Raw genomic sequence first — 57,671 nt, 5'->3', positions numbered from 1 at the left:
TGTTCTGAATTGTATTCGGAAAATTTTCAGCTAATTGGAAAAAAAGCTTCTCTAAATTTACAGATATTCCAGCAACGTTAAGCATATTCAGGACTTCTAAAGATTGTCTTCTCAAAGCATAAGGGTCATGAGATGATGTGGGCTTTAGGTCTAAAATAAAACACGAAAGTAGGTTATCAAGACGGTCGATAATACTTAATAGAATGCCGGTCATTGAAATTTCTTGAAAACAAGTAATATGGCGTAGATGTTCTCCCACAGCAACAGCTGCGGCTGATGAGTAACCTGCATGTTTTAAATAATACTCTCCCATAATGCCTTGTAATTCTGGGAATTCATTGATAACAGAAGAAACTAAATCAGCTTTACAATAGTCAACGGCTATAGAGATATCTTCTCGAGAAGAGATGGGGGCTAAAGGATAAATAATGTTTGCGTGTGCCTTAAGTCTTTCTACTTTGTCATACAAAGAACCTAAAGCGTCAAAGTAAGTGACAGATTTTAGTTTTTCTACGAAGGAAGATAGTGGAGTTTTTAAATCCTGATCAAACAAGAATCTCCCATCGGTAAGCCGAGGCGTTAAGGCTTTCTCATTACCCTCAGTGATGATATGGTTAGGTGAGTTATCACATACTAGAATGAAGTGATTGCTAATAGTACCATCCTTTCCTTGAGTTGGAAAATATTTCTGATGGTTTACCATCTCTGCTATCAATAATTCCTTAGGTAAGAGACAAAACTCCTTATTGAAGCGACCCGACGTCACAAAAGGATGTTCTGTTAGAAACACTATTTCTTCGAGTAGTCGAGGGTTAGGAATAGGGTATACCTCTTCAGAACTATGAGCTTTTAAACCTTGTTCAATAATTTGACGACGTTCTTGTTGTGAAATAATCACACAAGCATTGCGTAAGGTTTCAACATAACTTTCGCAAGATTTAATAATTATCTCTCTTGGATCTAATTGTCTGTGTCCCCAAGAGGAGCGTCCCGCAACAACTTCACCGAATGTGAAAGGTAGAATATCTTTACCATACAAAGAAACTATCCACCGAATAGGACGTGCATACTCTACTCTGCTTGTGTCCCACACCATCTTTTTAGGGAATTTAATATTCTGGATTAATTTGGGGAGTTGTTCGCGTAGAATATCTACCGTATTTATTTTTTTTTCAGGATAGATAAGAAAAAGATAGGGAACAGATTTTACATCACGAATCGAGAAAAAGGTCTGCTTAGCTAGATCATCAATGTGAGAAATATTTACGTTATAAGAGGTGAAGAATTGAGCACCTTGAGAGGTTACCTCTCCAGATTCAGAAAATAACATTGAGAGCATCGGACCTTTTTTTTCCGTAGATGGCTGTAGGGCTACAGGTGCCAGTTTACTCACCAGTAAAGAAATACGTCTCGGAGAACCCAGAACTTCCAGAGTGTCGTAGGATATATTGTGATCGGAAAATAATTTTCTTGCGATCGAGTCCAACTGTTGCATGCCAATTGGAACAAAAGTTGCAGGCAATTCTTCCGAACCTATTTCTAAAAGAAAATCTTGAGCAGTAGAAATTTCAGGAAAATCAGGAATGGTTATTGTTTTTTTAGTCGTTTTGGTTTGGCCACCCAAAAGAGGATAACCAAGGGTTGCACGCCATTCTACATATCGGTCAGCAACGAGACGAGCTAGCTGACGAATTCTTGCAATGTATCGTGTTCGTTCAGTGACAGATATTACTCCACGAGCATCTAAAATATTGAAAGCATGTGAGGCTTTGATAACAAAATCATAAGCGGGGATTGGAGTTCCAGAATCCAGAATTCTAAGAGCTTCTGAAGAGAAATCTTCAAAATGTTTGAGCCACATTTCTGAGCTAGCAATGTCAAAATTGTACTCACTCCATGCTTTTTCAGACGATTGAGTAATATCGCCATAGGTTAGATTGTCATTCCATAGGATGTCGTAAACAGAATTTTTTTGTTGAAGATACATAGCAATACGCTCTATGCCATAGGTGATCTCTCCACTGATAATGTCAAGAGGTTTGCTGCCAATTGCTTGAAAGTAAGTTAATTGCGTGATCTCCATTCCATTCAGCCAAACTTCCCAACCTAGACCCCAGGCCCCGATTGTAGGATTTTCCCAATCATCGTGCACAAAGCGAATATCATGATCTCGTAGGTCCAAGCCGATAGTTTTAAGTGACTCTGTGTAGAGAGTGAGAAAATCATCAGGTACAGGTTTAAGGATCACTTGCAACTGGTGATAGTTCTGCAAACGGTTGGGGTGTGAACCATAACGACCGTCTTGAGGACGGCGAGAAGGTTCTACGTATGCAGCTTGGTAAGGTTCTGGACCTAAAGCTCTGAGAAAAGTTGCCGGATTAAAAGTACCTGCACCAACTTCCAAATCATACCCTTGATGTATAACACACCCGTGATCACTCCAAAATTTCAAGATAGTTGCAATCATTGATTGTAAAGTGAGAGGACGTGAGGACATATAAGGAACTCCAAAAAATCATGAGCGATAGTACTTTCCTTCATGCTTCAAATGCCAGTATAGAACACAGGCAAACATGTATAGGAAGGTATAAGATAAGCTAAGATATCACTACAGAGAAAAACAAACAATATTAACGGAATCTGGGTCAAAGGAATTGAGACATTTAGATTTCAGTGTTAAAGGAAATACTTTTTGTTCATAATATTATTCCATACTTGCACTGTAATTTTCTTATATTTAACTTAACCTTTACTGAGGCTGTGGCTATTTTCAGGCGAATTCTTGTGCTAGGAGTGTTGTGTGGGACTACCTAATTATTTAACTTTTTCCCGGTTGTTTATAACGCCAATTTTTATGTTGTTGTATTTAAAGGGGAAGTGGTTAGGGATTACTCCTACAATTCTTCCTTATGTATTACTTTTTCTTTTGGCTGTCTCGGAATTAACAGATGCCGTCGACGGCTACATTGCTAGAAAGTTTTCGCAAGTTACTGAATTGGGTAAACTTTTAGACCCAATGGCAGATAGCATCTATAGGATTTCTATTTACCTAACTTTCACTCAACCTCCGGTCAATCTTCCTTTGATTCTCGTATTTATTTTTTTAGCTCGAGATTCTGTTATTAGTACTCTGCGTACCGTATGCGCTTTCCGTGGGGTTGTTGTTGCTGCACGGCCAAGTGGGAAAATAAAAGCTGTTTTGCAGGCTTTGAGTTTTTTCGTTATTATCCTAGCCATGATTCCTCATTCGTTGGGCCTAATTTCACAGGAGATACTGGAATCTATCGCTACTGTCACTGGGATTGTAGTAGCGATTTATTCAATTTGTTCTGGTGTCGAGTATTTTTGGGTAAATAAAAATTATTTACTTCAAAGAAGTCGGCCCCAATCAGACGATGAAGATAGAGAGTTGTAAATATTAACGTAGTCTTGAGCCATTTTTTCTAATCCTGACTGACGTAACATGCCTTGCGTAATTAGTTGATGCCATATTTCGGGGTGATGCCAGTAGGTATTCATCGCTCGATCTAGCATGTCATGAAACTCGTTGGGATTTGTTATATCCGAGAACGTGAACCCCTGTTGGTAGTCGATGACAGTGTCCGCCAACCCGCCAGTTTTTCTTACTAAAGGAATAGTTCCGTAGCGCATGGCAATCATTTGTGTGAGGCCGCAAGGTTCAAAATGTGAAGGGATGCAGATCATATCTGCCGCTCCATACGTTAAACGCGACAATGCATCATTATAGTCCAAAATTATACGAATGTTTGGAGAATCAGTAAGTGATTTTTGTAATTCAAGAAATTGTTTGCGTAGTTCTGGCTCTTGACATGTTCCTATGAGTATGAGCCCATAATCATTTTTCATTGCATGAAGAATCGCTTCTTTCATAAATTCTGGCCCCTTCTGTGCAACAATTCTTGAGATCATGCAGAGTAAGGGCTTTGTACTCGTTCTTATACCTAGTTTTTGATAAAGAGATTGTTTATTTTTCTCTTTCATGGAAGATAAAATACTTGGGTTATCTAGAATAGAGATGTCGTAATTAGCAGCGAGACACGTGTCTGTAGATGGATCCCAAATTGTTTCATCTATCCCATTTAAGATACCAGAAAAGTTTAGAGATCTCGATACTAATGCCTCATGAATTTCGTAATCAGACAGATCATATAGCATTTCCTTGGCATATGTTGGTGATACTGTGGTAATGTAGTGAGCACAGAGTATAGCTCCTTTCATAAGAACAGACGTTTGATTGTTTCTGGATAGACTGTAAGTTTGTAGCTCACGGCTATCCATAGATGAGGCGGAGAGTAGTTGTGTGCTGCAGTAACCCCGATAGCTAAAATTATGGATAGTAAATACTGTTTTTAGATTGTGTTGGTAACTCTTATTCTTTAAAATTCCCGGAACTAAGCCCATGTGCCAGTCATGTACATGGACAATGTCTATTTTTTCACTACCTTGGATATAATTGGCTACTGCGCAAGAAAAGGCAATAAAACGATGAGCATCGTTCTCGGAATATATGGCATGTGTATTAAATAATTCACTTTGTGTTAACAGCTCTATTACTGTTAGTTTTATCCCGTTGTAAGCGTAAGACTTAGATTTTGCCCTTTGTGTTCCTAGAAACTCGTAAGTAAAAGAGCGTTCTTCTAAGATTGTAGAACGCGGAGGAGAAAATATGATTGGGTATAAAGGGATTACTACTTCTACATCATGAGACAAGCTGAGTTGTTTTGATAAACTATAAACAGCATCCCCAAGTCCACCAGCCTTCAAGAAGGGAGCGTATTCTACGGTTGCGTGTACAATCTTCATAATTTTTTCATTACTTGATTCTTGTTCCATAGCAAGCTAAATAGAAAAATCTCAACTTCAAAAAGGGAACATTTTGACGTTATCGCAAAAATCTTAATGACTTTGAAATTTTCCTATTTTCAAAAACTAAGAATTAGATAAACTATGGAGTCTGTTGGGGTGTGGCCAAGCGGTAAGGCAGCGGTTTTTGGTACCGCGCATCGGAGGTTCGAATCCTTCCACCCCAGTCTCTTTCCTTTCGGTTATTTCTTACAGATTCATTAAGGTGTTTTCTCGAGTTAGTGCAAGAACTTCGTCGCAGGGAAAATATTGACTTTTTCCGAGATAGAGTTATAATTTTGCCTCGAAAATCTTCGGAATTATGTTTCGGTGTTTTTGAGTTTTTCGATACCGGCTGTATTTTGATGAAAGAGTTCACTATTGCTCTTTCGTATGCAGTAGGGCACCGGATTTTGTGGCCGCGAGAGGTATTTGCGATTAACATGTTGATTTTCGGGCTGGGGCGTAGTCGCGAAGGAGCTAGAGCAGCTTGTCCGGAAACTTAGTGTTCTTAAACATCTATTTAAGGACCCCAAGCGTTTGGTTTGGGAGTATGTCAGCTCAAGATTATTGGAGAATAGCACATTATGGAGCTTGTAGTTACAAGTCGTGAGACTAATAAAAAATCGTTTCTTAAAAAAATTCGTCAACGTGGGGGCATTCCAGCCGTGATCTATTCTGACGGCAAAAGTTTGGGAAATGTTGTTGTAGATGCTCACGTATTCAAGAAATTTTTGTCAAACTTAGAGAGTGGTGCGCTATCTTCTACAATTTTTTCTTTATCCTATGAAGGGCGTACTATCAAGGCTCTTGTAAAAGAGATACAGTACCAGGTTACTACTTATGAAGTAATCCATTTAGATTTTGAGGAGCTCGTAGAAGATCGTGACGTTAAGTTAAACATTCCTATTCGCTGCATTAATGCGGTTGATTGTGTAGGGGTGAAGTTAGGAGGCTCTCTAAGACAAGTGATTCGCTCAATACGTGTGGTATGTAAGCCAAAGGATATTGTTCCTTTCTTAGATCTAGATGTACAGACCTTGGGGCTTTCACAAACTAGAAAGTTATCGGATATTGATATTCCAGCAGGTATTCGTCCTGTGACTTCCTTGAAAGAAGTTGTTGTAACTGTTTCTAGAAGATAGTTAGTATGGCGCGGCTTGTGGTGGCTATAGGAAATCCTGGGTCTCGATATGCGTGGACTCGTCACAATATAGGGTTTCTTTTGGTTGATCAGCTAGTTGTAGAATTTCAAGCTTCAAGTTTTAAAGATACACCGAAGTGTTTTTCGTTGTCGGCGAAGTTAGACTTACCTTCAGGGCCTGTCATTTTTATTAAGCCTAAAACCTATGTTAATCTCAGTGGGAAGGCGGTCCGGTCTGCAAAAGATTACTATGGTGTGTCTTTAGACCAGATACTTGTTCTTGCAGATGATGTAAATCGTAAGTTTGGCGATGTGCGTTTGAGGGAGAGTGCAGGAAGCGGGGGGCATAATGGTGTTAAGAGCATCACTCATGCTTTAGGGTCGAATGGCTATTGGCAGTTGCGTTTGGGAATTGGAAAGCCCTCTGTTGTGTCTCAGGAGCTGTCTGATTTTGTGCTCAGCCCTTTTAGCGAAATGGAAAAAGTCCAAATGAGCACTATGTTTGCCGAAGCTACACGTCTTTTCTCTTCTTGGTGCGGCGTCATCTAAGGAGATCAGAAAAGATAATTGTCAGTGCGGGGGGTATGTCTGGCTCGCCCTCGTAAGTGTTTCGTATGAGGTTATTGTGATTTCGTTCACTAAAATATGTGCCAGTTTAAGTTAAGCTACTCTAATATTTTTAGGAGTTTTTAATGAAGAAAAAGACAGCCCAACTTTACGAGGGGGCATATGTGTTTAGCGTCACCTTAAGTGAAGAAGCTAGACGCAAGGCTCTCGATAAAGTGACTTCAGGCATTATAAATTACGGTGGTGAAGTTCTAAAGATCCATGATCAAGGTAGAAAAAAATTAGCTTACACTATTCGTGGAGCGAGAGAGGGGTATTATTACTTCATCTACTTCACAGTAGCTCCGGAAGCAATTGCAGAATTATGGAAAGAGTATCATTTGAATGAAGATCTTCTTCGTTTCATGACTCTTAGAACTGATTCTGTCAAAGAAGTTTTAGAATTTGCTTCATTACCTGAATAATTTTTTAAGGAGAAAATATGAATAAGCCTGTTCATAATAATGAACACAGAAGGAAGCGTTTTAATAAAAAATGTCCTTTTGTTTCCGCAGGTTGGAAAGACATAGATTATAAAGATACGGAAACTTTGAAAAAGTTTATCACCGAAAGAGGTAAAATTCTACCTAGGAGAATTACAGGTGTCTCTTCCCGCTTCCAGGGTATACTCACTCAAGCAATTAAAAGAGCGCGTCATATGGGGTTACTACCTTTCGTTGGTGAAGATTAAAAGAGGAAGAAGAACAAGATGAAACAACAACTACTTTTACTCGAGGATGTTGATGGTTTGGGGCGTAGTGGAGATATTGTGACAGCACGTCCTGGTTATGTAAGAAACTATCTTCTTCCTAAATCTAAAGCTGTTATTGCTGGAGCAGGGACTTTGCGTTTACAGGCAAAGTTACAGGAGCAACGTCTGTTAAAAGCTGCTGCAGATAGAGAAGAGTCTGAGAGGCTTGCTTCAGAGTTAAGAGATATTGTGCTTGAATTTCAAGTCCGTGTTGATCCTGATAACAATATGTATGGTTCTGTAACTATAGCAGATATTATCGAGGCTGCTGCTCAGAAAAATATTATTCTCACTCGCAAAAATTTTCCTCATTCTCATTATGCTATTAAAAATCTCGGGAAAAAGACTATTCCTTTGAGATTAAAAGAAGAGGTCACAGCTACTTTGATTGTGGAAGTAACTTCTGATAGCGCGAGTCTAGTAGAAAGTTCGACAGAACAGTAGTCAAGTTTTAGGGGTGGGGTGTTCCCTCCCCCGATACTTTTAGTGGTCTATGGAATTTTTCTCCCCAGCAAAGTTGAATCTTTTTCTTAAGGTTTTTGGAAAAAAATCCAACGGTTTTCACGAAATTATTACTCGATACCAGACGATAAATTTTGGGGATACACTTTCTCTAAGTTTGGGAGACATTGACAGGCTGATGTCTAATTTGCCTGCTCTTGAGAATTCCGATAATCTTATATGGAAAAGTTTGAAGCTATTTCGACAAGTTACAGGTATCACTACTCCTGTAGTTTGGCAATTGTATAAACGTATCCCCTTAGGTGCAGGTTTAGGGGGAGGAAGTAGTAATGCTGCTACGGCATTATTTGCTCTTAATAGTTTATTCAAGACAAATTTAAGCGTTGATGTCTTACAGGACTTAGGAAAAAGTATTGGGATGGATGTTCCTTTATTTTTCTCTTCCGGGTCATCTATTGGAATCGGACAAGGAGATCATATTCTTCCAAATTCTGTACAATTAGAAGAGGAGAATTACGTTCTCTATTTTTCAAAAGAGGGCGTTAATACTAAACTTGCATTCTCACAGCTTCTTCCTTCAGACTATGCTGGCAACGTTAAAGATGCAATGTTTTATAGTGGAGACAATGATCTTGAGAAGTCTGTATTTCGTTTTCGCCCAGATTTAAAAGCAAAAAAAGAAGAGTTAGAAAGGATATGGAGTCCTTTCCACTCATATGTTATGATGTCCGGAACCGGAGCCACTCTGTTTGTGCGCTATCCTAAGAAATTAGAAGAAGATCTCATTACTCGTAAAACAATCTCGAAGATCATTCAGAAAACACAAGGGATACTGGCAAACGCTATTCACAGAACCAACCCCTGCTGGTATATTGGTCATTCAAAATCAGCAACTTGCAAATAATCTGCCTTCTGCGACAGCAATGATTTTGTTTGCCTCTACGGATAAAGTGCTTTCAGCTTGGCAAACTTCATATTGCTTATCTTTTGGCTCTAACTTATCAGAAAAGTGAAAAACCTGTTTCGAAGTAGCCATGACTTTAGAAACGTGCCTTTCTAATTTGTTAGCCTCGCGTGGTAACATTGTGATGGTATGCTGCGACATAATTTAGCCCTCGTCTTCCACCCTTAATTAAATGAATATTTTTTTTTTACAATTCCTTTCCTTAGTTTTTCCTCAGGAGCTAAATCAGGTATTTTGTTTATTTATATATTTTTCTCGCCAATCAGGTTATAGCCGTACCTCAGTTATGGATATTTTTTCAATATGATTGGAAGGACTGAGCAGGATTTACTATACCCCGAGTTATATCTTTCTTTTTACTCATGATATCTTTATTTCTAGCAAAAACAGTGCTTGGTTGTACTAGTATATGATTCTACCTAAATATTCTCCGTTGCTCAGAACTGGGGCAGCTATATTATTTTTCTTTTCAGTAGTTCATACATTTCTAACCCCTTGGTTATATAAGTTATACCAAGGTTATCGACATAAAAAAACGATCTTTCCTGAGAGATGGAAAAGGTATCTTTGGTTGAGTGAAGTCTATCGGTTAATTAGCAGAGTAGAATTAGTTTTTATATTATGGTCAGTACCGTTGTTTTTCTGGTTTTTATACCTGGAAGGATACAAGGTAACCATAAGTTATTTTGACAGCAGAAACTATGTATTCTCACTGTTTATTGTGATCATGCTTATTTTGCTAGAGTCCAAACCTGTCATATGTCTTTCAGAAAGGGTATTTTCCACTATAGCAAAAATTGGTAAGCAGTCTCCTAGATTTTGGTGGTGGACAATCATGTTGGTTGCTCCATGCTCCTCTGTTCTATTGAAAGAAACAGGCGCAATGATTATGGCAGCGACTTTGCTTGTAAGGCATTTTTATAAATTTCAACCATCATCTAAGTTTGGTTATGCTACAATGGCATTGCTGTTCTGTAACATATCTATTGGCGGGTTAACTTCCGCTTTATCGTCCCGGGCCCTGTTCATTATTCTTCCAACAGTTAAGTGGGGGAATCATTTTATTTGGAGTTACTTCAGCTGGAAAGCAATGTTATCAGTTTTGTTGTCTACAACAATCTATTACATCATATTCCGCAAAGAATTTAACAAGTTTCCTAAAGTAGTAACTACTTCTACAGTACCAGGCGATCGTGTCCCTAAGTGGATAATCTGTGTTCATATTGTTCTTCTCGGATCAGTAATTTTGGCCAGAAGCACTCCACTACTTATGATTGCAGCTTTGGTTTTCTATTTAGGTTTCCAAAAATTTACTATTTTTCACCAAACTCCTATTAACTTTTCCAAAGTATGTTTTGTAGGACTGTTTTATGCTGGATTGATGATTTTTGGAGAATTACAAGAATGGTGGGTACTTGAGTTAATGCATAGAATGTCGGATTTTGGTTATATGATCACGGCATATACCTTATCAATATTCCTGGATAATGCATTAGTAAATTATATTTTATATAACCTGCCCATGGCAACAGATTGTTACCTCTATCTAGTTATCGCAGGATGCATGTCAGCAGGAGGACTAACGATTATCGCAAACATGCCGAATGTAGTGGGTTATTTGATTCTTAAACCGTCATTCCAGTCTTCATCATTTTCTCTAGGGTGGTTATTCTTATTTGCCTTAATTCCTTCGCTTATTTCTTTAATCACATTTTGGTGTCTTAGGGCTATCCCAGAATTTGACTTTTGCTTCTTCAGATGAGGAAATTTTTTCTTAGTTAACAGATTGAGAATGACAATTTTTTGCATCTGTTCCGACAACATGTACTAAGAGTTCTGATCCTAAGGATCCTGATAAGAATTGTTTTGAAAATTCCAGAAATTCTTCGTAGGTCATGTTTCTAGCGGCAGAGATATTTTCGTTAGGTAAAGATAACCTAGGTGGACTGTTTTCAAATGCTAGATTAAACAATATATCCTTGGTACTTTCTATAGGAAAAGAAGGACGAAGTTTACTTTGGATATATGCTGATCTTAGGTTGGAAAAATACTCGGGAGACATTCCAAATGCTTCCGGGTTATCCACGACCTTCTTAATAAAAGTTTTTGTTCTTTCTGTTAGTTCCTGAGGAGAATAAGTCGCGGAGCGAATGTAGAAAAAACCAAAAGGACAGGATGCTAATTCACAATGCCGGGCCCCTACCATATATCCTAATTGCTGTTGTGTGCGTAGTTCATGAAATGCAATTTCATGTAGCCAATCAAACATCATTTCGTTAGCAACGAGTGAGTTACATGAGGTATTGTTCTCAGACCCGAGCATTAATATCATCCCATTCCCTTCTAGAGGATAATTTAAATTTATGACGTGTTGAGATGACCCTCTTATTTGGTAGCAAAATGGGGGCGTTTGATAAATAGGATAGGAAGAAATAAATTCTTTCAGAGTACTGATGAGATCATTCTCTTGTTTTTCAGAAAGTGCTCCTACGATTAGAGCTTCTGCCTTAATTTTTTCGAACAAATGTTGTTTAAATCTTTGAAAATCAGAAAAACTTATTTCTTGTAATGCCCTGATTTTTTCATCGTAGGAGTAGCTATCTAACATTACCTGGGACTTGATTTCTGCAAGCCCAAACCGAACAGGGCAACATGTTTTTCCTGCAGTATAGTTTTGAAGAACTTGTTGTTGGTAAGAAATAAATTGCTCTTCCGACACTTCTATTTGGGGCAATAAAGGCAAGATAGATTTTAGAAGAGCAGGAGTTATCGTTGTGTAACCCGAAATTGTCAGGTCAAAGCCTTCACCTCTTTGGGATGCCGACAATGTAATACCAACGAGGCTTGCAGAGAAAAATTTCTCACGTAATTTTTCTTCCACTGCAAGGCTATAAATATCAGCAGAAACTAGAGAGGCCAGATTTTTACGAGAAATCTGTGGTGAACGTATTCTCAAAGTTAGAGATAACTTAGGAAGAGTATAATAAGTATCCTGACAAACATAACATAGTAATTGATCGTCCTCGTAAGCTAGTTGCGGTGAAAAAGGGAAGGAATCATGTATAGTAGGAGTAGGACAGACAAAATCTGAGAAATTCTCTGGGATATAAGTGTTTGGCTCAGGAAAACTTATAACTTCTCTATCAGTTCCAGTGTTATGTAAATCTGGAAGAGGGCACTCATAATATGTCATGTTGAAGATGGGGTCGTAGTGCGGAATAGAGTTGTCTAAATGGCTAGATAATCTCGTCGATAAGATATAACGAGTTAGGGCAGGGTTTGATAATATACTGAGTAGGTGCTTTTCTTCCTCAATGGTGTATTCCGGGTATACAAGAGATTGATAAGGATAAGTGGATAAGCTTTCCTCAGTTAGGTCGCTGATCTGTTTTGTAAGAGATTGAAATAACTCTGTATTGGAGCTGTAAACGTAGTTTAAAGAATTAATTTTATTGATTTCTTCTAGGCAGTATTTTGGAATGCCTTGCTTTTGCATATGCTTTAGATAATCAAAAACATAAGTTAGAATTTGAGAATATTCTTTATCCCCTTGTTCAGTTAATTCAAAGGATAAATAGAAATCACCAGTACTAGTAGAGGTTCTATAGTATCCAGAATAAGCAGCTGTAATTAAGTGTTTCCTTTTTAGCAAAGATATAAGACCATTCTCTCCTTCATGTGTAAGAATATGAGAAAGAGCTGCATAACAACCGAGAGAGGAACTATCTTGCGAATCATATAGATGCCAGTACATCTCAAGGCAGGATTGGGGTTGATTCGCTTGATTAATGTAAATCTTACCTAAAGAGTCTGTATCTCCTGAAGGCAAAAATATCTGATTAGGACAATAAGTATCTGAAGAAGGAATTTCTCCGAAAATTTTTGTAAGATTTTTTGTGGCTAGGTCAATAGGGTCAGAAGTATAGACAATGGCGACCATATTTTCGGGAGAATAATGCTTATAGAACCAAGAACGCATATCTTCAGAAGTCACTTTTGATAAAGTCTTTTCATTTCCACAACCAAATTTCTGTATAGGATTTCCTTTCGGAGCAATAATTTGCTGGATACGAAATATACGTCGTGTATCTTGATTGGGATGAATGCTAAATTCTTGATCCACTGCATATTTTTCACGATCCAAATCCTCCTGTCGAAATAGTGGACGGATAAACATATGCACAAACTGTGTAATGGCTTCATTAAAGGCAGAGGTGTCTATAGAAAATATAAAACTAGTAGTCCTGGGAGACGTAAAGGCATTGCGCATTCCATTGTGGCTACTCAAGAAATTAGCGAATCCCGAAGGCTCCGGATATTTTTCGTTTCCTAAGAAGACGCAATGTTCGGTGAAATGTGCCATCCCAGGTATATCTTCAGGATCAGCGTTGTTGCCAGTTTTTACTGCTAGGGCAGCCCCAGAAATAGCCGTATCTGGGTTGGAAATAATCAGTAATTGTAACCCGTTTTTGCAGACCATTTTAGCTATTTTTTGGTTCGCAACTGCGGGTGTTAAGACTTTCAAAGGACATAAATCAGAGATTTTTTTTGCCGAATTACCGCATGAGGTGATTATTAGAGATAAGGAAACTAAAATATATCCAAATCGAAATCTCATGTCTGTAGTTCCTGGTATAGTTGTTTTACAATTGAAAATACTCTTTCTGCTCTAATAGCACGTTGCTTGTGTTTATCAAAATGTGCAATTTCTTCTTCTGAACATAGGTGATCCAAAGAAACTTCTTCACCGAAATTAAAGAAAATAGGAGCAAAGAAAATCGCACGATATTCACCTATTGCATCCTCAATACTTGGAGGTGGGGGTAGGACATCATATGTCTTCAGAGCTAAAGGATAGAAATGAGCAGGATTGCTGGATGATTTCGCTAATAACCGAAACATTTCAATACTATCAGCTTGGAAATCTGCCGGATAAAGTAAATTATTGTTAGTTTTTCTATCGCGTCCTCCTGCAGGTGCTACATAAATAAACTTCCCTCCTTCATGTAGAAGAGATCTTAAGGTTTTCATACTTTTTTGGTTATGATGAAGTTTTTCTTCTCTTTGTTCTAAAGGAGTATTGATATGGCGTTTAGAATAAATACATAGAAGATCACAACCCATACTAAACGGACGTGCTAGGGGATCTGAAGTAACACGATCTCCTGCTACGAAAATCAGATTTTCCAAAATATCGGCATGAGTTTTACCTAGCAAGTAGTACATAAGTTGTGGATCGCATTCTGTTTGATGATTAGCAAACAAAATGACGTTATCCCCGCGAGCCAGGTAATTTCGAATCTCATCCAAACGGTGCAGGTTTAAGACGCGAGAAGCATCATCATCTACAAGAACGGAAAAAAATTCTTTTCCAAAGAGAAACAAGTCAACTGGGGTGCGTATTTTTTTGTGATAGGGGGGGAAAACAAAAGGATTTTTCAAATCTTCAATAATCACCTTAAGCCACTGTAGACAAAGCGCTTCTGCTGCATCTAGGGAGCACTTTTTAGTTGCCGCATCAAGGTAGTTTTGATGATAGATTTGGAACTGTTGCTGTAGGGACTCGGGTAGAGACTGGTTATCGAAAGCTTGTGATAGGTAAGTAGAAAATTGCATGCTCATACCCTATAGTTCAATACTTTCACCTGTGATCAAAGAGAAAAATTGATAGTGGTTTAGATGTAGAGAATCTGAAGTACTAATTTGTAGTTTTGCCTTCAGAGTTTTTGCTAAGCGAATCAGCTCGTTATCATCACCTTCTTGTTTCATATAGTGAGCAATTTCGGGATGTACAACTAAACATAAATGAGAATGTTCCTTATGATTAATCACTTTCTTTAGATCACGTTCAATCTCAATAACTACACTTTCAGGTGTTTTGATAATAGCATTCCCCATGCAATATGGGCATATTGTGAATAGTGTCTGCATTAGAGATTCGCGGTTTCTTTGTCGAGTCATCTCTACTAATCCAAACTCACTCATGCTCAAAATTGTACAGCGTGCAGCATCATACTTCATGTGTTCTTTTAGGCGTTCCAAAACTCGACGCTGATTTTTACGAGATTTCATATCGATAAAATCAATAATTACTAAGCCACCAACGTTTCTTAAGCGCAATTGCCTAGCTATTTCTTCCGCTGCTTCTAAATTAATTTGTACTAGAGTTTCCTCTACACCACTTTCTAGCTGAGTACTTCTTCCTGAATTGACGTCGATCGTATGCATCGCTTCCGTTTTGTCGAAGAATAAATACCCTCCACTTGAAAGCCAAATCTTTCTCTTAGTAGCTTTATCAATTTCTTTCTCTATGCTAAATCGTTCAAACATAGGGACAGAATCACGATAGTACTCAATTTTTACCCCAGATTCAGGGGCGTATTTTTTTAACATGCGCTTACACTTTTGATAAGTCGAATAGTCGTCAATTAACAGACGCTTATAATTTTTATCGATACAAGTGATAACCGCTTTTTTTAAAATATCCGTCTCTTCATAAAGAAGGCAGGGCTGATCAGTAGAATGAAATTTTTCTAAAATTCCTTTCCAGGTAAGCAGAAGGTCGTGCGCTTCATTAACTAGGGCTTCTGTTGAAGCTAGTACGCTTGCAGTCCGACAGATTAGGCCCATATCTTGAGGCATTTCGAAAGAACGAATTAATTGTTTTAATTGTTCGCGCATATGAGCGTCTTCAATTTTCCTAGAAACACCACGATGTGGGGAATTGGGAAGAAGGACTAAGTAACGTCCAGGAATAGAAATATTTGAGGTAAGGCGAGCACCTTTGCTGCCAATAGGTTCTTTTACTACTTGGACTAAAACAGGACTGTCTATTTTAAGTAGTTCTTCAATAGGGGCCTCTTCTTGTGTTTCAGTTTTTTCTTCTGAATCATCTCCCTTGAAGTCTATATCGAACATTTGTTCGAATTTTTTCGAATTCTCTAAAACATCGGAGATATGAATAAATCCGTTTTCTCTCTCATCAATATTGATAAAAGCAGATTGGATGTTTCTTAAAATATTGGTTACCCGACCCCGATAGATATTACCTTTAAGCTGACGAACTTTTTTTCTTTCAATAATTAGATCAAAAAGATGACCATTTTTTAAATGAGCGTAGCGAATTTCCTTAGACTCTATGTTTAGTAAGATGTCGTTTTCCATGACTTTCCTTGATACTACATCCTATCCGCGTTACCTTGCTTTGATGTTTAGAGGATAGTTGTATTTTTTTAAGAAGATCGGAACTCCTAGCTTCTTAGATATTTTCATAATCCAACAAGGGATTATAAAAAAGATTGCTAAAAAATTCTACAGAAATGCTTTAATTGATTCTTTTAATTAGAAAGGGTAATTTTATTTTTATTCCTTCGAATAGATTTAAAGTACGTCTTTGTTTTCTATAATTACCTTGTCTGATAAACTCTTGCCTTCGATTCTGATCAGGCTGCGAAATACACTAGTAAGGTTCCCCCATGGGAAGTGCGGATGATTTAAAATTATATCTTTATCGTTTGAAGCTTCCTGGAGAAACAGAAGCGATAGATTACTCTATATCCCCAGATTTAATTCGTGAGGATGGAGAACAGGAATTGTTCTCTAGTCCTATCAGTGTTTGTGGAAATCTGGAACGCATTGATAGCGAACAGTGGATTCTGTCTTTAGATATTTCTACTGAGTTAGGTTTGCGATGTTCTATCTGTAACATTGGTTTTTTATTCCCAGTTGTAGTGCGTGGAATTTGTAGGCTAATCCACTTTGACGAAGTGAAATCCGGGATATTTGATTGCAGACACTTAATTCGCCAGGAGTTGCTTTTGGAAAGCGACTGTTTTCAAGAATGCGATAAGGATGGCTGTCCTGAAAGGAAAAATATCGTACAATATTTGCAGGATACAAAAAACAATCGAGGGGATAATCCCTTCGAACATTTATAACTAAGGTGAGAAAGTATGGCAGTACCACGTAATCGACACAGCAATGCTAGAAAAAATATCCGTAGAAGCCATGACGCTAAAAAAACCAAGAGCGCTGCGGTTTGTTCCAACTGTAAGGGTAGTTTTATGCCTCACACAGTATGTGCTGCTTGCGGTTTTTATAACGGCAAATCTGTTATCAGTGTAGAAAAGAAATAACGCGAATTTGAGATTATGGTTGTGCGGATTGGCATAGATCTAATGGGTGGGGATCGATCTCCACTTGTTATTTGGGAAGTGCTGATGGATGTATTGAAGTCACGAAATTTGCACGATCCTTCTATTTTTACAGTCTTTGCCTCTAAAGATGTCAAAGACCAGATAGAAAAGACTTCTTATGATAAACAATGCGCGGAGATTATTGTTTCTGATGAATATGTGACAATGAATGACTCTCTTTTAGCGGCGGTCCGTAAGAGGTCTTCCTCGATGGCTCTTGGTTTGGATTATTTGAGCCAAGATAAAATCGATGCTTTTGTTTCCACAGGAAATACTGCCGCACTGATTACTTTGTCTAGAGCAAGAATTCCTTTATTGCCTACTGTTTCTCGTCCGGCTTTGCTAGTGCGAGTTCCCACTATGCGTGGTTGTGCAGTGATTCTTGATGTAGGGGCTAATGTGTCTGTAAGACCTGAAGAAATGGTGGGTTTTGCTCGCATGGGAGTTGCGTATCGTCAATGTTTGGGCAAAGTCGATAGTAAGCTTACTATTGGTTTATTGAACATCGGGTCCGAAGAACGAAAAGGTACTGAAGCTCATCGGCAGACTTTTCGTATGTTGCGTGATCTATTTGGTTCTATGTTTGTAGGAAATATTGAAAGTGATGATGTTTTTAGTGGGCGTATTGACATCGTGGTGACCGATGGGTTTACAGGTAATATTTTTTTAAAGACCGCTGAGGGTGTATTTGATTTTCTTAGAAATATCCTAGGAGATAAATTAGAAATCGATATTAAGCGTCAACTGGATTATACAATCTATCCAGGATCTATGCTATGCGGTTTGTCTAAACTCGTTATTAAATGTCATGGCAAGGCATGTAGTCGCTCCTTGTTTTCTGGCATTTCTGGTTCTATAGACCTTGCTCAGGCGAGTGTTTGTAAACGTATTTTGTCTAGTCTCTCTTAGTTGGGATATTTGTCCTCCCTTCTGTCAATTCTTTCTTTGTTGACGGGATCTTGTTGATAGTGATAAACCTTTTTGGAAAGCAGTTCTCTAACATTTCTGGGTTAGGTTTACTATGATCACGAAAAAAGAAAATAAGTTGCAAAATTCAACATTTTCTCGTTCCGTAATGTTTTCCATACTAGTTGGCATAGGAGTTTCATCACATATTTGTGGGTTTGGTGGATCAGAACTGGTCTCAGAATCGTCTCCATATGCATTTTCTTCTCCTAAAGCCGGTTTTTTCTATGATAAGAAGAAGAAAGATACCGAATCTATTGTTCCCAAAGATATAAAGGATAAAAAGGAAGTATGCGATTTATCGAATAGTTTTGTATTGAAAGAAAATAATTCTTGCCAGATTGAAATAGTTTCTCAAGGAGGTGTGGGGAGCAGTAGTGATTTGTCAGGATATCAAAGTTTAGTACATAGAACTACATTATTTCAGATCTTAGGTAAATTGCTCTGGAAAGATATTGACGCAGCCCATGTTATGAATTTAGATGAAAATCTTCTAGGTAAGAAATATCCTTCTATTCAGAAAGGGGAACAGGGGCTTGCTTTTTGTTATATTCCTAAGGATGATCCTAAAAAAAATGAATCATCTAGTTGTTTTGTTGGTGTAGCATTATGGGGAGGCGAACCCAATGCTGAGTTATCTTTCCAAAATCTTAGTACTTCCCAATCTGGCTCGGCAGTGTATTCTTCCTCAGGTGTATTTTTTGAGAATTTTAAGAAAGGTTTGTCTTTTGAGAATTGTACTTCTGGTAAATCTGGTGGGGCTATTGCAGGTGCTGATATTACTATCAGGGAGTGTAGCAATTTAAATTTTTCGGGATCTAAAACTAATTTGGCACTTGAGAAAGTTAGTCAAGAGGATTTCTCTCAGGGAGGCGGAGCAATTGTCGGAGTATGTTCTATTGCTGAGAATGCTAAGGATGTACTTTCTGGCAGTGTTAAAATTATTGGAAACATAGGTGAAAATACTTTCCAGGGTAACCATGCCGACAAGGCAAATGGTGGGGCAATATCAGCAGAGAACGTTTCACTTTCTTCTAACTTAGGTTCATTATTATTTAAGTCCAATCAGGCTTTATCAGGGGGGGCAATATCTTCTCGGATGATCTCTATTGCTGAAAATACAGCGACTATTGAGTTTTCTAAGAACAGCTCTTTATTAGATTTTGATCCAGGCATGTTTGTTGGAGGAGGAGCATTAGCAGCTAGAGGAATTATCTCTTTAAGAAATAATTCTGATATGCATTTCTTGAATAACAGCTCTCAAGGATGTGGAGGTGCGATTCTTTGCAAAGATATTGTCATTTCTGAACAAGTTGGAGAACAGACTTTTAAGGAAAACACTTCTCAAAGTTATGGTGGGGCTGTATGCGCTAACAATAGTGCGACTATTAAAGATAATTTTGGATCTATCCTATTTAAGGATAATAAGTCTTCTCTTGGTGGTGGTGCCATTTATAGTGGAGATTTGTCCAAAGATGTTAGAAGTGATGATGATCATTCAGGAGTTGTGGAACTTGTAGGTAATTCTGGAACTATCTCCTTTATAAAGAATGCTTACACATCTATACCTTCTCCCACTGCAGATGAGGATATTGTTTTCGGTGGAGGTGCTATTTTTGGTAGGTCTATAGCAATTACTCGCAATACCGGTATTACTTCTCTAGAAGGTAATACAGCTACCTCCTATAACTGTGTTAATGTACTTGGAGGTGGAGGAATTTGTGGAAGCGACAATGTTACTATTGCAAATAACTTTGGAACAGTACGCTTTACTTATAATAAGTTAGAGCTATCGCCTGAAGCGTGTGTTCGTAACTCCGCAGAGGAGGAAATCTCCTTAGATAAATCTGATGCTGATCTTCTTCATTCTTCCGTTAATGCATGCACTCCTAAGACGGAGCCCACGCCAGTAACGCATCCTTCTTCTAATGAACTATCTGAACAAAGGCAATCTACTTTAGGCACGGTAATTTCTGGAACTTATGGAGGGGGAGCTATTTTTTCCAAAAATGTTGATATTTCGGGCAACATGGGAAAAGTTTACTTTTCGGATAATAGTGTAATTCTCGTGGAAGGTATCAAGAACAATTGTTTATCTTCTGGAGGAGGAGCACTATACGGATCAAACAATGTTAAAATATCAGATAACAAAGATATCGCCTTCACTAATAACTATGCTTCTGGAGAGAAGATGTGTGGAGGTGCGATTCTTGGATCTGAAGTAAACATATCCAGTAACCATAACACAGAATTTTCTCGTAACATTGCAAAACTATCTGGCGGGGCTGTGTGTGCTTCAGAGGCCCCCATCTCTGTCAGTAATAACATGGGTGATGTGCTGTTTTCCTTTAATAGTACGAATGGTGTAGGAGGAGCCCTATCGTCTCCTAAATCTTCTGTATATATTATCGATAATCATGCAGATGTCGTTTTCAAGGACAATTTAGCTGTTGGTGAATTATATTATAGTGATCGTTTAGAAGAGTCACATGATCGCATAGCATTTTCTTCTGGAGGAGGAGCAATTCTTGCAGGGAAAACGGTCTCTATTGAAGGAAATGAAAAAAATGTCCTTTTTATGAACAATTTTTCAGAAGGGTTCGGAGGTGCGATCCTTACTGGGTATCTAGTTGGCGATGACAATTCATCCCGTTCAATTTCTGATGAAGGGACTTTAGTTAGGATTGCTGGGAACAAAGGTAATGTGGTCTTCTCCGGTAATTCTGTTTCTATTTCTCAAGCTCCTATGAATAGTTCGTGTGGTGGAGGTGCGATTCATACACAGAATCTATTAGTTACTGATAACTTGGGTTCTGTGATGTTCTACAATAATGTTGCTAGAAATGGTGGAGCAATTAAGATCTCTGAACATGGAACTGTTTCAGTCCGGGCGAAGGGAGGAGATGTAGTTTTCTCAGGGAATACTAACGGTTTGAGAGAATCTGATGCTATTTATCTAGCTGGTACGTCTTCACTCATTCAAGAATTATCCGCAGAAAAAGGTCACAGTGTCCGAATCGAAGATGCGATTAACTATGAATCACTGACGTTGCGGTCTAGTGAAGCTCAGGGCACGAGTCTTCTGGACAATCCTACTCTAGTTTTCAATAGTAAAAGTTCTGGGAATCATCTTGGGTCAGTATGTTTTTCTGAACATACTTCTAAGATTCCTCAAGTTGCCGTTTTAGAGCAGGGGGTACTTTCTTTGTCTAATGGTGCCCAGCTTTGGCTAGCTGGTTTCAAGCAGCAAAGAGGAAGCGAATTACTATTATCCGCAGGTACTACTTTTCGGATTATGGACCTTAGGGACACACCTAAAGTTCATATTTCCTCTTCTAGTGTAGATAAAACCGGTTTACATGCTGTGACTATAGAACCTAAAAAAGATGGTTTTGATCCGGAATTACTTTTAGATATTAATACTGTGGAAATAGATCTTTCTTCATTTGTTGGAGATACTGAAAATAAGCAACCTTTGCCTCCTACTATTGTAGTTCCTAAGGGAACAAAAATAGGTTCTGGATCTTTAAATTTGGTTCTTGTTGATACAGGTGGTATAGGGTATGAGAATCATGAATTATTGAACTGTGAGCGTAATATCCCGTTAATATCTTTTCAATCTGTATCCGGTTCTAGTGAGATGCCGATGAATGATCCAGAGTTAGAGAAAATAGACGTACAGGTTTCTGTTCCTCCTATTACTTCGAATACCTATGGTCATTCAGGAGTATGGTCTGAGGCTGAGGTTGTTAATGGTCGACTTGTAATTGGTTGGAAGCCAACGGGTTATCATTTAAATCCAGAGAAAAGTGGCTCTTTGGTATTGAACACTCTATGGGGACAATGTGGGGATTTACGTTCTTTAAAACATCAGCAACTACTACATAATGTTACGGCTCAAAGGATGGAGTTTGATTACTCGACTAATCTTTGGGGGGCTGGAATAGGGTCCTTTATAAATTGTGCCAACATTTGTGATATAGATGGCTTTACTCATCGCTCTGGAGGCTATGCTGTTGGCTTAGACACTCAGTTAATAGAAGATTTTTTAATTGGTGGAAGCTTCTCGCAATTTTTCGGTTATACAGATAGTCAATCCTATACCTCTCGAAGTGACCAAATAGGGTATTTGGGATCCGGATATATCGGGATTCTAGCTGGTCGTTGGTTCTTGAAGGGTAGTTTGATCTATAGCAATGTGCAAAATAATCTCTCGACTAGGTATGAATCTTTAGGCAAATCTTCTGCGTCTTGGGAAAGTCATGGTGTTTTGGCTGATGCTCGTGTCGATTATCGCTATCTTCTTAACCCGCGTAAGTTTGTCTCTTCTATCGTTTCAGCATTTGTCCCGTTTGCTGAGGTGGAATATATATACGTGGATCTTCCAGAGATCAGAGAGGTAGGTAGCGAATCAAGATCTTTCTCTTCTGGTAGACTACAAAATATATCTGTACCTGTGGGAATTACTCTGGAGCATAGTTATGCTCGAGGACAACGTTCTGAAGTGAACAGTTTAAGTTTATCTTATGCTTTAGATGTATACCGTCGACAACCTCCCGTTGTTGTTAGTTTGCCTACAGCATCCTATTCATGGGCTGGTGTTGCTTCAGATGTATCTAGAAAGATATGTCGAGCACAGTTTAGTAATGACACCGAATGGAACTCTTACTTCAGTACGTACTTAGGATTTACATATGAATGGAGAGAACATTCTGTTTCCTATGATGTTAATGGTGGAATACGTTTAATTTTTTAATATCGTAAGGATTCTTTAAGATATTAGCGAGGAAGTGGACATATTCCTCGCTTTTTTCCCCTTGCATATATGCGTCGTTTTTTTAGGAAATTCTTCGCATGACATGTGTATCATTGGAAATAGTTAGATCATCTAATTGTCTATCTTCTAAGTTCCCGGATTTTCTATAAATTCTCTTTGCAGAAAATGTAGTAGTGTATGGAATACTAGCCGCGCACTATATTTATAGACCAATGTCGCTTGAGTGTATTGAAACGCTTTTGTTGTTTTGGTTTGTTACTGAAGATAGCCTTGTTAGGATCTCGTTAGACTATTGTTATCCATCTTTGTTTGTGTGGCGGTAGTCGTATTATCGTCACTCTTTTATTTTTGAAGTTTCCGTGTTAACTAAAGTAATTTATTTTGATATCACAAGAGAAATGTATACTTGTGACTTTCTCCATAGTAAGATTCGTTTAATTTCTAATGTCGTTGCATTAGTGACATCAGCGGTGGCTATGGTTCTGCTATTTTTGGAATTAATGATTTACAGTTCTCTATTGGGACCATTTAGTTACTGTCTTTTGAGTACATGTGTGTTATCTCTAATCTTGATGTCGATAGTTAATCTACTACAACATGGCAGAGTCGGTTATTTAGAGGGACTTGTGATGAATCCTCCTAGATCTATGATGATGGTATCAGATTGTACGAGTAGGGTAGATTCATCCACAGATTGTCCTATCACTACTTCTGGAGAGTCTACGATTGTGTCTGCACCAGCTATTGATATACAAAGAGATCTTCAAGAAGAGCTGTGTAAAAGCAATGAAGAGATAGTTAGGTTACGAAGTGTACTTGAAAGTTATGAAGAAGCAAATGAGTTCTCAGTGCAAAATATGAATAGGATGGCGTTTGTTAAGAAGTTAGAAAAGAATGCCCGAGAACATATCAAGTTAGAGAAACGCAGAGCGGAACGATTATCTCGTGTAGGGTATTTAAATACAGAGCTTTCTGATAAAATCGAGAGTACTCTGAATAAGATCGATAGTTGTGTTGATTCCCATCAGGTCTATTTGATGGAAAGTGAGGTGCTAGATTTTCTAATTCTTACGAACAATCTAAGAGTAGAGAGATTGAACAAATTGCGTATAGACGATCCCCTATTGAGGAAACAAGCAAAGAGTTTATATGAAGATAAGGCAAGAGATTTCACTATTCTAGACATTCACAATTTGGAAGACCAAATTCTTGAATCTGGAGAAGAGCTTGTGTTTTCTTTACGAGAGGAGCTCATACACGCTAATACTAAAATTACAGAACTTACTGAAGAAATAGAACGCTTATCTGAAGATACTGAGAGTACGCTGAAAGACGTTGACAGTATCTCTATGGATGATGTTTAAGATCGTCCTATCAAGGTGCAGAGGCCAATTGTTGTTTTAACTATCCTTAGTTTTGTCACTAATTCCCAGAAAGTAATCTGAGAATTTTAAAAGGGTGTTATTAGATACACTGCCTATTCTCGTAGTTTGCTCCACTTCTTTCTGTTGCGTGGTTAGAAATTAGATACTTCAAAATTTATTAACGAGTTTCTCTTCTTCTGCAGAGAGGGATTTTTATATAATTGGCACAAGTTCACCTATAATTTCCAAATTTTAAAAAATAGCATCTTATTTATTTTTAAGAACTAAAGTTTCTGTTGTTTTTTGTAGTCTATAATTAAAATCCGAAAACTTATACAATGTCTTGGATAAATATTTGTAACAGTTAATTTTCGTGAAGAGTGGCACTTTACAGATTATAATTAGACAATTGTTAAAAATATTTTTATTTTTCATTTGCTAAAATATATATGTTTCTAAGCAAGAAAAACTTCCTAAGTTTAACGAACTGCCTTGAAGTTAGCCTTGTTCAGTTATGTATTGACAAGGGATATTATGCGCGTTGACGAGAGTAGGAATGCATCTTTAGATTTAAATATATCAAAATATGCTGTCAATTACCGTACAGGTAGTCTGGGACACTGTATTGCAGAAGTATACTCTTCCATGGCCCTCTCTAATATTTTTGCTCGTCTTAGTTTAGTATTATGTTCTTTGGTTTCATGTTGCGGAACAATAAAAATTTGCTTGCTGTTACAGATGGTTATTATTTCCTTGTCTTTAGCTTTATCTGCAGTAATTTGTTTCTTATTACTCCCTGTTAAACTCCTATTTCTTGGTTTGAGTTTATTATGTTCTGTTAACAAAAGTGAAAAGCATCTGGAGCTTCTACAGTTGGGTAAGTTCAAAAACGAGCAGAATGCACTTACCTGGAATAAAAGCGCTATTCTTAACTTCCTTCTCAAATCAGAATTCGTGACTTGTATGTCACCATCGGCTTTGAGTTTAGCTCCCCAAGGAGCTGAATTTTTTAATTGTTTGACTAATGCTTCTGCGGAAACCGAATGCGATTTTCTTAGTTTAGAAAAGTGTATTTGTGATCTTGGTGCGTGGAATCCAGGATGGCAAAAAATTAAAGATTATTTTTCTGAATTAACATCTAAGTATGACAATTCTCATCCCGATAGAAATACTTTGCCAGTTTTTCTTAACTCCTTGCATATAGCTCTTTTAGATAGCAGCATTCCTCAGGATAAAAAACGACAAGGTCTAGATGAAATTTCTTCATATTCTGAAGTGTGTGTTCCTACTTGGGCAGAATCAATATTTCGAGTTACTCACAGATTTTATAGTAAAGGAAATTCGGCAGAAGAACAGCTTCTTATTTGGTTGCAGATGGTGAAGGAAGAGATCCTTTTGGGAAAACAGTTAAGCTTGGGTGAGTCACATGACTGGCATCAGATCAATGGGGTTAAGAAAGAGTACGGAAAGCAATTAGGCTTAAACACCGTACACATATCTGAAAACTTATCCTCTTTAACCCTGCGACAAACTTCTAGTTTGCCAAGGTATCTACGAGATTATTACACGCTTGCAAATCGTTTCCTTAAGGATTATAGTCGATCAAGGTCTGCGATTGTATATTTTGTTTATTCAGCATTCCTATCTGCAGAAGCAAGCATCCAAACAAGCATTCGCACTTATCTGAGCGAAATAGTTGCTCGTGAGACGGGCCTCTCAGGAGCATCTGTTGCTGAAATACTAACAGAGTGCTTCTATAATGAAAATTATGAGTTGAAAGAAGAAGCTATCACCTATCTTCTTTATAAGATGGGCGTGCTTCTTGCTTTTTAGTAATTGTAACGTGAGTTTGAATGTTTTATTCGTCTAATTATGATTGGGGCGCTTGTAGTTTCGGAATTTGTTTCATTTTTCCTGCGAATCTTCCTTCTTTTGTTCAAACTCTTTGATTTTTAAGTTAAGAGTATCGATAGTTTGCCGAGCTTGATCAAGCTCTAAACATTTTCCTGTCAATTCTGTTTGTAAAGATTGTAAGGTTTCTTGTAGGTATGCCCATTGTAGGGTTATTTCCTTTTTCTCTTCTTCACGCTTATGGTTGATTGTGTCAATAGATTGGGACAATTTTTCCAGCTGTATATTCGCAGACACCATTCTGATTTCTTGTTCCTCTACTACTTCATTCAATTGTAGGTTGATATGTTTTAGATAAGCATTGGTTTTTTCTAGCCAGCGAGCTCGGGCAAACCACTTTTCTTGTGCTGTTTCATGTAGTTTTGTCGTCTTTTTCAAAGTTTGGAGTTCATTTTCTTTACCAATCAGCTGTTGCTGACATTCTTTTTGCTGAGAGAGAATAGTTGATAATTGTGACTGTAGATTTGTATTTCCCTGGCCATTCTCGAGCATGGCAAGTTGGCAGGCTATCTTGGTTTTATATGCACCAAGATAGTAGGCAGTTAGTGTAAAAATGATGATGCTTAAAATAATGGAGCTCGCAAACAGCGCAATCAATGGGCTAGAAAGAACTTCGGAAAATCCTAAAAAAAAAAGTAAGTATTTGTAACGCCGAGATAATTCCACAGGCCAGGAGAGACAAAGAAAGAGGTGATGAATGCGCAATTATCGGAGATGTAGTGACGGATTCTAGAGGAGAGATTTTCATAAGATACCTAGACAATTTAGTAAGGAATGTAAAAGTCAAAAATACTTCTTGGTATGTTAGTGATTTAGAATATGCAGAGATTAGAGCAAATTTTTACATCTATTTGTGTGCCATTAGGGAACGAAAAGAGATCCCAAACTATATTTGGGAGGATATATTATCAGAAAAATAACAGCTTTGGGAATATTTTTGTAATATTCGATCCTCCTTCATGAAATGATAGTTTATATCATATATTGGTTTATGGATATTGCCTGCAAGTGTCTCTACTTTAAGGATAAAAGATCTTGTTGTTAACAGGGAATATACGCACAATACTTCAGGTATTTTGCATCATCTGGTATATCTATGACCCTTTCATCAATTACCTCTTCTGGAGCGCGTGTTGACAATGTAGTGTACTTTCCTTGTCTCAATCCTCCTTATATTTTCTTGCGCAGGATTGGTGTAATGATAAACATAGTTTTTGCAGGCGTGGCCATAGCGTCTACAGTAATGTTTGCATCTTCTATTCCTACAGCTTTAGTGTTAGTAATGAGTGGATTGATTATCTCTTCCATAACTTCTTTATTAATATCATTCCTACTCATTCATTACGCCGAGGAGAGTAAAAAGTTATGTGAGCAAGATAGCTTAGTGAAGAAAGAACTTTTATCTGAAATTAACACATTGAGATTGGATAATTCTTCTTTTAAGTCAGAGAACGTAAAATTACTGACTGATAATCAACACCTAGAAAAAAGACTTTCTGTTCTTATGGAGGAGTTAGAAGATGCCAGTAGCGAATTGGAAGAACTTATGCATAAGAGTACGAAAGATATACAGGCATATGAAAGTTACATCGAAGAAATAAGTGAAATGATTCTATCTTATAAGATTGATCTAGACCTAAGTAGTCGAGAAAAATCTAGGTTATCTAGAAAAGTACAAGCAATGCAAGAAGAAATCGATTTGTTGAGGCAACAAGTAGAGCAGAGTCGAGTTTCTCATAACTAGTTGGGGAGGTAAAACGGATCGGATTTATGGCCTACTCGTTTTTTGATATTTACGTAATCGGCAGTTTGTACAAAGTTTCCAGTTGGCAAGGTGCGTAATCAGCATAAGATACTGAATTTCAACCTAGAATATATTAAAATTTTTTCTATTATTCTTGCATAAAAGCACGACAAATTTTTAATATCTTTCAGTTTTTAGATACTGTTAGTGAGAAAGTTATGTTTTTGTCATGTTCTGCATGTTGTTCTACAAGTATTCAAGAAGGGAAAAAATCTAATGTTATTTTAGAATCGATAAGTTCAAAGGTGCGGCGTGTTGCTAATTTAATTGCATCAATAGTTTGCGTCGTAGTTTTAGCTGCAGGTATTTCTGGAATAGTTCTTTTTTCTGGGGTGGGTTGCCCATTATATACTTGTGCACTTGCAAGCGCAGTAATTGCTCTAGGTTTGTTGTTATCTTTGATAATTTCTAGATCCTTGCAAGCTATTGGTAATGCTTATTTATCTGCCATACATGGAAACATACAACGCGAGATTGCATCAATTTGTAGTGAAAATAAGCTCTTAGAGCTTGATCAACAGATAGCTGAATGCGAAGCAGAAATTACAGAGACACAACGGCAACTGGACATGGCTTTGCAGGAGTATCATCAATCATGTGATAAACATGCTGCCTTGGCAAAACAAAAGAAAGAAGCACGTGAGAAACTCCAAAAGGAGAGCCAGGAATATTTCACACAACGCAGCTTATTGAGTACAGTTACGGAAAAGATTCGTTTGCAAACACAGATAGAGTCAGAAGCACGTGTCACTGGTGTTTCGATAGATGTTGCAGCATGGGCACGTTTACAAACTGAGTTAGTCACTTGTCGTAATGCTCTAGAAGATAAAGCAGGAAAATATCAGGAAGCATTTTTGGAATTTAATTCTGTTGATACTAACCTTTCCAAAGAGGAAAATAGTATAAGTTTTCGAAATGTGTTGCCTGCTTACAAATTAGTCATTGATGCATTAAAGAAACAGATTTCTATTTATAAAGCTAAAATTCAATTTTTAGAGTTATATCTGTTAGAAATAAATACAAAATTAAAACAGATTGCCGAGAAGGAAATAGAGTTAAAAAAAGAAATTCAAGATTTACAAACACAAGGATCTTCTAATCAAGCTACTATTCTAGAGCTAACCGCTCAATTAGAAGCTTTACTTCTTTCTAAGAAGGATTTGGAAACGTCCCATGCAGCTACAATCCTCGAAATAGAAAAATCTCGTGATCATATAGCTGCTAAATTAAATGCAGATATTCAAAAGCTCAAAGAAGAGAAACAACGTCGTGTTCTTGAATGTAGAATTCTTAATTTAGAAGAAGAGAAGAAAGCCCTTGCGCAGACTCTTCAGGAACGTGCCAGTAAGATAGCACAATTAGAAAAGGAACTGGCAAATTCTAAGCAGTTAAGTTCTTCAGATAAAGCAGAACTAGAAGCGATAATTACTAGGTCGCAATCAGATTTTAACAAAGCAAGCTTGAAAATTAAGGATTTAACAAAAGAAGTACAAGTTGCTCGTAATCTGCATTATGAAATAGATATCTTGCGTCAACGAGTAAAAGAACTTGAAGAAATTCGGTTACTAGAAGAACAGTCTTATATGTCTGCTAAGAAAAAAGTAGAGGAGAATTTTGCAAGAAGATTAGATCTTGCCCGTTCGGCATTTCAGGCTGGTTTAGATGATCTAGGAAAGAAAGCTAAATTAGTCGAACAGACACAACAAAGTCAACAGGCTGAGTTAACTACAAAACTAACAGAGTTTCTAAAAGATGTTGAAAAACAGTCCAAGACAGCAGAATCTCGGATGGAAAAGAAGATCGACGAGAATAAGCAAGCTTATGAAAATATAGCTGCTAAGAATCAAGCTTTACAAAAAGAACTCTCTGATAAACTTGTTGCTGCTGAATCAAAAGCTAATGATCTACAGCAACAGGTGGATGAGGCTAGAAGAGAAAGCATGTTATTAAAGAATCAATTAGCAACTCAAACGGATATGGCCACACGTTCTAGCGCAGATAAGGTATCTTTAGAGCGTCAAATTCATTCTTCTGAACAAAGAAATGCCTCTATTCAAAAACAACTAGATGATGCTTCTCAAGAAGTAACCAAGTTGAAATTTACGCTATCTCTTTATGAAGACGTTCTCGGTAGCTTTGAATCTAAGTTGAAAAAACAAGCTGGTTCTGATTTAGAAAAGCTTGTAAAAGATAAAGAGAAATTAGAGGCTATTAAGCGAGGTACTTCGCATTATTCCAGAACCGATGTGTCTGGGTTCAGAAGTACTCTAGCCGAAGCAGAATTAGTACAAGCTAATAATGAGTTGGCATCATTGAAAGATCAGCTTAAACAATCACAAGAAGAGCTTGGCAAATTACAACTAGAGTTGCAGCAGAAAATAGAACAACTAGAGTTAGAATGTCAGAAGGATACAGCTACTATTCATTCTCAAGCTCAAGTAATCGAATCTCAAAGTAGACAGTTAGAAGCATTGAGCTTACAAATACAGCAAACTAGAGGATCTCTTGGAGCAATAGCAGCACAACCGTCTATTTTGGAAACCCCATCGTCTAGAGGCAGATTATTGGCTTTGTCTGAAGAAGAAGAATTAGAAACATCCTCTAAAGATAAAAAGTAAAAACAACTTATTTCTATCTTATAAGTTAAATGAAGGTTCCTTATTTTGCTTTCTGAAAATAAGGGACTTTTTATTTGCAATTAATATCTTTTTGGAAAGACCTATGAAATGTGAACCTACAGATAGTTTTAATAACGTTTTGAAATCTGCTGATGAACGCATAACCTCTATTGAGCAGATGAGAATTTCAGCCATAAGAATAACTACATATTTTTCTTATATGTTTTTAATAGTTGGTTGTCTTATGTTTTCTACTGGCCTTGCTTTCGTTATCATGTGGGCAGGAGCATTGGGGATTGTTTTATCGACGTTGGTTGTATCTTTAGTTTTGTGTAGTTCGATACTTTTGTTGAGTTTATCTTGTTCTTGCCTTCTTGGAAAGCTGGTTATTTCTAGAGTATAAATATATTAAGATAGGGATAAGGTGTATATTTATGAGGTGTGAGTCAGGGGTGAGATTGGATTCTCAAGCATCTGGAAGTCGTTCGGAACCTAATATTGAACAAGTTAAGAGTATGGCGACAACGTGCACAAAGATTTTCTCTGGATTATTTGGAGCTGCAGCAGCCCTCTCCCTACTTACAGGAGTTCTCAGTGTTATCTTTTTTAGTAGCCAGTTGGGGGTACTATTATCTATTCTGGTAATTTCCCTGGTTATCTTATCCACTATATTGTTAGTAAGTGCGTCTATATCTTGTTTCCTAGGCAAATTTTACGTAGATAGGTTAGACCTAAAATCTATAGATCGCCTTTCTAAGTCGGTTTAAGATTTTAGGTTTACGATAGCCCCTAATGTCTCCTGAGACTCTCTAAGAGAAGTCTCAGGGTCACCGTTATTGGCAGAGGGCTGTGATGTTGGTTCAACCAATTTTTGAATAGTTCGATCCAACGGATCTATACCTCTATGCATCATTTGGTATAATTGGGAGCATTTCTGTTTTTGCTTTTCTATTTGATTGGGATTAGCCAAAATATCTAATGCAGAAGCAACTTCATCAAAAGAAAAATCATTTTTTCCTCCTATAAACTCGGGGAAAATGACAGACTTAGTAATAATATTTGGTAAGGAATATGCAGGAATGAATATTTTAAAGATGTATTTAGCTAAGAGAATATCGAATGGTCGTAATAAACACGTTACTATTGTTGGTGTATAATTGAGAGCTGTTTCTAAAACAATAGTTCCGCATTTTGCCAACGCACAGTCACAGTCTTTCATAAGTTCGTAACGAAATTGTACCGGGACAATATTAGCCTGAAGGCACCCTTCTTTTGCTAATACATCTTGTATCATTTTATCAAATTTTGGGCTCGATGATGACACAAGAAGTTGGTGAGAATCTTTAAAACTAGAGGCGAGGAAAGCACGTACTTGTATTTCTAAGTTACGTACAATATCGCCTCGACGACTTCCTGGAAATGCAGCAATAATGGGAGATTCGGATATATTAAGTTCTTTTTTCCAGTTTTTACGATATTGATGGTTTTCAATAGCCTCTACCAAAGGGTGACCTACATATGAGGTTGGCAAAGACGAGGTAGAAAAAATATCTTTCTCGAAAGGTAAAATGAGCAGGAGTGCGTCAAGATATTTTTCTAAGAATTTTTTTCTCTGCGGACGCCAAGCCCAGATACTTGGACAAACATAGTGTATAATCTTCCCTTGATACCCTCGTTTTCTTAGTCCTTTGATTAAAAGAAAGTGAAAATCAGGGAAATCTATACAAATCACCATCTTCGGGTTTGTTTTTATAATTTCTTTCAGGAGAAATCTATATGCTCGAAAGAGTCTAAAAATAGAACCAAAGATTTCTAAGAATCCCGATACTTGAAACTCTTCCATAGGGATGACGGTCCTTAGTTTTTTTGCTCTCATTAAAGGACCACCCACTCCAAATATTTCCATATCGGGATATGAAGACGATAGGGTGTCTATGATGCGTTCTCCCAGGTTATCTCCGCTCGGTTCACCGCAAGACAAAAAGCATGAATGATTATGAGGAATACTCTTGTTTGCTTTCTTATAAACAATCCTTAGGTTTGCTAGTGGAGGTATAAGACCACAGCCATAACTGAGGACGTTAACAGGATCTCCTGTACGTAGAAAGTAGAGAAAGGAAAGAAAGGCTCCACAAAGGCCTACTTGCCAAAACAGTTGAGGTAGAGCAGAGCGATTATGTAGTTCTAGGTAACACCATTGAATAAAAAACCTTGATGAGTAGATACATAGGCCTGTGCATCCTAAGAGATGCCAGTAAATATTTGGTGGTGGCAAGGGGAGGTGGAAAAGATCTGGGGATGACATCCATGATGTTTCTGGGAAAAAATAGGCTACTAAAACAAATGGAAAAGTCGTCAGTAAAAGAGCAATTATGAGAGTTATAATTGTAGTCCTTAAAGATAAAGGACGCCTGGATCCCAAATTTAAGTTCCTGAAATAAATCACAACATTAGCTGTATGTAAAAGCGAAATCGGAAATTGGCTCTGTATAAATCCGTGAATCACCATCATGGAAGATCCTATGGAAGACAAAATCCAAAAGGCTTTGGGGACGTATCCTTGGTGGTGTTTTTGACTTATGAGCCATTGTACAGTAAAGGCTAAACCAAAAAAAACATTAGCAACTAGCCCTAAAGGATACAAGGATTGGACAAAACATGAAGAAAACATTCCCACTCGATTTTACTAAGACAATTCCTTATTACGCTGCTTGAGCTCTTCATAATGGCGCAACCAAGCTTTAGTGAGCTTATCCAACTTAGGGAAGACTTGGCTACGAATTTCTAACAAAGAAATAGCTTCTAAGAACCGTCCATGGTTTAGGAGACGACGATTAAAAAAATGTATCTTCTTTGTAGGCATTAGAGGAGTCAATCTATACTGCATTTGTAGGATGAGCACTGTAAGGATAAAGTTTTTTTTAGAGCAACTAGTAAATGAATCTGCAAAGAATTTCTCTAAAAAATCTTTGATGTATTCAAAAATCGATGTTATCGAAAGATTAGAGTGTTGGTGATATTTATACTGTACATTGAAGTTGAGTATTGGAAATAGAAGTACTGCCATCAACTGATGACGTTCATAAACACATTCTTTCTTTTGGATTTTCTTGTCTAGAGCCTCTAGACAAGAAAAAGTTTGCATTTCTAGGGTTTTATTTATTTTGAATGCCTTATCCATATAAGGGAATAGGATCTCCAATAACTCATGCTCTACAAGCAACTTAAAGAAGGGAGCAGCAACCCCAGAACTTAGCATTTTTATAAGCTCTTCAAATACTCGTGCTTTAGAACTTTTCGTGAGTTCATGACGGCATTCCTTCAAAGCTGTTAGAGTTTCCGTATCTACAGTGAAAGGAAACCGGGATAAAATTTTCAGCAAACGTAGCATACGTACGGGGTCTTGTTTAAACCTTACGTAGGGATCGCCAATTGTGCGTAAGTAACGGTTTTGTAGATCACTAATACCATCGGTGTAGTCTATAATTGCCTCTTCACTTGGATCATAAAAGAGCCCATTAATCGTAAAGTCACGACGTAAAACGTCCTCTTCAGGAGTTCCCCATAGATTGTCCTTAGTAATCAGAACATCTTCTTCGATACCCCCAGAGCGGAATGTGGAGACCTCGATAATTTGATTGGTAAAACGAATATGAGCTAAACGGAACCGTTTGCCAACTAATATGCAGTTCTTAAAGGCAGCTTTGATCTCCTCGGGCTTCGCAGAAGTAGATATGTCAAAATCTTTGGGCGTAATATTTAAAATGAGATCCCTAATACAACCGCCGACAATATATGCTATGTGCCCAGCTTTCTTTAAAGTCTTGACTACTGCAAGTGCGTTGGGGGAGAAATCTTTTAGTCGGATGTTGTGGTCAGTGGCAGAATAAACTTTTGGAATGGGAGCAGATTGAGACGTTTTTTTAAACAATTCTATGCCTTTGCAGAAGAGAGTTTTGTTTTCACAGACCATGTATTATAGACAACAAAAGTTAAAAAGTCTTGGAAGAAAAAGTACTTCCTAAACGAAGGATTAGTTTTGAGAGATTTTTTACCATAACAAAAAAAATTAAGTTTTCAAGGACAAAAGTTCTATCCTTCATGAATTACTTCGCTACCACCAGTTCTGTAATTAATTCGGTATTTCTATAGTTTTGAAAAATATGGCCGGAGGTTTGAATGTCTTCCTTCCTTGATGAGAATGTCTACTCCATGTCTGTAGTTGAGATAGAGTGATTTAAGTTCGTCTTATTGTTAATATATGTATTAATAAGGATTTTTGGGAGTTATGTTTCAAGATATTTTTTTTGTGTAGTAAAAAAATTCTAGATATCAATTTCCTGTATAAAAAATATGAGACAACCTGTGTATAGTTTTTATATAACCCGTGGTTTGTGTTTTAGGCGGTTAAGGATGTTGTATCTTTATTAGGTGGATTGATGACGCGTGAAGTAAGAAAGCTATTCGGTACAGATGGAATTCGGGGAAAAGCTAATTATGAACCTATGACAGTTGAAACATCGGTTTTGCTAGGTAAAGCTGTTGCTGGAGTCCTAATAGAAAACCGTCCCGGTAAGCATAGGGTTGTTGTTGGTAAGGATACTCGGTTATCTGGGTATATGTTTGAGAATGCCCTTATTGCAGGACTAAATTCCATGGGTATAGAGACCCTAGTTCTGGGGCCTCTACCTACTCCTGGAGTCGCCTTTATTACTCGAGCTTATCGTGCAGACGCAGGGATTATGATTTCAGCGTCACATAATCCTTATTGGGATAATGGGATTAAAATTTTTTCTTCTTCGGGATTTAAGGTTTGTGACGCCATAGAAAGACGTATTGAAGAAATGGTTTCTAGTAAGAATTTCGGAGATCTTCCCGATAACTATTCTATTGGGAAAAATAAGCGTGTGATTGATGCCATGGGACGTTATATAGAATGTGCTAAAGCAACTTTTCCCAAGGGCAGAACATTAAAGGGATTGAAGATCGTGCTAGATTGCGCTAATGGAGCAGCCTATAAAGTGGCGCCGTCTGTGTTTGAAGAACTTGATGCAGAAGTAATTTGCTATAGTTGTGAGCCCATGGGGAACAATATAAACGATAACTGTGGAGCTCTTTTCCCTTCGGTGATTCAGAAAGCTGTTATTGAACATGGAGCTGATGTTGGTATTGCCTTGGATGGTGATGGTGATCGTTTGATTATGGTAGATGAAAAAGGGCATATAGTCGACGGAGATATGATCCTAGGAATATGTGCTAATGATCTTCAAAAACGAGGCCAGTTAAGTGGAAATCTTGTTGTTGCTACAGTGATGACAAATTTTGGGGTTTTGAAATATTTTGAGACATTAGGTATCGAAGTTCTGCTTTCACCTGTTGGGGATCGTCATGTTTTGCAGAAGATGCTAGAACACAAGGCCAATCTTGGAGGGGAACAAAGTGGGCATATGATTTTCTTAGATTACAATACTACAGGTGATGGCATTGTTTCTGCTTTACAAGTCCTTAGAATCATGATAGAGAGTGCTTCTACTTTGTCAGATCTTACCGCACCTATCGTGAAAAGCCCGCAAACTCTCATTAATGTTTCTGTGGGTAAGAAGGTCCCTTTAGATACACTACCCATAGTTCAGGAAACTTTAAGAGATGTCCGGTCTTCCCTGGGGGATTCTGGTAGAGTTTTGCTAAGATATTCTGGAACAGAAAATATATGCAGGGTTATGGTGGAGGGTTTGAAGAAACATCAGGTAGATAGTTTAGCTAGGATAATAGCTGATGTAATCGATGCAGAGTTGGGCGTTGCAGATTAAAAGGATAATCTATGTGCGGAATTTTTGGTTATTTGGGTGCTAGACTATCTGTACCCCTAGTATTAGAGGGTCTATCTAAGTTAGAATATCGTGGTTATGATTCCTCAGGTTTAGCTACGGTCCTTGAAAATGGAATAATGGTAAAAAAAACCATTGGAGGAGTTGACAAGCTAGTACAGCACATAAAATCTGATACTTTCGTTTCGTTTAATGCCATAGGCCATACTCGATGGGCTACTCATGGTGTGCCTACGGAAAAAAATGCTCACCCTCACATAGACCAGAACCATACTTGTGCCGTCGTACATAATGGAATAATAGAGAATTTTAAAGTTTTAAAAGCAAATCTTCTCTCGGTAGGAGTAGAGTTCTCTTCGGATACAGACTCTGAAATTATTGTACAACTGTTTGCCGCTCGTTATCAGGAAACTGGGGATATAGTGCAAAGTTTTTCCTGGACTTTAGCACAACTACAGGGCAGTTTTGCATGTGCTCTGATTCATAAGGATTATCCTGACCTTTTGCTTTGTGCCTCTCAAGAAAGCCCTCTTTTAATAGGCGCTGGTGAGGGAGAGCATTTCATTTCTTCGGATTCTCGTGCTTTTTTGAAATATACAAAAAATGTGCAAGCTTTAGCTTCGGGAGAATTGGCAGTTTTACGATTAGGTAAAGAAATAGAGGCTTATAATTTTTCGCTAAAACGTATCCACAAAGAGATACGACATGTCATTTACCATGATGATTTTTCTGACAAACAGGGCTATAGCTACTATATGTTGAAAGAAATTCATGAACAACCTGACGTGCTTGAGCGTCTCTTAAAAAAATACGTGTCTAGTTCCGGAAAATTAAAACCTAGTTTTCTTGAAGGGTTTATTTTAGACGATTTCGATGCTATTTCTATTGTAGCTTGTGGTTCTTCATATCATGCTGGATTCTTGGCAAAGTATCTTATAGAGTCAATGGTATCTATCCCTGTTCATGTAGAAATTGCCTCAGAGTTTCGTTATCGTCAGCCGTATATTGGGACAAAAACATTAGCAATCCTAATTAGTCAGTCTGGAGAAACTGCGGATACTCTAGCTGCGTTAAAAGAATTTCGTTCCAGGAATGTTTCTAGGGTTTTAGGCATCTGCAATGTAGAAGAGTCTGCTTTAGCCTCGCGTGTTGATTATTGTCTATTTTTAGAAGCTGGTATTGAAGTCGGAGTTGCCTCTACTAAAGCATTTACTGCCCAGTTATTGCTTCTTAAATTATTAGCACTGAAATTAGCCTCAGATCGTTCTACTTTGAACGAAGATAAGCTACTCGCATATGGTAAAGGGCTTTTAGAGTTGCCAAACTTATGCCAAAAAATTCTGGATAATCATGATCTAAATATGCTTGCTGACAGCTATTTTTTAGAAGATAAGTTTATCTTTTTAGGTCGACGTTTAATGTATCCTGTTTGTTTGGAATCGGCTCTGAAGCTAAAGGAAATAGCTTACGTCGAGGCTAACGCTTATCCTGGAGGAGAAATGAAACACGGACCTCTGGCTTTAATCAGTGATGGGAGTTTAGTAGTTGCTTTTTGTGGAGACTTAGCTGTCTATGAAAAAATGATCGGGTGTGTTATCGAAGTAAAAACACGTAATGCTCACGTTATTGCAATTGCACCAGAGACGTGTTCTGATATATCCGCGGTTTCTGATAAACAGATTTTTATCCCTGAGTGTCATCCTATGGCAACACCAATCTTATACACAATAGTAGGCCAAATAATGGCCTATACTATTGCCTTAAAACGGGGAGAGACGATAGATTGTCCTAGGAATCTTGCAAAGTCGGTAACCGTAGAGTAGCCTATAATCTTATTATACTGGTTATTACACGTGTTATCGTTTTTTATTTCGATTAAATTATTTGGAATAAATCATCTTCTTTAGTTAGATTGACCTCAAGGCTTGGGTGTGTGGTGTCCCTTGTTGCTTAAACAGTATTTTTGCAATAGTTGAGCAATCCTAAGAGTGGTTAAGAGTATCTTGATAAGACCTGAGTCTCCCACTTTTAGAAGCCTCTTTTTGCTTTAATAGTGCAACTTTCGGTTATTTGTTTTCTGTACAAGTTTCCTTTCCTTAAAAATTATGCAATGGTTTGCTTATGTCTAACTCTAACAAAGTCTTTGGAGGAGCGCTGCTCGTTGCTGGGACAGCGATTGGTGCTGGGGTATTAGCGGTTCCCGTACTAACTGCAGTCGGTGGGTTTATACCTACTCTAATCCTCTATTTGATTTCATGGTTATTTTCTATAGCATCTGGTTTTTGTTTTTTAGAAGTTATGACATGGTTCAAAGATAGGCAGCAAATAAATATGTTGTCTATGGCTCGGTATACACTGGGAGATGTATGCAAAGTCCTCATTTCATTGCTCTATCTTTTTCTATTTTATTCTTTACTTGTTGCGTACTTTTGTGAAGGGGGTAATATCTTATTCCGGATTTTTGGCCCTAATGTTCATTGGATAAGAAATTTGTCCCCGTTATCTTTTGCTGTAATCATTTGCCCCATACTAATGTTGAAAACAAGAGTGATTGATTATAGTAATAGGGTGTGTGTCTTAGGAATGGGATTAGCATTCCTGTGTTTTTGTATAATGGGCTTTACACGTATAGACGTTTGTCTCCTTTCTCGATCTTCTTGGATGTCATCCATAGACGGGCTACCTATCCTGTTCCTTTCTTTTGGTTTTCAAAACGTTGTGCCCACTCTTTATTACTACATGGATAAGAAAGTCGCTGACGTGAAGAAAGCAATTGTACTAGGAAGTGTTACTGCTCTTATTTTCTATATAGTGTGGGAAATTATTGTGCTGGGGACCGTACCTTTATCTTATCTCATAGAGGCAAATTCTCTAGGTTATACGGCAGTAGGCGCATTGAAAAATACTTTGCAAAATCCCCTAGTGTATCTAGCTGGCGAATTCTTTGGATTTTTTGCTCTTGTTTCATCATTTATAGGAGTTGCTTTGGGGATGATGGACTTTTTAGCAGATGCTTTTGGATGGTGTAAGCGTAAGCATAAGTTTTCTATTTTCTTTCTTGCAATTATCATTCCTCTTGCGTGGTCGATGTGTTATCCCGAGATAGTGGTTAAATGTTTAAATTACGCTGGTGGTATCGGAGTAGCGTTAATTACGGGAATTTTTCCAGTAATTATGATTTGGAAAGGAAGATATTCTAAAAAACATTACAATGCAAAACACCTGGTTCCGGGTGGAAAGGTAGTTTTATTATTTATGTTTATAATAGCATTAACTAATATTGTTACTCTTTGTTTTTAGGTTTATTTTAATTAAAACAGTGGATTGAGGAAAAGGGTATGGGATTGTATGAGCGAGATTATATAAAAGACTCTCAGCTACCGGGAACATTTACTTCTAGAGTATATGGTTGGATGACTGCGGGGCTTAGCGTTACTGCTTTAGTATCCATATATCTTTATTATTCTGGTTTGTATAAATTTCTTGGTGCTTTTTGGATGCTGTATTTGTTAGGAAATATGGGAATCTCTTTGTTCATACGAACAAAATTCCATACTTTATCCACTCATACAACCATGGGCTTGTTTATTGCCTATTCCGTTCTGGAAGGGTTGTTTTTTGGTACTTTGATACCTTCCTATATCCAATTTGCAGGAGGAGGGGTAGTGTGGGCAGCATTTATAGGTGCTGCTGTAACTTTTGGTATAGCGTCACTCTATGGAGCTTTCACTAAACATGATTTAACAGCCGTTCGTAATATTTTATGGGCTGGTTTATCTGGTTTTTTAGTTTTGAGTTTAGTGTTTGTAGTGCTTTCCCTGTTTATGCAGCTGCCGTTTGTTTATTTAGGCATTAGTTATATTGGTTTAGCCCTATTTTTGGGTTTATCTGTTGTCGATGCTCAAGAAATTCGTAAAATGGCAAGGAGTGTAGGTAACGACTCGGTGATAAGCTATAAGCTCTCACTTATTATGGCATTGAGAATGTACTGCAATGTCACAGCTATTTTCATATATCTGTTATCTATTTTCTCTTCTTCAGCCAGACGTGATTAGTAGATGCTAATTTTGGGAGAAAAGCTTCTGTAGGAATTTCTCAATATCAAAATCTTGAAGATCCTCAACTGATTCCCCGTTACCTAAGAATTTAGTAGGGATCTTCAGTTCTTTAGCAATTCGAAATAGAGTGCCGCCTTTCGCTGACCCATCAACTTTTGTAAGTATGAGACCACTTACAGGTACGACATTATTAAACACACGTACCTGTTCTACAGCGTTGCCCCCCAATGTGGCATCGAGGGTCATAAGAGTTTCTTGAGGACTACCTGGATGCGATTTATTGCAAACGGATACAATCTTTGACAGTTCTTTCAGTAAATTAGTATGAGTATGTAAGCGACCGGAAGTATCAATAATTACATGATCATAATTACGCGCAATGGCTGCCTGAATGCCATCATAAGCGATAGCAGCAGCATCTCCTCCGGGTTTGCCAGAAACGAAACCACAATCCAATTGTTCCGCCCAATACCGCATTTGATCCATCCCTGCAGAACGGAATGTATCAGTGGCCACGATCATGACTTTTTTGGATTTCAATTGGTAGTAGTGTGCTAATTTTGCAACAGTAGTTGTTTTTCCTGAGCCATTGGTTCCTAATATTAAAGTAACATAAGGAGGAGATGTTTCCGGAAGGGAGCCTGTTATTTCAGGTAAGCCAGAAAGAGTTTCACGCAGCAATTCAGAAATCAAGATGCGAAGAGAGGACTCATCAGGATTACGAGACTTACGTAACCTTGAACACAACTCCTCAGTCAAGTTAGAGCCAAAATCAGCTTCGTAAAATAAACCCTCTGCGAATTCCAGCAGATCAACAGAAACACTTCTTCTAAATAAAGACTGTATTTTACTGCTAAAAAATTTAAACACTGCGGAAACAAAGTTAGTTGAAGTAAAAACAAGGATACAAGATAAGAAGGAAAATGCAAAGGCTTATTTATGCATCTTCATGAATACCAAGCTAAAGATCTCTTAGCATCTTATGATATTCCTGTTCCTCCTTATCGTGTGATTTCTTCACTATCTGAAGTAGGAAGTGCTATGCAGGAGTTGGGTATAGATTCTGCTGTTGTTAAAGTACAAGTACATGCCGGTGGTAGGGGAAAGAGTGGAGGAGTTATTATTGCAAAATCTATCTTGGAGGTAGAAAAAGCTGTTGATAAATTATTAAACATGCGTTTTGTAAGTGTCCAAACTTCTGGTTCGTCATTGCCAGTAGATAAAGTATTGCTGACTCCTTTGATTGATATCTTTTCTGAATACTATGTTGCAGTAATTATAGATAGGAAACACTGTTGTCCAGCAATTATGCTTTCTAAAGCAGGGGGAATGGATATTGAAGAAGTTGCTAAACAGTCCCCAGAACAAATACTAACTATTCCCGTTACCGCTTTTGGACACATATACAGTTACCAGTTGCGACATATTGTGAAGTTTATGGAATGGGAGGGGAGTTTAGCTCAACAAGGCATACAGATTTTAAAGAAATTAGTTTCCTGTTTCTATCAGAACGATATGTCATTATTGGAGATTAATCCCTTAATTCTTACACAATCTCAGCAATTAGTAGTGCTTGATGCTAAAGTTACCCTTGATGATAACGCTTTATATCGTCATCCAGATCTCGCAACTCTCTATGATCCTGCACAAGAAAATGTTCGCGATGTGCTAGCCAAGCAGATAGGGCTTTCATATATCGCGTTGGAGGGTAATATTGGTTGTCTAGTCAATGGAGCGGGCTTAGCTATGAGTACTTTAGATATTTTGAAACTACACGGGGGATCTGCTGCTAATTTTCTTGATGTGGGGGGAAGTGCTTCCGAAAAACAGATTGCAGAGGCAGTTTCCCTAGTTCTATCTGATAATAGTGTTAAGGTGCTTTTTATTAATATATTTGGGGGAATTATGGACTGTTCTGTAGTTGCTTCTGGTTTAGTTTCGGTTGTTGCAGAAAAAGATGAACCAATTCCTACAGTTATTCGTTTAGAAGGTACTAATGTGGAATTAGGTAAAGAGATTATAGAGAGTTCAGGAGTCCCCTGCTATTTTACAGAGTCTATAGACGAAGGAGCACGTTTAGCTGTTGAACTTAGCAGACAAATTTAGAGAGATTCAATGTTTCGGTTACTAAGTAAAAGTCTTCCTATTATTACCCAGGGTATTACCGGGAAATCAGGATCATTCCATACAGAGCAGTGTCTTACTTATGGATCCAATTTTGTCGGGGGCGTTACTCCAGGTAAAGGGGGATCAGAATATTTAGGGTTGCCTGTTTATGATTCTGTTCTAGAAGCTAAAAAAGATACAGAATGTCGTGCAACAATGATTTTTGTGCCCCCAGCTTATGCTGCAGAAGCTATCATAGAAGCAGAAGATGCAGGTATAGAGCTTATAGTTTGCATAACAGAGGGTATCCCAGTTAGGGATATGCTGGAAGTGTCACGTATTATGAAACATAGTAGGTCACACCTTATTGGCCCTAATTGCCCTGGAATCATTAAGCCGGGTGTATGCAAAATAGGAATTATGCCAGGCTATATTCATTTGCCAGGAAATGTAGGGGTAGTCTCTCGATCCGGCACCCTAACTTATGAAGCAGTTTGGCAATTAACTCAAAGGGGTATTGGCCAAAGTATTTGTGTAGGTATTGGAGGAGACTCTTTGAATGGCACTTCGTTTATAGATGCTTTTGAGTCTTTTGAAAGAGATCCAGATACAGAATTAATTCTGTTAATAGGAGAAATTGGAGGGACTGCTGAGGAAGAGGCCGCTAGTTGGATTAAGCAACACTCCACTAAACCTGTTGTTGCTTTCATAGCTGGAACTACAGCTCCGAAAGGAAAACGTATGGGCCATGCTGGAGCTATTATTTCTGGGAATTCTGGAGATGCTAAAAGTAAGCAAATCGCTTTAAAAGACGCGGGAGTATATGTTGTAACGTCTCCAGCATTGATTGGTGAAAGCGTAGAAAAAACTCTTAGAGAAAGATAAGGATATTGTTCTAGTATCTTCAGGTAATATCTTCTTAAAGCTTAGAACTTCTTTATTCTGCAGGTTCAGTTTATTTATTAGGGGAACGTTGATTTCGAGATAGAGGGTAAGAGAAAAAGTTTGGTAGTAATATCTTACTGAAATATAATTGACCTTTCGTAGTTCTGTTCGAGAGTGGACTTTACTCATCTTACGCCAATATATGGATTGTGGTAAAGACTCTGGAGAGCCCCGTTTAAGGAAAAGGTGTTATGAAGAAGCCCATAAGTCTTTTATTATCCGTAGCGGTTTTTTTTAGTGTTTCTTTGAGTTCTTCTTATGGATTTTCGTCTCCTAAAAAAGAAAATCGGGTTGCCGATTTGCCTCAAGAAGTGCTGTTAAAAGAGATTTCTGGTGGATTTTCTAAGGTCGCTGAGCAGGCTACTCCGGGTGTAGTCTATATCGAAAGTTTCCCTAAAACAAGCCGTTCTATAAATCCTGGCTCTCCAGGGAAGAAAGGTCCCTATGACAATCCTTTTGATTATTTCAATGACGAGTTTTTCAATCGTTTTTTTGGATTGCCTTCCCCGAAAGAGAGACCGCAATCTAAGGAAGCCGTTAGGGGGACAGGTTTTATTGTCTCTTCGGATGGTTATGTTGTTACTAATCACCATGTTGTTGAAGATGCGGGTAAGATTCATGTTACCTTGCATGACGGGAAGAAGTATACGGCTAAGGTGATAGGTCTTGATCCTAAGACAGATCTTGCTGTTATTAAAATTAACGCTGATAACTTGCCCTATCTCAGCTTTGGTAATTCCGATAAGCTTAAAGTAGGAGATTGGGCGATTGCTATTGGTAATCCTTTTGGATTACAAGCAACAGTAACTGTAGGTGTAATTAGTGCAAAGGGAAGGAACCAATTGCATATTGCTGATTTTGAAGACTTTATTCAGACAGATGCAGCAATTAATCCGGGGAATTCTGGAGGACCGTTACTCAACATTGATGGTAAAGTGATAGGAGTAAATACTGCGATTGTTAGTGGTAGCGGTGGCTACATTGGCATAGGTTTCGCTATTCCTAGTCTTATGGCTAAGCGTATTATTGATCAGTTAATTACTGATGGACAAGTGACTAGAGGGTTTTTAGGCGTTACATTGCAACCTATTGATGCTGAGTTGGCATCTTGTTATAAGCTTGGCAAGGTATATGGTGCTCTTGTAACAGATGTAGTGAAGGGGTCTCCTGCTGACAAGGCTGGTTTGAAGCAAGAGGATGTCATTATTGCTTATAATGGTAAGGAAGTGGATTCTTTAAGTGCTTTCCGTAATGCCATTTCTTTGATGAGTCCCGATACGCGTGTCTTACTTAAAGTAGTACGTGAAGGTAAGGTTATAGAGATTCCTGTTGTGGTTTCTCAAGCTCCCAAAGATGACGGTATGTCCGCTTTACAGCGTGTGGGAATTCGTGTTCAGAATTTAAATTCTGAGTCAGCTAAAAAACTGGGCTTAGCTCCTGATACAAAAGGAGTCCTCATTGTCTCTGTTGATCCCGGATCGGCAGCCGCATCTTCAGGCATAGCCCCGGGACAAATTATTCTCGCTGTGAATCGTCAAAGGGTATCTTCCATAGAAGAGCTCAACACCGTTCTTAAGGACAACAAGCAAGAAAGTATTCTTCTTATGGTGTCCCAAGGGGAAGTTATTCGTTTTGTCGCCCTTAAGCCTGAAGATTAAATAAGCTGGAATCATAAGACTCCAGCTTCTACTGTTTTGCCAGCTTGTCTAGGATCAAATAAACTGAAAGAAAACCCTTTCTCATTTGATCAATGGAAAAATTCTCTTCGGCTGCGTGTATGTTATCAGTCAAATATGAAGTTCCGCAAATGATTGGCTCTGCTTGAGAAGCTTCCCTCAATAAAGTGGCGATTGGAATTGTTCCTTCCATGAATGCTTCGTGACAAGAAATGCCATACAATTCGGAGTAAACTTCTCTTAGAATATTAGCAATTGGTAGATTACCAGAACTTCTCCATCCTGGGTTTCCTTGACAGAATTCATAAGATAGCTGTACTTGCTTTGGCGTATGCTGTATTAAGTGTTCAGTAATCGCTTTGGTAATTTTTTCCGGATTTTGATTGGGGACAAGGCGACAAGATAGAAAGGCAGTAGCTTGACAAGGTATAACAGTTTTAAACCCAGGCCCAGTATATCCTCCTGAAATTCCGTTGATCTCTATAGTTGGATAGATGGTAGATGCTTCTTTAGGAGTCTTAGCCGGTGGATATAATACAGGAGCAAATCCCCAAGTATGATCGGTGTAATTTTGGTTAGTGATTTTATAATTCTCAGGTAGACTTACATCATCATAGAAATGGTTTACTGAGATCTCGTTGTTTTCATTGTGAAAAGAGGCAAGTAGTTCAACCAAAGCTCGATTGACATTATAGGCTATCCCTCCAAACGTGCCAGAATGCATGTCAGACTCGCCTTCTTTTAAAGTAATTTTCAATGTGAGAAGGCCACGGGCTCCTATGCTAATACTTGGGCATTGTGCTGAAGTAAATCCGCCATCTACAATCAGAACATAATCTGATCTGAGCACTGGGTTTTTATCTTCAATGAAATAGCGTAGAGCTTCGCTTCCACTTTCTTCCTCTCCTTCAATAATCCATGTAATGTTTACTGGAAAGCCTCCTCTAGACTGATAATAATATTGTAAAGCTTTCCATGTGTAAAAACATTGCCCCTTGTTGTCAGAAACACCTCGTGCAAATAATTTACCATCTTTTTCTCGTAAACTGAAGGGATCATCTTCCCAACCATCTTCTAAATTAGCAGGCTGTACATCGTAATGATTATATATTAGTAATGTTGGTGACGATGGGTTTTTGTTTTTATATTGTGCGAATATTATCGGAGGATGATTAGGTTTTTCCCATAATTCTATAGAGAAAATAGTTTTTAGTTTTTCTATGAGGAATAAAGCACATAGATTGCAGTCTTTTAAGTTTTCAGGATTTGCAGATATAGATGGAAAGTTAATGAAATCTGAGAATTCTTGTAGAAATGAGTTTAATTCTTTATCAAAGTGACTTAACTTTGGCATAGCTTTAATGAAATTTGGTTTAAATATCAGTTTAGTTTATCGAAATTTTTATTCTGAGAAGTAACAGGTCTTGTGAACCAATCTCTATTTTCGTTTGGTTATAGTCTCCTCTGTAATCTAGGATCTTAAGTTGGCATATATTACCCATAACTTCTATTAAAAGTTTGGAAGTTTATAGCTTATTCATCTTGTTGGTTTACTTGTAATGTTTTGCTTCTGTCGTAAATAAAATAGAAATCAGGTAAAAGATTATCCTAAAGCTCGCCCTTGCTGGTATAGATATGTCGATGTAATCTTGCATTGCTGATTGGGGTTTGAAGCTTTTGAATTGTGATACATTGTTTTATTCTGAATGAGTGAAGGTTGGTATCGTTAGTCAGGTTAGGTAGCTGCAGTAAAATGGAGACTATCTAGTATGATCGCATTAGAAAATTAGGCAGAGTATGAAAGCTGGGGATACTTATAGAAATTTCATTATCAAGTCGTCTCAAGATTTACCCGAGATAGAGAGTAAACTTTTGGAAGCAGAACATAAACCTTCTGGCGCTTCTATTATGATGATTGTTAATGATGATGATGAAAATGTTTTTAATATATGTTTTCGTACATGTCCTCAGACATCTAACGGAGTTGCTCATGTTTTGGAGCACATGGTGCTATGTGGATCAGAGAACTATCCGATTAGGGACCCCTTTTTCTCAATGACACGTCGTAGTCTTAATACATTTATGAATGCTTTTACTGGAGCTGATTTCACTTGCTACCCAGCTTCTTCTCAGATTCCTGAGGATTTTTATAATCTTCTTAGCGTCTATATAGATGCTGTTTTTCATCCTTTGTTGACCGAAAGTAGTTTTTTACAGGAAGGATGGAGATATGAATTTAATTCAGAAGGTCAACTTACTTATACCGGTATTGTTTTTAATGAGATGAAAGGAGCCATGATGTCTGGAGAAGCGCGATTACACGAAGCGCTGAATTCAGCTCTTTTCCCCTCTGTAACCTATGGAGTGAATTCCGGTGGAGACCCTAGAGAAATTACTACATTAACTCAAGAAACTATAAAAAATTTTCACCAAAATCAGTATACTCTTAGTCGTTGTCTGTTTTACTTTTATGGTAATATAAAGCCCTCGCGTCATCTAGATTTTTTAGAAGAAAAGCTATTACGTCATATTAAGTCAGAAAAACAATCTGTTTCTGTCCCTTTACAAAAACGATTTAAAGATCCTGTACGCAATATTTTAAAATATCCTTGCGATAGTTGCGATGAAGATAAGGTGCTCTTTGGTTTATCTTGGCTAACATGTTCTATACTGGAACAACAGGATTTACTGGCTCTTCATGTATTAGAACTTGTTCTCATGGGGACAGATGCTGCTCCTCTAAAATCTCGCTTGTTAAAATCAGGTTTATGCAAACAAGCAGATATGAGTATTGATAGTGAAATTCGAGAGATCCCTGTAACTCTTATTTGTAAAGGATGCTCCCATAATAGTGCACAAAAACTGGAGTCATTAATTTTTGCTTGCTTAGAGGAAATCCTTAGAGAGGGTATTCCCTATAATCTTATAGAAGGTGCTTTACATCAGCTAGAACTTTCTAGGAAAGAGATTACGGGATACTCTTTGCCGTATGGTTTAAGTTTGTTTTTCCGTTCAGGATTACTTAAACAGCATGGTGGGCATGCTGCGGATGGCTTGCGTATACATACCTTATTTGCGGATTTAAGAGGAAAATTACGACAGCCGGAATATCTTGAAAAATTGATTAAAAAATATTTCTTAGATAATCCACATTTCGCCCGTGTTATACTTTTACCTGATACTGATTTGATCAACTTAGAAAATCAGGAAGAGAAAATGCTTCTTGAGAGAATTCAAGGCAAGTTAACTGAAGAGAATAGACAAGAGATTATCCATACAGCTAAATTACTTGAAGCTTATCAGAATCAAAGTGAGGATTTGGATAAAATCTTACCGAATTTTTCTTTGGATAAGGTCCCATCATCAGGCAAAGAATTTAATTTAATTAAGCAAAGTTTTGGCAATGGTGAAGTGTTCTATCATGACTGTTTCACGAATGACTTGCTATTTGCAGATCTCGTTATGGATCTTCCTCCTCTATCTCCGGAAGAGCTTCCTTGGTTACGTTTGTTAGTATTTTTAATGTTACAGCTAGGTTGTGGAGGAAGGAATTATAGAGATAATTTAGAGTTTCTCCTAGAACATACAGGTGGAATGGATGTCTCTTATGAATTTTCTCCTCATGCCAATAATTACAATATTTTATCTCCTTCCGTGTCAATTAGGGGAAAATCTTTATCAGCTAAGTCTTCTAAATTATTCCAGATGATTGGAGATGTTCTTACTAGCATAGACTTCACCGATATTTCTAGAATAAAAGAGTTACTAATTCAACATAGTGAAGCATTAACTAATAGTGTTCGCAATAGTCCTATGGGTTATGCAATTAGTATAGCATGTTTGGGTAAGTCAATATCTTCTTCTATGTCTTATTTAGCTTCTGGATTGTCTTACGTAGAATACATTCGTGATCTGACTAACCATTTTGACAGTCGGGTAGATGAAATCGTCAATAAATTAGAAACACTTTATCAGAAATGTTTCTTTGGTAAGCGTCAACTTGTTATCAGTGGCAGCGCTGCAAACTATCAGCATCTTGCTCAGGATAATTTCTACGGGGTGCTAGACAGTGCAGTTAAGTCAGTGGCTCCTTGGGTGAATCCAGACTCTAATACGTCAGGAATGTCGCAGGGATTGATTATTCCTGCTCGTGCTGCATTTAATGCATTAGCTTTCCCTATCGGTCATCTATCCTATGATGATCCCTGTGCTGCTGCTTTAACTGTGGCTGCTGAAATTCTAGATAATGTGATTTTGCACAAAAAAATTCGTGAACACGGAGGGGCATATGGTTCAGGAGCATCTCTTAACTTAGGTAGGGGAAGCTTCTATTGTTATAGCTATCGTGATCCGGAAATTCATGAAAGTTATCTCGCTTTTCTGCAAGGAATTAAAGAAATTTCTGAAGGACGATTTACACAAGAGGACATTCATGAAGGTGTACTTGGAGTTATTCAAAACTTAGATTCTCCTATTGCTCCAGGAGCTCGAGCATCTACTGGGTACTATAGGCTTAAATGTGGCCGTATACCTTCTGTCCGACAAGCTTTTCGAAGGTCTGTGCTTAACATTAACAAAGATCAGATAGTAGATTCTGTACGAAAATATTTTGAAGAGGCTGTTATTCAAAAAGCTACTTTTGTAACATTTGCCGGGGAAGAAATGTTCCGTAATAACCCTTCTGAATTTATTGACCGTTTCCCAGTTCGTCCTGCTTTATAGTTGTAGGTTATAGTAGATTGTCTTCACTACTGTTTGTAGGCCAAGCGTCTGCAAAGTCTTCTACTGGAATATTAGGCAATCTGCTGATCTCATCTCGAGATACGTCTAGGGTTTCTAGTTTACGAATAGTAGGAAGAACCCTGCTGTTTATACTGGATAGCATGCTATTGTAGCTTTTTGCTGCATCGTGAAGATGCTTCCCAGTTTTTTGCATATGCTCCCATACTTTTTGTAGACGCTTATGTAGTTCTTTACCCAGATCAGAAATTTTTTGAATTTGCTTCCCTAAATTTTCTTGCTGCCAAATATGTGCAAGTGTTTTTAACAGAGCTAATAAGGTTAGGGGACCCGAAAGAATTACATTAGATGAGGATGCGAAATCTACAAGATGAGGATCGAGATTAATGGCATCCTTGTAAATGTTCTCTCCAGGAATAAAAAGGATAACAAATTCAGGAGCATTATCATATTTTTCCCAATATGCTTTTGATTTGAGAGAACGAATATGTTCTTTTAATTTTTTTACTAGGTCATTTTTATCTAAAGATTGAGAAAAATAACTTTCAGATAAAGGAGCTTTGGAATCAATGATTAAACATCTTTCTTTTGGGAGGCGAACAATCACATCTGCTCGGGCTGGGCTATCATCACCACTGGTCTGTGTTTCATAATCGCAATATTTCAGCATTCCAGAAAGCTCTAATATACGCTCGAGTTGTATTTCTCCCCAGCGGCCTCGAGAACCAGGATTTTTTAATATGTTAGTTAGTGTTTGCGTTTCTTTTTCTAGTTGTTTTTCAACACTAAGTAAGTGAGTTAGCTGTTGTTTTAAAGTTCCACGATCTTCTGCATTCTGAGTTTCGAAGATTTCAAGTTGTCGTTTAAAGTTGGTTAATGTTGTTTGTACTGGAGAAAGTATAGATTCAATATGCTGAGATTTTTCTGAAAAGAAATTTTGAGATTCTTCCTTCATCTCCTTGATTAGAGCTTGTGAAGATACAGCTAAACGATTACTGAAATCTTCTATAAGTTGCTCCTGACCTCGAGATAGCTCCAAAGATTGTCTAAGAAGCTCGTTGTCATGGATACTTTTCTGCAAGGATTCTTGGTATCTAAAGCATCTCTTCCTGTAATAAAAGGAAGTAAAAAAACCTCCTAAAAGGAAACTTATAATGCCAACGAAGATGATTGGGAAAGATATCATGGTAATTTTTTTATTCTATTTTTGCGATGAGTGATTGCAAAGATAGGGAAGACGATGAAAACGTACAACCATGAAGCTAAAAAAAACACTTCGGTAAAGTGGTCCACGAGTCCTAGGAAAAACAAGCACGCAACTAAACCGATCGAAACAACCAAAAGAAAAGAAGAAACTCTAAAACGAAAATTTTTTAAACTAGGAAATTTCCAAGGGGAAATCATCAAGCTGCCGATAAAAAGTAAACCTAAGGATAAAAGAATAACTCTAACCTCTATCGGCAATATTGTTGAAAAATCAGAAGCCAGTAATAGCGCCAGTGAAACTACGGCCGCTGCTCCAGAAGGAATAGGCAATCCGATGAAACAAGTCGATCGTGAGGCGTCACTTGGATCTTTAGAGAATAAGTTGTATCGTACTAAACGTAACACTCCGCATAGAGAATAGATGATCGATGCTACGAGAAGAAGAGAGGAGAGGAATCCCCCTCCGTATACGCCGTCTAAACTTTTGATGACGATCAATGGAGGCGCGATGCCAAATGTCACTGCATCAGACAATGAATCAAAATGAGCTCCGAAAGCACTCTCTGCTTTCATGATTCGTGCAACTGCTCCATCTGAAAAATCAGCAATCATTGCGCTAATCAGAAGTAAAGACAAGCCTTGTAAACGATGCAAAAGCTCAATGGAAGAGTTTGTTTTAAGTACGCTCTTAAAAATAATAAACAAACCACAACACAAACCAAATGCAGTGATAGCATTGGGTGTTACAACACGACGTTTCCCTCGGAATTCCGTTTCTGATCCTGTCATATTTATGCCGAAGTTGTTTGATACCTCAGCATAATATATTTGGCTAAAATCAACAAGTTTTTGGATATGGTGAGCGCATCAAAAAATGTCAGAAATTCAAACAGACATTTGGTTTTGAATTGTTAGTCGTAAGTCAAAAAAAAGCCTCTTAGAATACGATTTTTTTCCGGAGAAAGAGCCCACTTTTCAATTGCAGAAAACGCTACCAATTCCTATATATGGTATACAAGCGCAAAATGTTTCACTACATGTTGGGTTTTCTTGAGGAAGTCTTCTAATCACGGGATGGTCTTCGTTCGTATTTTTTTGTCTAGAAATCAAGCAGCATCGTTTTGCTATTTTTAAGCAGATCAATATGTCGTTTCTCGGGGTTTAAGAGCATTTAAATTGGAAAGTGAATAGAGCTATTGGGGAATAGATATGGTTGAGGTAAAAGAGGGTCATTATACTATCGTGAAGCGTAACGGAATGTTTGTTCCTTTTAGTCGGGACAGAATATTTCAAGCTTTGGAAGCAGCGTTTCGTGATACTCGTAATCTAGAAAATAATTCCCCCTTGCCTAAAGACCTCGAAGAAACCATCTCCGCAGTTACTCAGAAAGTTGTCAAAGAGGTTATAGAAAAAATTTCTGCGGGCCAAATTGTCACAGTGGAAAGAATACAAGATCTTGTAGAAAGCCAATTATATGTGAATGGGTTGCAAGATGTAGCTAGAGATTATGTCGTCTATAGAGACCGACGTAAGGAACAACGAGAAAATTCTTGGGAAAGCATCTCTATAATTCGCAGAGATGGTAGTTTAGCTAAATGTAATCCCATGAAGATTTCTTCTGCTCTTGAGAAGGCTTTCCGTGCAACTCATAATATTGAAGGAATTACTCCAGGATCTATTCTACTAGAGATCAATCAGTTAACTAATAAAATAGTAGACGAGATTTTTCGTGAATGTTCAAGTTCTGAACATAAAATTGATATCGAGTTAGTTCAAGATATTGTTGAAAAGCAGCTAATGATCGTAGGTTATTACGAAGTTGCTAAGAATTATATCTTGTATAGAGAAGCTAGAGCGAGGATCCGGGATAGCAAGGAGCCCAATCGGGGCCTTGAGGAAAAAGTTGAGCATGATGAAGTGTATGAAGTTCTTAAAGGCGATGGGACCACTTATCAGCTAGACAAAGCAGAATTGGTAAGTAGGTTTAATTATGCTTGTGCCCGTTTCCCAACTACTACCAATCCAAGCATATTAGCTGATATGGCTTTCGCGAATTTCTATTCTGGAATTAAGGAGTCTGAAATTGTCCTCGCCTGTATTATGGCAGCTCGTGCTAATATAGAAAGGGAACCTGATTACGCTTTTGTTGCTGCTGAGCTCCTTACTGATGCCTTGTATCGTGAGACCATGGGAGTTTCTGGGACATCTCCAGATATTGTTAACCTACAAAAGGAGTATTTCAAGAGCTATATTTTAAATGGTGAGAATTATCGATTGAATCCTCGTTTGCAGGAGTATGATCTTGATAAACTTGCAGATGCTCTAGATATATCTCGTGACAAACAATTTTCTTACATGGGCATCCAGAATCTTTATGACCGTTACTTTAATCAGGAGGGTGGCAGAAGACTGGAAACCCCACAAATTTTCTGGATGCGTGTAGCTATGGGCCTTGCCCTTAATGAGTCAGAAAATAAAACAGATTGGGCTATTACATTTTATGATCTTATATCCCGGTTCTTATATATCCCAGCTACACCCACTTTGTTTAATTCCGGAACTTCTCACTCACAATTGAGTTCTTGTTATGTTTCTACTATTAGGGATGACCTTGCACATATCTATAAGGTTATCGCAGATAATGCTATGCTTTCTAAATGGGCTGGTGGTGTTGGCAATGATTGGACAAGTGTTCGCGCTACAGGGGCTTTGATTAAAGGGACTAATGGCAAGAGTCAGGGAGTCATTCCTTTCATTAAAGTTGCTAATGACACAGCAATCGCTGTGAATCAAGGAGGGAAACGTAAAGGTGCTTTGTGCGTTTATTTGGAAACATGGCACCTAGATTATGAGGATTTCCTGGAGTTGCGAAAAAATACAGGTGATGATCGACGTCGTGCTCATGATATCAATACAGCTAGTTGGATTCCTGATTTGTTTTTCAAAAGACTACAGCAAAAAGGGGTCTGGACTTTATTTAGCCCCGATGATGTTCCAGGTTTGCATGAAGCTTATGGAAAAGAATTTGAAGAACTATACGAAGCTTATGAACGTAAGATAGAATCCGGAGAGATTAAGTTGTATAAACAGATACAAGCAGAGGATCTCTGGCGTAAGATGCTTAGTATGGTATATGAAACAGGTCATCCATGGTTAACCTTTAAAGATTCGTTTAATATTCGTTCAAATCAAGCCCATTGTGGGGTTGTGCGAGCTTCTAATTTATGCACTGAGATCGCTTTAAATTCTTCAGAGACAGAGACGGCTGTTTGTAATTTAGGATCTGTAAATTTAGTTGAACATATTGAGAATGGTAAAATTGATGAAGCCAAGCTTGCTAGAACTATCAACATTGCTATTCGTATGTTAGATAACGTAATTGATTTAAACTTTTATCCAACTAAGGAAGCTTCTACAGCTAACCTAAAGCATAGAGCTGTTGGGTTAGGAGTTATGGGGTTCCAAGATGCGTTATATAAGTTGAACATTAGCTATGCTTCTCAAGAAGCGGTTGAATTTGCAGATGAAAGTATGGAGATGATTTCTTACCATGCCATTTTGTCTTCTAGTTTATTAGCGAAAGAGCGTGGGACTTATAGTTCTTATAAGGGGTCCAAATGGGACTCTGGTTTATTGCCTATAGACACTATTCGGCTATTGCAAGAGGCACGTGACGAAGGCGATTGTCTTATGGATGATTCTTCCAAGAAGGATTGGACGCCAGTACGTGAGGCAATAAAAAATTATGGGATGAGAAATAGTTTTGTCATGGCTATTGCTCCTACAGCGACTATTTCTAATATTGTTGGAATCACCCAGTCAATAGAACCTACATATAAACATCTTTTTGTGAAATCTAATTTATCAGGAGAGTTCACTGTTCCTAATGTTTATCTTATTAATAAACTTAAAGAACTAAATCTCTGGGATGAAGATATGTTAGATGATCTCAAGTATTTTGATGGGTCGTTACTGGAGATCGAACGTATACCAGATGAAATTAAAAAAGTATTTCTTACAGCATTTGAAATAGAACCAGAATGGATTATCGAATGTGGAGCAAGAAGACAAAAATGGATAGATATGTCTCAATCATTGAACCTATACCTTGCTAAACCAGATGGTAAAAAGCTTTCTAATATGTATCTTACAGCTTGGAAAAAGGGACTTAAATCTACCTATTATTTGCGGTCTTTAGCAGCTACATCGGTTGAAAAGTCTTTTACTGATATCAATAAGAGAGGAATTCAGCCTAGATGGATGAAAAATAAGTCTGCCTCTACCGGAATCGTAGTCGATAGAGCAAAGAAGGCACCCACTTGCTCTCTTGAGGAAGGTTGCGAATCTTGTCAGTAATGGTTTCAATGGAAGGGAGGAATTATGGAAGCAGATATTTTTGACGGTAAGTTAAAGCGCGTGGATATTAATAGGAAACGCTTAGTCAATTGTAATCAGATTGATGTGAATCAGCTTGTTCCTATTAAGTATAAGTGGGCCTGGGAACATTACATTAACGGGTGCGCAAATAACTGGTTGCCTACAGAAGTGCCTATGGCACGTGATATTGAGTTGTGGAAATCGAAGGACCTTTCAGAAGATGAGCGTAGGGTCATCCTGCTTAATTTAGGTTTTTTTAGTACGGCAGAAAGTTTGGTTGGAAATAACATTGTTCTGGCCATTTTTAAACATATTACTAATCCTGAAGCACGTCAGTATCTCCTGAGGCAAGCATATGAAGAAGCCGTACATACTCATACTTTTCTGTATATTTGCGAATCTTTGGGGCTTGATGAGAAAGAAATTTTTAATGCCTATAATGAACGTGCTACTATCAAGGCAAAAGATGATTTTCAAATGAGTCTGACAGGAAATATATTAGATCCTAATTTCCATACAGATTCTGTAGAGGGGCTTCAGCAATTTATTAAGAATCTGGTTGGCTATTATATCATTATGGAAGGTATTTTCTTCTATAGTGGTTTTGTAATGATCCTTTCGTTCCATCGCCAAAATAAAATGACAGGTATTGGAGAACAGTACCAATATATCTTACGAGATGAGACCATTCATTTGAATTTTGGTATTGATCTTATTAACGGTATTAAAGAAGAAAATCCTGAAATATGGACAGAAGAACTTCAAAATGAAATTGTTGCTTTGATAGAAAAAGCGGTAGATCTGGAAATTGAATATGCTAGAGATTGTCTGCCTAGAGGTATCTTAGGTTTGAAGGCGCCTATGTTTATCGACTATGTGCGTCATATCGCAGATCGTCGTCTAGAAAGAATAGGTCTGAAGCCGCTGTACCATTCTAAAAATCCATTCCCGTGGATGAGCGAGACTATCGACCTCAATAAAGAAAAGAATTTCTTTGAGACCAGGGTCATGGAGTACCAGACTGCAGGTAATTTAAGCTGGTAAGTTGGTTTTATTTCTTATAAGGCGGGCATTATATTTTAATGCTCGCTTTTTTTAATTTTTCTTAGAAAACTCTTATATAAAACTTCGGATGTTTCTATAATCTTTTGATTGTTAAGTCCTTAGTTTAGTTTTCTCATGAAGCCCCAAGCTTTGAAAGTTCCCTATTTTTGGGAAGAACGTCGTCCCTATCTCAAAGAGAATGTCCTACATATTCCTAGATATTATTTTGATCATCAAAAATTTTCTATGCCTAGTTGGGAAGAACTATTTGGGAATACCTCTCCCATTTTCTGTGAGCTCTGTTCTGGAAATGGAGATTGGATAGTAGCTCAAGCCTTAGAGAATCCTAATAGTAACTGGATTGCTGTTGAGAAACGTTTTGATCGTGTACGGAAGATTTGGTCTAAAATGTGTAATTCTGGAGTTAATAATCTTAAGATCGTCAACGGTGAGGCTCAAACGTTTTTTAGATATTACGTTGGTTCTGAAGCTTTTCAGAAGATTATTGTGAATTTTCCAGATCCTTGGCCGAAACTACGTCATCGTAAGCATCGTTTGTTTCAAGCTCCCTTTATGGAGGATGTTATTCGTGTGTTGCAAGCCTCTGGCATGTTAGTACTTGTTACTGATGACATTCACTATTTGGGAGAAGCAATAGAGACCATAAAAAAGTCAATGTCCCCCACGATAGAGGCACCACATTACTACAAAATGTCAGAGAATTACGGAAACTCTTGGTTTGAGAAATTGTGGAGATCTAAAGGACAAGAAATTCTCTACACGGAATTTAAAAAGAATTGGGATATAGCTGACTTGAACAGCTGACCTTCACGATGTCAACGTGACGCTCTAACCAACTGAGCTAATACCCCAAAACCTGGGACGCATTTTACAATGAAAAGAGTATCTTTGCAATAGGCATATTGATGTTTAAGGAAATAGGATCTTCTCTAGGTAATGTAGTTAAGTTATCGCATGCAATTTTTCGTGATATTGTTCGACCTGGGGATTTAGTTGTGGATGCAACGTGTGGTAATGGACGGGATAGTCTGGTTTTAGCTCGTATATTACAGGGAGTTGGACGACTTGTTGTTTACGATATTCAAGACTATGCTTTGGAAAACGCTAGAAAGTTGTTTGCATCGACTCTTTCTATGCAGGAGAGCTCCATTATACAACTTAAGAAAATGTCTCATGAATTTGTTGAAGAGAAAGGAGCTAAATTATTCCATTATAATCTAGGTTATCTGCCATCTGGTGATAAAA

44 protein-coding genes and 2 tRNA genes (2 of these 46 running past the window's edge) are annotated in these 57,671 nt (G+C 37.8%); 32 read left to right on the top strand and 14 right to left on the bottom strand.

Features of this window, described 5'->3' with window-relative positions:
• Window positions 1-2,497, bottom strand: partial view of a glycine--tRNA ligase gene (locus tag H359_RS04265; RefSeq protein WP_020370527.1) — the 5' portion only. Its footprint begins 530 nt before the window's first position; the window shows 2,497 of its 3,027 coding nt (coding positions 1-2,497); it begins with the start codon at window positions 2,495-2,497; the stop codon falls past the left edge of the window.
• A 303-nt stretch (window positions 2,498-2,800) separates the two neighbouring features.
• Here H359_RS04265 and pgsA point away from each other — a divergent pair, with 303 nt between their 5' ends.
• Complete coding sequence (pgsA, locus tag H359_RS04260; RefSeq protein ID WP_020370526.1) at window positions 2,801-3,415, top strand: CDP-diacylglycerol--glycerol-3-phosphate 3-phosphatidyltransferase; 615 nt, start codon at window positions 2,801-2,803, stop codon at window positions 3,413-3,415.
• On the opposite strand, the gene glgA is transcribed toward pgsA, so the two are convergent.
• A complete protein-coding gene (gene glgA, locus H359_RS04255; RefSeq protein WP_020370525.1) occupies window positions 3,370-4,824 on the bottom strand; it encodes a glycogen synthase GlgA in 1,455 nt (484 codons plus the stop codon). The two genes, pgsA and glgA, sit on opposite strands and share 46 nt — an antisense overlap.
• Before the next feature lie 155 nt (window positions 4,825-4,979).
• On the opposite strand from glgA, the gene H359_RS04250 reads away from it, so the two are divergent.
• From H359_RS04250 to ispE, 8 genes are all read left to right on the top strand, one after another.
• Window positions 4,980-5,051 (top strand) — tRNA-Gln (locus tag H359_RS04250).
• 177 nt (window positions 5,052-5,228) lie between these two features.
• The gene (locus tag H359_RS05105; protein ID WP_238318214.1) at window positions 5,229-5,369 is read left to right on the top strand and encodes a hypothetical protein; all 141 of its coding nucleotides are present in this window, start codon (window positions 5,229-5,231) and stop codon (window positions 5,367-5,369) included.
• Window positions 5,370-5,450: 81 nt separating this feature from the next.
• Entirely contained in the window at window positions 5,451-6,008 is a 558-nt protein-coding gene (locus H359_RS04240) for a 50S ribosomal protein L25/general stress protein Ctc (RefSeq protein WP_020370523.1), read from the top strand.
• Between the two features lie 5 nt (window positions 6,009-6,013).
• Window positions 6,014-6,556 (top strand): aminoacyl-tRNA hydrolase, encoded by a 543-nt coding sequence (gene pth / locus H359_RS04235; RefSeq protein WP_020370522.1) that lies wholly within the window; start codon window positions 6,014-6,016, stop codon window positions 6,554-6,556.
• A gap of 143 nt (window positions 6,557-6,699) precedes the next feature.
• Window positions 6,700-7,038 (top strand): 30S ribosomal protein S6, encoded by a 339-nt coding sequence (gene rpsF / locus H359_RS04230; protein WP_020370521.1) that lies wholly within the window; start codon window positions 6,700-6,702, stop codon window positions 7,036-7,038.
• A 17-nt stretch (window positions 7,039-7,055) separates the two neighbouring features.
• Complete coding sequence (gene rpsR, locus H359_RS04225; protein ID WP_020370520.1) at window positions 7,056-7,304, top strand: 30S ribosomal protein S18; 249 nt, start codon at window positions 7,056-7,058, stop codon at window positions 7,302-7,304.
• Window positions 7,305-7,322: 18 nt separating this feature from the next.
• Complete coding sequence (gene rplI / locus H359_RS04220) at window positions 7,323-7,808, top strand: 50S ribosomal protein L9 (RefSeq protein WP_020370519.1); 486 nt, start codon at window positions 7,323-7,325, stop codon at window positions 7,806-7,808.
• Window positions 7,809-7,857: 49 nt separating this feature from the next.
• Window positions 7,858-8,730, top strand: a complete 873-nt coding sequence (gene ispE / locus H359_RS04215; protein WP_020370518.1) for a 4-(cytidine 5'-diphospho)-2-C-methyl-D-erythritol kinase — start codon at window positions 7,858-7,860, stop codon at window positions 8,728-8,730.
• On the opposite strand, the gene rbp7 is transcribed toward ispE, so the two are convergent.
• Window positions 8,713-8,931 (bottom strand): reticulate body protein Rbp-7, encoded by a 219-nt coding sequence (rbp7, locus tag H359_RS04210; protein WP_035392204.1) that lies wholly within the window; start codon window positions 8,929-8,931, stop codon window positions 8,713-8,715. The genes ispE and rbp7 overlap by 18 nt on opposite strands.
• Before the next feature lie 268 nt (window positions 8,932-9,199).
• Here rbp7 and H359_RS04205 point away from each other — a divergent pair, with 268 nt between their 5' ends.
• Window positions 9,200-10,552, top strand: coding sequence for a putative Na+/H+ antiporter (locus H359_RS04205; protein ID WP_020370516.1), 1,353 nt, complete (start codon window positions 9,200-9,202; stop codon window positions 10,550-10,552).
• 12 nt (window positions 10,553-10,564) lie between these two features.
• Here the strand turns inward: H359_RS04205 and H359_RS04200 are convergent, their stop codons facing one another.
• From H359_RS04200 to H359_RS04190, 3 genes are read right to left on the bottom strand one after another with little or no spacing between them, the layout of a single operon-like run.
• Window positions 10,565-13,408, bottom strand: a complete 2,844-nt coding sequence (locus tag H359_RS04200) for an insulinase family protein (RefSeq protein ID WP_020370515.1) — start codon at window positions 13,406-13,408, stop codon at window positions 10,565-10,567.
• Entirely contained in the window at window positions 13,405-14,406 is a 1,002-nt protein-coding gene (locus H359_RS04195; protein ID WP_020370514.1) for a 1-acyl-sn-glycerol-3-phosphate acyltransferase, read from the bottom strand. Before H359_RS04195 ends, H359_RS04200 begins: the two co-directional genes overlap by 4 nt.
• 9 nt (window positions 14,407-14,415) lie before the next feature.
• Window positions 14,416-15,954 carry an Rne/Rng family ribonuclease gene (locus H359_RS04190; RefSeq protein WP_020370513.1) on the bottom strand — a complete coding sequence of 513 codons (1,539 nt, stop codon included), beginning with the start codon at window positions 15,952-15,954 and terminating at the stop codon, window positions 14,416-14,418.
• Between the two features lie 311 nt (window positions 15,955-16,265).
• Here H359_RS04190 and H359_RS04185 point away from each other — a divergent pair, with 311 nt between their 5' ends.
• The 6 genes from H359_RS04185 (at window position 16,266) to H359_RS04160 (ending at window position 25,925) form a co-directional block, all read left to right on the top strand.
• Window positions 16,266-16,727, top strand: a complete 462-nt coding sequence (locus H359_RS04185) for a DUF177 domain-containing protein (RefSeq protein WP_020370511.1) — start codon at window positions 16,266-16,268, stop codon at window positions 16,725-16,727.
• A 15-nt stretch (window positions 16,728-16,742) separates the two neighbouring features.
• Entirely contained in the window at window positions 16,743-16,925 is a 183-nt protein-coding gene (gene rpmF, locus H359_RS04180) for a 50S ribosomal protein L32 (protein WP_035392201.1), read from the top strand.
• 15 nt (window positions 16,926-16,940) lie between these two features.
• Window positions 16,941-17,894: a phosphate acyltransferase PlsX gene (gene plsX, locus H359_RS04175; protein ID WP_035392198.1), complete on the top strand. Its 954-nt coding sequence runs from the start codon at window positions 16,941-16,943 to the stop codon at window positions 17,892-17,894.
• 112 nt (window positions 17,895-18,006) lie between these two features.
• Window positions 18,007-22,707, top strand: coding sequence for an autotransporter domain-containing protein (locus tag H359_RS04170; RefSeq protein WP_020370508.1), 4,701 nt, complete (start codon window positions 18,007-18,009; stop codon window positions 22,705-22,707).
• Window positions 22,708-23,087: 380 nt separating this feature from the next.
• Window positions 23,088-24,092: a hypothetical protein gene (locus tag H359_RS04165; RefSeq protein WP_020370507.1), complete on the top strand. Its 1,005-nt coding sequence runs from the start codon at window positions 23,088-23,090 to the stop codon at window positions 24,090-24,092.
• A 534-nt stretch (window positions 24,093-24,626) separates the two neighbouring features.
• Window positions 24,627-25,925, top strand: coding sequence for a DUF1548 domain-containing protein (locus H359_RS04160; RefSeq protein ID WP_020370506.1), 1,299 nt, complete (start codon window positions 24,627-24,629; stop codon window positions 25,923-25,925).
• 72 nt (window positions 25,926-25,997) lie between these two features.
• On the opposite strand, the gene H359_RS04155 is transcribed toward H359_RS04160, so the two are convergent.
• Window positions 25,998-26,669, bottom strand: coding sequence for a hypothetical protein (locus H359_RS04155; protein ID WP_021119602.1), 672 nt, complete (start codon window positions 26,667-26,669; stop codon window positions 25,998-26,000).
• A gap of 430 nt (window positions 26,670-27,099) precedes the next feature.
• Here H359_RS04155 and H359_RS04145 point away from each other — a divergent pair, with 430 nt between their 5' ends.
• From H359_RS04145 to H359_RS04130, 4 genes are all read left to right on the top strand, one after another.
• Window positions 27,100-27,747 carry a hypothetical protein gene (locus H359_RS04145; RefSeq protein ID WP_020370503.1) on the top strand — a complete coding sequence of 216 codons (648 nt, stop codon included), beginning with the start codon at window positions 27,100-27,102 and terminating at the stop codon, window positions 27,745-27,747.
• A gap of 218 nt (window positions 27,748-27,965) precedes the next feature.
• A complete protein-coding gene (locus H359_RS04140; protein WP_020370502.1) occupies window positions 27,966-30,425 on the top strand; it encodes a coiled-coil domain-containing protein in 2,460 nt (819 codons plus the stop codon).
• Between the two features lie 103 nt (window positions 30,426-30,528).
• Window positions 30,529-30,828 carry a hypothetical protein gene (locus tag H359_RS04135; RefSeq protein ID WP_035392192.1) on the top strand — a complete coding sequence of 100 codons (300 nt, stop codon included), beginning with the start codon at window positions 30,529-30,531 and terminating at the stop codon, window positions 30,826-30,828.
• A gap of 31 nt (window positions 30,829-30,859) precedes the next feature.
• On the top strand, window positions 30,860-31,192 hold the full coding sequence (locus tag H359_RS04130) for a hypothetical protein (protein ID WP_020370499.1): 333 nt from the start codon (window positions 30,860-30,862) through the stop codon (window positions 31,190-31,192).
• Here the strand turns inward: H359_RS04130 and H359_RS04125 are convergent.
• Window positions 31,189-33,096: a lipid-A-disaccharide synthase N-terminal domain-containing protein gene (locus H359_RS04125; RefSeq protein ID WP_020370498.1), complete on the bottom strand. Its 1,908-nt coding sequence runs from the start codon at window positions 33,094-33,096 to the stop codon at window positions 31,189-31,191. The genes H359_RS04130 and H359_RS04125 overlap by 4 nt on opposite strands.
• Window positions 33,097-33,111: 15 nt before the next feature.
• The gene (gene pcnB, locus H359_RS04120; RefSeq protein ID WP_021119631.1) at window positions 33,112-34,398 is read right to left on the bottom strand and encodes a polynucleotide adenylyltransferase PcnB; all 1,287 of its coding nucleotides are present in this window, start codon (window positions 34,396-34,398) and stop codon (window positions 33,112-33,114) included.
• Window positions 34,399-34,864: 466 nt separating this feature from the next.
• Between pcnB and glmM the strand changes: the two genes are divergently transcribed.
• The 4 genes from glmM (at window position 34,865) to H359_RS04100 (ending at window position 40,308) form a co-directional block, all read left to right on the top strand.
• Entirely contained in the window at window positions 34,865-36,235 is a 1,371-nt protein-coding gene (glmM, locus tag H359_RS04115; protein ID WP_020370496.1) for a phosphoglucosamine mutase, read from the top strand.
• Between the two features lie 11 nt (window positions 36,236-36,246).
• Window positions 36,247-38,076: a glutamine--fructose-6-phosphate transaminase (isomerizing) gene (gene glmS, locus H359_RS04110; protein WP_020370495.1), complete on the top strand. Its 1,830-nt coding sequence runs from the start codon at window positions 36,247-36,249 to the stop codon at window positions 38,074-38,076.
• Between the two features lie 298 nt (window positions 38,077-38,374).
• Entirely contained in the window at window positions 38,375-39,553 is a 1,179-nt protein-coding gene (locus H359_RS04105; RefSeq protein WP_020370494.1) for an aromatic amino acid transport family protein, read from the top strand.
• A gap of 38 nt (window positions 39,554-39,591) precedes the next feature.
• The gene (locus H359_RS04100) at window positions 39,592-40,308 is read left to right on the top strand and encodes a Bax inhibitor-1/YccA family protein (protein ID WP_020370493.1); all 717 of its coding nucleotides are present in this window, start codon (window positions 39,592-39,594) and stop codon (window positions 40,306-40,308) included.
• 6 nt (window positions 40,309-40,314) lie between these two features.
• On the opposite strand, the gene ftsY is transcribed toward H359_RS04100, so the two are convergent.
• On the bottom strand, window positions 40,315-41,181 hold the full coding sequence (gene ftsY, locus H359_RS04095; RefSeq protein ID WP_020370492.1) for a signal recognition particle-docking protein FtsY: 867 nt from the start codon (window positions 41,179-41,181) through the stop codon (window positions 40,315-40,317).
• Window positions 41,182-41,250: 69 nt separating this feature from the next.
• On the opposite strand from ftsY, the gene sucC reads away from it, so the two are divergent.
• The 3 genes from sucC (at window position 41,251) to htrA (ending at window position 45,020) form a co-directional block, all read left to right on the top strand.
• The gene (gene sucC, locus H359_RS04090) at window positions 41,251-42,417 is read left to right on the top strand and encodes an ADP-forming succinate--CoA ligase subunit beta (protein WP_020370491.1); all 1,167 of its coding nucleotides are present in this window, start codon (window positions 41,251-41,253) and stop codon (window positions 42,415-42,417) included.
• A gap of 9 nt (window positions 42,418-42,426) precedes the next feature.
• Window positions 42,427-43,302: a succinate--CoA ligase subunit alpha gene (gene sucD, locus H359_RS04085; protein ID WP_020370490.1), complete on the top strand. Its 876-nt coding sequence runs from the start codon at window positions 42,427-42,429 to the stop codon at window positions 43,300-43,302.
• A gap of 251 nt (window positions 43,303-43,553) precedes the next feature.
• Window positions 43,554-45,020: a serine protease HtrA gene (gene htrA, locus H359_RS04080; RefSeq protein WP_020370489.1), complete on the top strand. Its 1,467-nt coding sequence runs from the start codon at window positions 43,554-43,556 to the stop codon at window positions 45,018-45,020.
• Window positions 45,021-45,048: 28 nt separating this feature from the next.
• On the opposite strand, the gene H359_RS04075 is transcribed toward htrA, so the two are convergent.
• Entirely contained in the window at window positions 45,049-46,392 is a 1,344-nt protein-coding gene (locus H359_RS04075) for a M20/M25/M40 family metallo-hydrolase (RefSeq protein WP_020370488.1), read from the bottom strand.
• A gap of 443 nt (window positions 46,393-46,835) precedes the next feature.
• On the opposite strand from H359_RS04075, the gene H359_RS04070 reads away from it, so the two are divergent.
• A complete protein-coding gene (locus H359_RS04070) occupies window positions 46,836-49,760 on the top strand; it encodes an insulinase family protein (RefSeq protein WP_020370487.1) in 2,925 nt (974 codons plus the stop codon).
• Between the two features lie 7 nt (window positions 49,761-49,767).
• Here H359_RS04070 and H359_RS04065 read toward each other — a convergent pair whose 3' ends face one another.
• On the bottom strand, window positions 49,768-50,964 hold the full coding sequence (locus tag H359_RS04065; protein ID WP_020370486.1) for a DNA recombination protein RmuC: 1,197 nt from the start codon (window positions 50,962-50,964) through the stop codon (window positions 49,768-49,770).
• Window positions 50,961-51,773: a CDP-alcohol phosphatidyltransferase family protein gene (locus H359_RS04060; protein ID WP_020370485.1), complete on the bottom strand. Its 813-nt coding sequence runs from the start codon at window positions 51,771-51,773 to the stop codon at window positions 50,961-50,963. The genes H359_RS04065 and H359_RS04060 overlap by 4 nt, the downstream gene beginning before the upstream one ends.
• A gap of 420 nt (window positions 51,774-52,193) precedes the next feature.
• Here H359_RS04060 and H359_RS04055 point away from each other — a divergent pair, with 420 nt between their 5' ends.
• The 3 genes from H359_RS04055 (at window position 52,194) to H359_RS05030 (ending at window position 57,230) form a co-directional block, all read left to right on the top strand.
• Window positions 52,194-55,340, top strand: a complete 3,147-nt coding sequence (locus H359_RS04055) for a ribonucleoside-diphosphate reductase subunit alpha (protein ID WP_020370484.1) — start codon at window positions 52,194-52,196, stop codon at window positions 55,338-55,340.
• 24 nt (window positions 55,341-55,364) lie between these two features.
• Complete coding sequence (locus H359_RS04050; RefSeq protein WP_020370483.1) at window positions 55,365-56,405, top strand: ribonucleotide-diphosphate reductase subunit beta; 1,041 nt, start codon at window positions 55,365-55,367, stop codon at window positions 56,403-56,405.
• Between the two features lie 135 nt (window positions 56,406-56,540).
• A complete protein-coding gene (locus tag H359_RS05030) occupies window positions 56,541-57,230 on the top strand; it encodes a tRNA (guanine(46)-N(7))-methyltransferase TrmB (protein ID WP_021119607.1) in 690 nt (229 codons plus the stop codon).
• Here H359_RS05030 and H359_RS04045 read toward each other — a convergent pair.
• Window positions 57,204-57,277 (bottom strand) — tRNA-Val (locus H359_RS04045). The two genes, H359_RS05030 and H359_RS04045, sit on opposite strands and share 27 nt — an antisense overlap.
• Window positions 57,278-57,331: 54 nt before the next feature.
• Between H359_RS04045 and H359_RS04040 the strand changes: the two genes are divergently transcribed.
• On the top strand, window positions 57,332-57,671 hold the 5' portion of the coding sequence (locus H359_RS04040) for a class I SAM-dependent methyltransferase (protein WP_020370482.1). 257 nt of this gene lie beyond the right edge of the window; the window shows 340 of its 597 coding nt (coding positions 1-340); the start codon lies at window positions 57,332-57,334; its stop codon lies beyond the right edge, outside the window.

The sequence above is a fragment of the Chlamydia ibidis 10-1398/6 genome (genome assembly GCF_000454725.1).
Taxonomy (GTDB): Bacteria; Chlamydiota; Chlamydiia; order Chlamydiales; family Chlamydiaceae; genus Chlamydia; species Chlamydia ibidis.
Note: the sequence above shows the minus strand (reverse complement) of the source record. Positions and strands in the feature narration are given on the sequence as shown.

Excerpts from the sequence above, each read along its gene's own strand:
- H359_RS04200 (WP_020370515.1), bottom strand. The coding sequence starts at position 13,408 with ATGAGATTTCGATTTGGATATATTTTAGTTTCCTTATCTCTAATAATC.
- ispE (WP_020370518.1), top strand. The coding sequence starts at position 7,858 with ATGGAATTTTTCTCCCCAGCAAAGTTGAATCTTTTTCTTAAGGTTTTT.
- H359_RS04205 (WP_020370516.1), top strand. The coding sequence starts at position 9,200 with ATGATTCTACCTAAATATTCTCCGTTGCTCAGAACTGGGGCAGCTATA.
- rpmF (WP_035392201.1), top strand. The coding sequence starts at position 16,743 with ATGGCAGTACCACGTAATCGACACAGCAATGCTAGAAAAAATATCCGT.
- H359_RS05105 (WP_238318214.1), top strand. The coding sequence starts at position 5,229 with ATGAAAGAGTTCACTATTGCTCTTTCGTATGCAGTAGGGCACCGGATT.
- sucD (WP_020370490.1), top strand. The coding sequence starts at position 42,427 with ATGTTTCGGTTACTAAGTAAAAGTCTTCCTATTATTACCCAGGGTATT.
- H359_RS04070 (WP_020370487.1), top strand. The coding sequence starts at position 46,836 with ATGAAAGCTGGGGATACTTATAGAAATTTCATTATCAAGTCGTCTCAA.
- rplI (WP_020370519.1), top strand. The coding sequence starts at position 7,323 with ATGAAACAACAACTACTTTTACTCGAGGATGTTGATGGTTTGGGGCGT.
- H359_RS04075 (WP_020370488.1), bottom strand. The coding sequence starts at position 46,392 with ATGCCAAAGTTAAGTCACTTTGATAAAGAATTAAACTCATTTCTACAA.
- H359_RS04240 (WP_020370523.1), top strand. The coding sequence starts at position 5,451 with ATGGAGCTTGTAGTTACAAGTCGTGAGACTAATAAAAAATCGTTTCTT.
- H359_RS04105 (WP_020370494.1), top strand. The coding sequence starts at position 38,375 with ATGTCTAACTCTAACAAAGTCTTTGGAGGAGCGCTGCTCGTTGCTGGG.
- H359_RS04055 (WP_020370484.1), top strand. The coding sequence starts at position 52,194 with ATGGTTGAGGTAAAAGAGGGTCATTATACTATCGTGAAGCGTAACGGA.
- H359_RS04160 (WP_020370506.1), top strand. The coding sequence starts at position 24,627 with ATGCGCGTTGACGAGAGTAGGAATGCATCTTTAGATTTAAATATATCA.
- H359_RS04100 (WP_020370493.1), top strand. The coding sequence starts at position 39,592 with ATGGGATTGTATGAGCGAGATTATATAAAAGACTCTCAGCTACCGGGA.
- glmS (WP_020370495.1), top strand. The coding sequence starts at position 36,247 with ATGTGCGGAATTTTTGGTTATTTGGGTGCTAGACTATCTGTACCCCTA.
- rpsF (WP_020370521.1), top strand. The coding sequence starts at position 6,700 with ATGAAGAAAAAGACAGCCCAACTTTACGAGGGGGCATATGTGTTTAGC.
- rpsR (WP_020370520.1), top strand. The coding sequence starts at position 7,056 with ATGAATAAGCCTGTTCATAATAATGAACACAGAAGGAAGCGTTTTAAT.
- glmM (WP_020370496.1), top strand. The coding sequence starts at position 34,865 with ATGACGCGTGAAGTAAGAAAGCTATTCGGTACAGATGGAATTCGGGGA.
- htrA (WP_020370489.1), top strand. The coding sequence starts at position 43,554 with ATGAAGAAGCCCATAAGTCTTTTATTATCCGTAGCGGTTTTTTTTAGT.
- H359_RS04135 (WP_035392192.1), top strand. The coding sequence starts at position 30,529 with ATGAAATGTGAACCTACAGATAGTTTTAATAACGTTTTGAAATCTGCT.
- H359_RS04050 (WP_020370483.1), top strand. The coding sequence starts at position 55,365 with ATGGAAGCAGATATTTTTGACGGTAAGTTAAAGCGCGTGGATATTAAT.
- H359_RS04170 (WP_020370508.1), top strand. The coding sequence starts at position 18,007 with ATGATCACGAAAAAAGAAAATAAGTTGCAAAATTCAACATTTTCTCGT.
- rbp7 (WP_035392204.1), bottom strand. The coding sequence starts at position 8,931 with ATGTCGCAGCATACCATCACAATGTTACCACGCGAGGCTAACAAATTA.
- H359_RS04060 (WP_020370485.1), bottom strand. The coding sequence starts at position 51,773 with ATGACAGGATCAGAAACGGAATTCCGAGGGAAACGTCGTGTTGTAACA.
- H359_RS04195 (WP_020370514.1), bottom strand. The coding sequence starts at position 14,406 with ATGCAATTTTCTACTTACCTATCACAAGCTTTCGATAACCAGTCTCTA.
- H359_RS04185 (WP_020370511.1), top strand. The coding sequence starts at position 16,266 with ATGGGAAGTGCGGATGATTTAAAATTATATCTTTATCGTTTGAAGCTT.
- H359_RS04130 (WP_020370499.1), top strand. The coding sequence starts at position 30,860 with ATGAGGTGTGAGTCAGGGGTGAGATTGGATTCTCAAGCATCTGGAAGT.
- H359_RS04140 (WP_020370502.1), top strand. The coding sequence starts at position 27,966 with ATGTTTTTGTCATGTTCTGCATGTTGTTCTACAAGTATTCAAGAAGGG.
- H359_RS05030 (WP_021119607.1), top strand. The coding sequence starts at position 56,541 with ATGAAGCCCCAAGCTTTGAAAGTTCCCTATTTTTGGGAAGAACGTCGT.
- H359_RS04125 (WP_020370498.1), bottom strand. The coding sequence starts at position 33,096 with ATGTTTTCTTCATGTTTTGTCCAATCCTTGTATCCTTTAGGGCTAGTT.
- H359_RS04190 (WP_020370513.1), bottom strand. The coding sequence starts at position 15,954 with ATGGAAAACGACATCTTACTAAACATAGAGTCTAAGGAAATTCGCTAC.
- plsX (WP_035392198.1), top strand. The coding sequence starts at position 16,941 with ATGGTTGTGCGGATTGGCATAGATCTAATGGGTGGGGATCGATCTCCA.
- glgA (WP_020370525.1), bottom strand. The coding sequence starts at position 4,824 with ATGAAGATTGTACACGCAACCGTAGAATACGCTCCCTTCTTGAAGGCT.
- H359_RS04145 (WP_020370503.1), top strand. The coding sequence starts at position 27,100 with ATGACCCTTTCATCAATTACCTCTTCTGGAGCGCGTGTTGACAATGTA.
- pth (WP_020370522.1), top strand. The coding sequence starts at position 6,014 with ATGGCGCGGCTTGTGGTGGCTATAGGAAATCCTGGGTCTCGATATGCG.
- sucC (WP_020370491.1), top strand. The coding sequence starts at position 41,251 with ATGCATCTTCATGAATACCAAGCTAAAGATCTCTTAGCATCTTATGAT.
- pcnB (WP_021119631.1), bottom strand. The coding sequence starts at position 34,398 with ATGGTCTGTGAAAACAAAACTCTCTTCTGCAAAGGCATAGAATTGTTT.
- H359_RS04065 (WP_020370486.1), bottom strand. The coding sequence starts at position 50,964 with ATGATATCTTTCCCAATCATCTTCGTTGGCATTATAAGTTTCCTTTTA.